This is a genomic window from Micromonospora sp. LHW51205, from assembly GCF_003315815.1.
GTDB classification, from domain to species: domain Bacteria; phylum Actinomycetota; class Actinomycetes; order Mycobacteriales; family Micromonosporaceae; genus Micromonospora; species Micromonospora chalcea.
In genome coordinates this window covers 455,577-512,094 of sequence record NZ_QMEZ01000002.1, presented here as the reverse complement: position 1 = coordinate 512,094, position 56,518 = coordinate 455,577, and the positions used below count along the sequence as shown (strand labels likewise).

Annotated in this window: 55 protein-coding genes and 1 pseudogene (2 of these 56 only partly in view); 38 read left to right on the top strand and 18 right to left on the bottom strand. The window is 73.7% G+C overall.

Annotated features, from left to right (window positions below):
- Positions 1-3,545, bottom strand: the 5' portion of a protein-coding gene (locus DQE82_RS10280) for an adenylate/guanylate cyclase domain-containing protein (protein ID WP_205797305.1). Its footprint begins 4 nt before the window's first position; only the first 3,545 of its 3,549 coding nucleotides appear in the window; the start codon lies at positions 3,543-3,545; its stop codon lies beyond the left edge, outside the window.
- A 59-nt stretch (positions 3,546-3,604) separates the two neighbouring features.
- Between DQE82_RS10280 and DQE82_RS10275 the strand changes: the two genes are divergently transcribed.
- Positions 3,605-3,847 (top strand): hypothetical protein, encoded by a 243-nt coding sequence (locus tag DQE82_RS10275; protein WP_043329413.1) that lies wholly within the window; start codon positions 3,605-3,607, stop codon positions 3,845-3,847.
- Between the two features lie 62 nt (positions 3,848-3,909).
- On the opposite strand, the gene DQE82_RS10270 is transcribed toward DQE82_RS10275, so the two are convergent.
- A complete protein-coding gene (locus DQE82_RS10270) occupies positions 3,910-4,602 on the bottom strand; it encodes a Crp/Fnr family transcriptional regulator (RefSeq protein ID WP_013287664.1) in 693 nt (230 codons plus the stop codon).
- Between the two features lie 248 nt (positions 4,603-4,850).
- On the opposite strand from DQE82_RS10270, the gene DQE82_RS10265 reads away from it, so the two are divergent.
- From DQE82_RS10265 to proC, 4 genes are all read left to right on the top strand, one after another.
- Positions 4,851-5,354: a polyadenylate-specific 3'-exoribonuclease AS gene (locus DQE82_RS10265; protein ID WP_043329415.1), complete on the top strand. Its 504-nt coding sequence runs from the start codon at positions 4,851-4,853 to the stop codon at positions 5,352-5,354.
- Between the two features lie 58 nt (positions 5,355-5,412).
- Positions 5,413-5,916 carry a pyridoxamine 5'-phosphate oxidase family protein gene (locus DQE82_RS10260; RefSeq protein ID WP_043329417.1) on the top strand — a complete coding sequence of 168 codons (504 nt, stop codon included), beginning with the start codon at positions 5,413-5,415 and terminating at the stop codon, positions 5,914-5,916.
- A gap of 179 nt (positions 5,917-6,095) precedes the next feature.
- A complete protein-coding gene (locus DQE82_RS10255; protein ID WP_043331080.1) occupies positions 6,096-7,124 on the top strand; it encodes a 6-phosphofructokinase in 1,029 nt (342 codons plus the stop codon).
- A gap of 78 nt (positions 7,125-7,202) precedes the next feature.
- Positions 7,203-8,021, top strand: coding sequence for a pyrroline-5-carboxylate reductase (gene proC, locus DQE82_RS10250; protein ID WP_043331082.1), 819 nt, complete (start codon positions 7,203-7,205; stop codon positions 8,019-8,021).
- 3 nt (positions 8,022-8,024) lie between these two features.
- Here proC and DQE82_RS10245 read toward each other — a convergent pair whose 3' ends face one another.
- Positions 8,025-8,747 (bottom strand): YoaK family protein, encoded by a 723-nt coding sequence (locus DQE82_RS10245; RefSeq protein ID WP_233514631.1) that lies wholly within the window; start codon positions 8,745-8,747, stop codon positions 8,025-8,027.
- A 350-nt stretch (positions 8,748-9,097) separates the two neighbouring features.
- Here DQE82_RS10245 and DQE82_RS10240 point away from each other — a divergent pair, with 350 nt between their 5' ends.
- From DQE82_RS10240 to DQE82_RS10200, 9 genes and pseudogenes are all read left to right on the top strand, one after another.
- Positions 9,098-9,400, top strand: coding sequence for an urease subunit gamma (locus DQE82_RS10240; protein ID WP_064445193.1), 303 nt, complete (start codon positions 9,098-9,100; stop codon positions 9,398-9,400).
- A gap of 43 nt (positions 9,401-9,443) precedes the next feature.
- Positions 9,444-9,779: pseudogene (locus tag DQE82_RS10235) on the top strand (urease subunit beta); the annotation flags it as partial.
- Between the two features lie 184 nt (positions 9,780-9,963).
- Positions 9,964-11,682 carry an urease subunit alpha gene (locus DQE82_RS10230; protein ID WP_043329421.1) on the top strand — a complete coding sequence of 573 codons (1,719 nt, stop codon included), beginning with the start codon at positions 9,964-9,966 and terminating at the stop codon, positions 11,680-11,682.
- Positions 11,683-11,741: 59 nt separating this feature from the next.
- Complete coding sequence (gene ureE, locus DQE82_RS10225; protein WP_013475749.1) at positions 11,742-12,305, top strand: urease accessory protein UreE; 564 nt, start codon at positions 11,742-11,744, stop codon at positions 12,303-12,305.
- 18 nt (positions 12,306-12,323) lie between these two features.
- Complete coding sequence (locus DQE82_RS10220; RefSeq protein WP_233514630.1) at positions 12,324-13,001, top strand: urease accessory protein UreF; 678 nt, start codon at positions 12,324-12,326, stop codon at positions 12,999-13,001.
- A gap of 31 nt (positions 13,002-13,032) precedes the next feature.
- Positions 13,033-13,662, top strand: a complete 630-nt coding sequence (gene ureG / locus DQE82_RS10215; RefSeq protein WP_013287653.1) for an urease accessory protein UreG — start codon at positions 13,033-13,035, stop codon at positions 13,660-13,662.
- Positions 13,659-14,582, top strand: a complete 924-nt coding sequence (locus tag DQE82_RS10210; protein ID WP_064445194.1) for an urease accessory protein UreD — start codon at positions 13,659-13,661, stop codon at positions 14,580-14,582. The genes ureG and DQE82_RS10210 overlap by 4 nt, the downstream gene beginning before the upstream one ends.
- Positions 14,583-14,600: 18 nt before the next feature.
- On the top strand, positions 14,601-15,671 hold the full coding sequence (gene yut / locus DQE82_RS10205) for an urea transporter (RefSeq protein ID WP_113972542.1): 1,071 nt from the start codon (positions 14,601-14,603) through the stop codon (positions 15,669-15,671).
- Complete coding sequence (locus tag DQE82_RS10200) at positions 15,649-17,289, top strand: ammonium transporter (protein WP_113972541.1); 1,641 nt, start codon at positions 15,649-15,651, stop codon at positions 17,287-17,289. The genes yut and DQE82_RS10200 overlap by 23 nt, the downstream gene beginning before the upstream one ends.
- 431 nt (positions 17,290-17,720) lie before the next feature.
- Here DQE82_RS10200 and DQE82_RS10190 read toward each other — a convergent pair whose 3' ends face one another.
- Positions 17,721-18,512, bottom strand: coding sequence for an inositol monophosphatase family protein (locus tag DQE82_RS10190; protein ID WP_113972540.1), 792 nt, complete (start codon positions 18,510-18,512; stop codon positions 17,721-17,723).
- Positions 18,509-19,342: a DUF5919 domain-containing protein gene (locus DQE82_RS10185; protein WP_113972539.1), complete on the bottom strand. Its 834-nt coding sequence runs from the start codon at positions 19,340-19,342 to the stop codon at positions 18,509-18,511. Before DQE82_RS10185 ends, DQE82_RS10190 begins: the two co-directional genes overlap by 4 nt.
- Before the next feature lie 228 nt (positions 19,343-19,570).
- On the opposite strand from DQE82_RS10185, the gene DQE82_RS10180 reads away from it, so the two are divergent.
- The 7 genes from DQE82_RS10180 (at position 19,571) to DQE82_RS10150 (ending at position 23,231) form a co-directional block, all read left to right on the top strand.
- A complete protein-coding gene (locus DQE82_RS10180; RefSeq protein ID WP_113972538.1) occupies positions 19,571-19,825 on the top strand; it encodes a hypothetical protein in 255 nt (84 codons plus the stop codon).
- Positions 19,822-20,178, top strand: a complete 357-nt coding sequence (locus DQE82_RS10175) for a hypothetical protein (RefSeq protein WP_113972722.1) — start codon at positions 19,822-19,824, stop codon at positions 20,176-20,178. Before DQE82_RS10180 ends, DQE82_RS10175 begins: the two co-directional genes overlap by 4 nt.
- On the top strand, positions 20,175-21,248 hold the full coding sequence (locus DQE82_RS10170) for an FAD-binding oxidoreductase (RefSeq protein ID WP_233514629.1): 1,074 nt from the start codon (positions 20,175-20,177) through the stop codon (positions 21,246-21,248). Before DQE82_RS10175 ends, DQE82_RS10170 begins: the two co-directional genes overlap by 4 nt.
- Positions 21,248-21,574, top strand: coding sequence for a DivIVA domain-containing protein (locus tag DQE82_RS10165; protein WP_104114577.1), 327 nt, complete (start codon positions 21,248-21,250; stop codon positions 21,572-21,574). The genes DQE82_RS10170 and DQE82_RS10165 overlap by 1 nt, the downstream gene beginning before the upstream one ends.
- Before the next feature lie 35 nt (positions 21,575-21,609).
- Positions 21,610-21,960 (top strand): DUF2203 domain-containing protein, encoded by a 351-nt coding sequence (locus tag DQE82_RS10160; RefSeq protein ID WP_018785307.1) that lies wholly within the window; start codon positions 21,610-21,612, stop codon positions 21,958-21,960.
- Positions 21,961-22,126: 166 nt separating this feature from the next.
- A complete protein-coding gene (locus tag DQE82_RS30795) occupies positions 22,127-22,321 on the top strand; it encodes a hypothetical protein (RefSeq protein ID WP_064445200.1) in 195 nt (64 codons plus the stop codon).
- A 106-nt stretch (positions 22,322-22,427) separates the two neighbouring features.
- The gene (locus DQE82_RS10150) at positions 22,428-23,231 is read left to right on the top strand and encodes an SGNH/GDSL hydrolase family protein (protein WP_043329427.1); all 804 of its coding nucleotides are present in this window, start codon (positions 22,428-22,430) and stop codon (positions 23,229-23,231) included.
- A 64-nt stretch (positions 23,232-23,295) separates the two neighbouring features.
- On the opposite strand, the gene DQE82_RS10145 is transcribed toward DQE82_RS10150, so the two are convergent.
- The gene (locus DQE82_RS10145) at positions 23,296-23,655 is read right to left on the bottom strand and encodes a hypothetical protein (RefSeq protein ID WP_064445201.1); all 360 of its coding nucleotides are present in this window, start codon (positions 23,653-23,655) and stop codon (positions 23,296-23,298) included.
- Positions 23,639-25,252: a hypothetical protein gene (locus DQE82_RS10140; protein WP_064445202.1), complete on the bottom strand. Its 1,614-nt coding sequence runs from the start codon at positions 25,250-25,252 to the stop codon at positions 23,639-23,641. Before DQE82_RS10140 ends, DQE82_RS10145 begins: the two co-directional genes overlap by 17 nt.
- A 395-nt stretch (positions 25,253-25,647) precedes the next feature.
- Here DQE82_RS10140 and DQE82_RS10135 point away from each other — a divergent pair, with 395 nt between their 5' ends.
- Positions 25,648-26,667 (top strand): zinc ribbon domain-containing protein, encoded by a 1,020-nt coding sequence (locus tag DQE82_RS10135; protein ID WP_147265130.1) that lies wholly within the window; start codon positions 25,648-25,650, stop codon positions 26,665-26,667.
- A 40-nt stretch (positions 26,668-26,707) separates the two neighbouring features.
- Here the strand turns inward: DQE82_RS10135 and DQE82_RS10130 are convergent, their stop codons facing one another.
- A complete protein-coding gene (locus tag DQE82_RS10130) occupies positions 26,708-27,196 on the bottom strand; it encodes a glutathione peroxidase (RefSeq protein ID WP_064445204.1) in 489 nt (162 codons plus the stop codon).
- A 143-nt stretch (positions 27,197-27,339) separates the two neighbouring features.
- On the opposite strand from DQE82_RS10130, the gene DQE82_RS10125 reads away from it, so the two are divergent.
- From DQE82_RS10125 to DQE82_RS10110, 4 genes are all read left to right on the top strand, one after another.
- Positions 27,340-28,974 (top strand): glycosyl hydrolase family 18 protein, encoded by a 1,635-nt coding sequence (locus tag DQE82_RS10125; RefSeq protein WP_113972536.1) that lies wholly within the window; start codon positions 27,340-27,342, stop codon positions 28,972-28,974.
- A 173-nt stretch (positions 28,975-29,147) separates the two neighbouring features.
- Positions 29,148-29,663: a hypothetical protein gene (locus DQE82_RS10120; RefSeq protein WP_069089012.1), complete on the top strand. Its 516-nt coding sequence runs from the start codon at positions 29,148-29,150 to the stop codon at positions 29,661-29,663.
- A 57-nt stretch (positions 29,664-29,720) separates the two neighbouring features.
- Positions 29,721-31,127: a class II 3-deoxy-7-phosphoheptulonate synthase gene (locus tag DQE82_RS10115; protein ID WP_104114579.1), complete on the top strand. Its 1,407-nt coding sequence runs from the start codon at positions 29,721-29,723 to the stop codon at positions 31,125-31,127.
- A gap of 59 nt (positions 31,128-31,186) precedes the next feature.
- The gene (locus tag DQE82_RS10110) at positions 31,187-32,206 is read left to right on the top strand and encodes a low specificity L-threonine aldolase (RefSeq protein ID WP_104114584.1); all 1,020 of its coding nucleotides are present in this window, start codon (positions 31,187-31,189) and stop codon (positions 32,204-32,206) included.
- 43 nt (positions 32,207-32,249) lie between these two features.
- Here the strand turns inward: DQE82_RS10110 and DQE82_RS10105 are convergent, their stop codons facing one another.
- On the bottom strand, positions 32,250-33,119 hold the full coding sequence (locus DQE82_RS10105) for a deoxyribonuclease IV (protein WP_199495988.1): 870 nt from the start codon (positions 33,117-33,119) through the stop codon (positions 32,250-32,252).
- Entirely contained in the window at positions 33,116-35,101 is a 1,986-nt protein-coding gene (gene pknB, locus DQE82_RS10100) for a Stk1 family PASTA domain-containing Ser/Thr kinase (RefSeq protein WP_064445208.1), read from the bottom strand. The genes DQE82_RS10105 and pknB overlap by 4 nt, the downstream gene beginning before the upstream one ends.
- A gap of 142 nt (positions 35,102-35,243) precedes the next feature.
- Between pknB and DQE82_RS10095 the strand changes: the two genes are divergently transcribed.
- Positions 35,244-35,624 carry an Rv2175c family DNA-binding protein gene (locus DQE82_RS10095; protein ID WP_043329433.1) on the top strand — a complete coding sequence of 127 codons (381 nt, stop codon included), beginning with the start codon at positions 35,244-35,246 and terminating at the stop codon, positions 35,622-35,624.
- 125 nt (positions 35,625-35,749) lie between these two features.
- Here the strand turns inward: DQE82_RS10095 and DQE82_RS10090 are convergent, their stop codons facing one another.
- Together DQE82_RS10090 and DQE82_RS10085 are read right to left on the bottom strand one after the other, a co-directional pair.
- The gene (locus DQE82_RS10090; RefSeq protein ID WP_113972535.1) at positions 35,750-36,832 is read right to left on the bottom strand and encodes a polyprenyl synthetase family protein; all 1,083 of its coding nucleotides are present in this window, start codon (positions 36,830-36,832) and stop codon (positions 35,750-35,752) included.
- Positions 36,833-36,841: 9 nt separating this feature from the next.
- Entirely contained in the window at positions 36,842-38,269 is a 1,428-nt protein-coding gene (locus DQE82_RS10085) for a helix-turn-helix transcriptional regulator (protein ID WP_233514628.1), read from the bottom strand.
- A 219-nt stretch (positions 38,270-38,488) separates the two neighbouring features.
- Between DQE82_RS10085 and metF the strand changes: the two genes are divergently transcribed.
- Together metF and DQE82_RS10075 are read left to right on the top strand one after the other, a co-directional pair.
- Positions 38,489-39,406, top strand: a complete 918-nt coding sequence (gene metF, locus DQE82_RS10080) for a methylenetetrahydrofolate reductase [NAD(P)H] (protein ID WP_043329436.1) — start codon at positions 38,489-38,491, stop codon at positions 39,404-39,406.
- A 44-nt stretch (positions 39,407-39,450) separates the two neighbouring features.
- Positions 39,451-40,140 carry a CDP-alcohol phosphatidyltransferase family protein gene (locus tag DQE82_RS10075; protein WP_064445211.1) on the top strand — a complete coding sequence of 230 codons (690 nt, stop codon included), beginning with the start codon at positions 39,451-39,453 and terminating at the stop codon, positions 40,138-40,140.
- A 136-nt stretch (positions 40,141-40,276) separates the two neighbouring features.
- On the opposite strand, the gene DQE82_RS10070 is transcribed toward DQE82_RS10075, so the two are convergent.
- From DQE82_RS10070 to DQE82_RS10045, 6 genes are all read right to left on the bottom strand, one after another.
- Positions 40,277-41,764, bottom strand: a complete 1,488-nt coding sequence (locus tag DQE82_RS10070) for an NAD(P)/FAD-dependent oxidoreductase (protein WP_064445212.1) — start codon at positions 41,762-41,764, stop codon at positions 40,277-40,279.
- Between the two features lie 12 nt (positions 41,765-41,776).
- Positions 41,777-42,904: a glycosyltransferase family 2 protein gene (locus DQE82_RS10065; RefSeq protein WP_113972719.1), complete on the bottom strand. Its 1,128-nt coding sequence runs from the start codon at positions 42,902-42,904 to the stop codon at positions 41,777-41,779.
- The gene (locus DQE82_RS10060; RefSeq protein WP_113972534.1) at positions 42,901-43,704 is read right to left on the bottom strand and encodes a carotenoid biosynthesis protein; all 804 of its coding nucleotides are present in this window, start codon (positions 43,702-43,704) and stop codon (positions 42,901-42,903) included. Before DQE82_RS10060 ends, DQE82_RS10065 begins: the two co-directional genes overlap by 4 nt.
- Before the next feature lie 119 nt (positions 43,705-43,823).
- The gene (locus DQE82_RS10055; RefSeq protein WP_043329442.1) at positions 43,824-44,378 is read right to left on the bottom strand and encodes a GNAT family N-acetyltransferase; all 555 of its coding nucleotides are present in this window, start codon (positions 44,376-44,378) and stop codon (positions 43,824-43,826) included.
- Positions 44,375-45,103, bottom strand: a complete 729-nt coding sequence (locus DQE82_RS10050; RefSeq protein ID WP_113972533.1) for a monooxygenase — start codon at positions 45,101-45,103, stop codon at positions 44,375-44,377. Before DQE82_RS10050 ends, DQE82_RS10055 begins: the two co-directional genes overlap by 4 nt.
- Positions 45,100-45,588 (bottom strand): YbaK/EbsC family protein, encoded by a 489-nt coding sequence (locus DQE82_RS10045; protein WP_064445214.1) that lies wholly within the window; start codon positions 45,586-45,588, stop codon positions 45,100-45,102. Before DQE82_RS10045 ends, DQE82_RS10050 begins: the two co-directional genes overlap by 4 nt.
- A 513-nt stretch (positions 45,589-46,101) precedes the next feature.
- On the opposite strand from DQE82_RS10045, the gene DQE82_RS10040 reads away from it, so the two are divergent.
- The 9 genes from DQE82_RS10040 to DQE82_RS10000 form a co-directional block, all read left to right on the top strand.
- The gene (locus DQE82_RS10040) at positions 46,102-46,608 is read left to right on the top strand and encodes an SAV_6107 family HEPN domain-containing protein (RefSeq protein WP_064445215.1); all 507 of its coding nucleotides are present in this window, start codon (positions 46,102-46,104) and stop codon (positions 46,606-46,608) included.
- Positions 46,609-46,768: 160 nt separating this feature from the next.
- Positions 46,769-47,530 (top strand): hypothetical protein, encoded by a 762-nt coding sequence (locus DQE82_RS10035; RefSeq protein ID WP_113972532.1) that lies wholly within the window; start codon positions 46,769-46,771, stop codon positions 47,528-47,530.
- The gene (locus tag DQE82_RS10030) at positions 47,527-49,269 is read left to right on the top strand and encodes a DNA polymerase Y family protein (RefSeq protein ID WP_113972531.1); all 1,743 of its coding nucleotides are present in this window, start codon (positions 47,527-47,529) and stop codon (positions 49,267-49,269) included. The genes DQE82_RS10035 and DQE82_RS10030 overlap by 4 nt, the downstream gene beginning before the upstream one ends.
- 93 nt (positions 49,270-49,362) lie before the next feature.
- Positions 49,363-52,713, top strand: a complete 3,351-nt coding sequence (locus DQE82_RS10025) for an error-prone DNA polymerase (RefSeq protein ID WP_113972530.1) — start codon at positions 49,363-49,365, stop codon at positions 52,711-52,713.
- A 96-nt stretch (positions 52,714-52,809) separates the two neighbouring features.
- The gene (locus DQE82_RS10020) at positions 52,810-52,989 is read left to right on the top strand and encodes a hypothetical protein (protein WP_030500224.1); all 180 of its coding nucleotides are present in this window, start codon (positions 52,810-52,812) and stop codon (positions 52,987-52,989) included.
- A gap of 31 nt (positions 52,990-53,020) precedes the next feature.
- Complete coding sequence (locus tag DQE82_RS10015; RefSeq protein WP_069089020.1) at positions 53,021-53,752, top strand: methyltransferase domain-containing protein; 732 nt, start codon at positions 53,021-53,023, stop codon at positions 53,750-53,752.
- Positions 53,749-54,912: an alkaline phosphatase family protein gene (locus DQE82_RS10010; protein ID WP_069089021.1), complete on the top strand. Its 1,164-nt coding sequence runs from the start codon at positions 53,749-53,751 to the stop codon at positions 54,910-54,912. The genes DQE82_RS10015 and DQE82_RS10010 overlap by 4 nt, the downstream gene beginning before the upstream one ends.
- Positions 54,913-54,996: 84 nt before the next feature.
- The gene (locus tag DQE82_RS10005; RefSeq protein WP_043329451.1) at positions 54,997-56,256 is read left to right on the top strand and encodes a DNA polymerase IV; all 1,260 of its coding nucleotides are present in this window, start codon (positions 54,997-54,999) and stop codon (positions 56,254-56,256) included.
- Between the two features lie 115 nt (positions 56,257-56,371).
- Positions 56,372-56,518, top strand: the 5' end (the start) of a protein-coding gene (locus DQE82_RS10000; RefSeq protein WP_030500228.1) for a DUF3040 domain-containing protein. 252 nt of this gene lie beyond the right edge of the window; the window shows 147 of its 399 coding nt (coding positions 1-147); its start codon is at positions 56,372-56,374; the stop codon falls past the right edge of the window.

Here is a 56,518-nt window from a genome sequence, read left to right as displayed (position 1 = left end):
CCCGCCCCGGCGATCCGCAGCAGCCCACCGGCGGCGTGCCGGCCGGCGAACGCGCGTACCCGGGCCAGCGTCGCCGCCGCGGCCGGCGGGTCCGCCTCGGTCAACGGCCCGACCGCCAGCGCGGACGCGATCATCTGGTCGGTCACGTCGGTCATCTCCGCGTACCCCTCGGCGGCGGTGGTGAGCAGCCGGCCCGCCCGCGCGGCGTCCCCGGCCCGCCGGGCCAGCGCCGCCTCGGCCGACCCCCCGGCCGCCCGCGCCCAGCGGGTCACCCGTGGCGCGTGGGCCAGCAGGTCGCGCACCAGCTCCGCGGCGTCGCCGCCGAGCAGCGCGGCGACGTGACCGACCGCCGGCACCCACTCGGCGAACGGGATCATCTTGGTCTGCCGCCAGTCCTCGTCCAGCTCGGTGAGCAGCGCCATCGCCTCGTCCCGGCGGCCCTGCACGGCGCGGCAGAGCGCGGCGTGCGCCAGCGTGGAGCGCAGCACGCGCTGGAAGCCGCTGCGCCGGGCCGCGACGAGCGCCTGGTCCACCAGGTCCTCGCCGGCGCCCGGGCCGGCCGGGTCGTCGCCGAGCGCCCGGATCCAGCCGGACACGGCCACGATGTGCAGGTCCCACTCGTCGGTCGGGCGTCGCGTCGACCCCTCGGCCATCCGCAGCGCCGCCGTCCAGTCCCCGCTGTAGTACGACTGGGCCCACTGGTCGCTGAAGCTCACCGTCAGCGCGTGCTCGCCGGCCAGGTCCAGGGACCGCTGCTCGTCGACCAGCCGGGCCGAGCCGGTCAGGTCGCCCTCCTCCTGCAACACCCAGGCCAGGTTGTGCACCGCGCGGCGGCGGCTGGTCAGCCGCTCCACCCGGCACTCCTCGGTCACCTCGGCCAGCTCCGCGTACGCCTCCTCGGCGCCGGCCTGGTAGCGGACCACGGCGAGCGTGATGCGCGCGTTCGCCCGCGCCTCGGGCAGCCCCAGCCGCTCGGCCAGCTCGGCGGCGCTGCGCGCGGCCACGCACGCCGGCTCGGTCTCCGCGTCCAGCATGTGCGCCCGGGCCAGCTCCAGCAGCACGCCCACCTTGTCCTCGCTGTCCGGCAGCGTGGCGTGCAGCCCGATCGCCTGATCCAGGCAGCGCATCAGCTCCGAGCGGTCGGCCCGGGCGAAGGCCGCCGTGGCCAGCAGCCGCCACGCCTTCGCCGCGCCGGGCCGGTCACCGGCGTCGGCCAGCCGGCCGGCCAGCGTGGTGAGCAGCGCGGTCCCGCCGCCGTCGAGGAACCCGTCGCGGTCCCGGTAGAACGCCAGCTCGGCCTGGAACAGCTCCAGCGCCGGGTCCGGCCCGCACTCCACGCTCAGCGCGCGCTCCACGAGCGTGGCAGCGGTCTCCAGCGCGTGCAGCTCGTACGCCCGGCGGGCGGCCCGGTGCAGCGCGGACCGGGTCGCGGCGGCGTGCGGGGCCTGGTCCAGCCCGACGGTACGGGCGATCTCGTGCGCCGCCCACCTGTGGTTGGCCAGCACCTCGGCCCGGTCGTGCTGCCGGCCGTCGGCGAGCTGCTCCAGCCAGTCGGCGGTGCGCTGGTGCCGGGCGACCCGCTCGGCGCGGGGCAGCCGCTGGTAGCAGACGTCCCGGACCAGCACGTGCCGGAACCGGTACTCGGCCTGGCCGGGCATGGTCGAGACGGGCAGCTCGTAGACCAGGTCCCGGCGCTGGAGGTGGTGCAGCGCGCGCTCGACCCACTCCGTCGGGCGGCCGAGCGCCAGCGCCACCGGCGCCGCCCAGAACTGCACGCCCACCACCGAGGCGGCCTGGAGCACCGCGCGGTCGGCCGGGTCGAGCAGGTCCAGCCGGTTGGCGATGACCGCCTGCACGGTACGCGGCATCCCGGCGACCCCGGCCGGGTCGACGAGCGCGAGCCCGGCGGTCCGCTCGGCGAGCCCGCCGTCGAGCAGCATCCGCGCGTACTCCTGGGCGTAGAGCGGGTTGCCGTCGGCGAACTCGATCAGCGGCGCCCGCGCGTCCTGCGGCAGCGTGGCCTGGCCGAGCAGCAGCGAGTAGAGCGTGTCGATGTCCCCGTCGTGCATCGGCGGCACCGAGATGGACATCGCCCCGCTGATCGTGCCGGTCCAGGCCGGGTGCCGCTCGCGCAGCTCCGGCCGGGCGGTCGCGACGACGAGCAGCGGCACGTTGCGCGCCGCCGCGCCGAGCTGCTCGACGAAGGACAGCATCGCCTCGTCGGCCCAGTGCATGTCCTCGAAGACGAGCACCGTGGGGCCGGTCGCGGCCAGGGCGAGCAGGAAGCGCCGCCACGCCGCCTCGGTCTCGGCCGAGGTGAGCCGTTCGCCGGAGACGCCGACGAGCGGGCCCAGCGCCTCGGCCAGCCGTACCGCGTGCGGCTCGGCGAGGCGCCCCAGCCGCTCGCGCAGCCGGTCCCGGACGGTGGCCGGGTCGTCGGCGCCGGTCAGCCCGGCCCAGCTGCGGACGATGTCGGCGAGCGCGGCGTAGGTGACGTTCTCGCCGAACGGCGGGCACTGGCCGGTCAGCCAGGTGACCCGGGCGCCGGGCAGGCTGGCGGCGTGCCGGGCCAGCTCGCGCAGCAGCCGGCTCTTGCCCACCCCGGCCGGGCCGAAGACGGTGAGCAACTGCGAGGTGCGCTCGGTCAGCGTGCGGTGCAACGCGCTGACCAGCAGGCCCCGCTCGTGGTCCCGGTCGACCATCGGGGTCAGCTCGGCGGTCTGCCCGTCGCGCCGGGGCCGTGCCCGCACGGCCAGCCAGATCCGGCTCACCGTGGACCGGCCGCGCAACGTCACCGGCGGCTGGTCCGCGTACTCCATCTCGCGCCGGGTGGCCGCCCACGTGCTCTCGTCGACCACCACGCCGCCGACCGGGGCGAGCGCCTGCAACCGGCTGGCGGTGTTCACCACGTCGCCGGTGACGAACGCCTGGCCGCCGTCGCGCGCCGCGGCCAGGTCGACGAGGGCCTCGCCGGTGGCGATGCCGACCCGGAAACCCAGCGGCGGGTGCGGCCCGGCCGGCTGGCGGGCCAGGCTGCGCTGCAGCTCCAGCCCGGCGCGTACGCAGCGCAGCGCGTCGTTGTCGGTGGCCACCGGCGCGCCGAACAGCGCCATGACGGCGTCGCCGATGTACTTCTCCACCACGCCGCCGTACTGGTGCACCAGCCGGCGCACCGTGGCGAAGTAGACCTGTTGCAGGCTGCGTGCCTGCTCCGGATCGGCCCGCTCGGCGTACGTGGTGAAGTCGACGATGTCGATGAAGAGCACGCTGACCTGCCGGCGGTCCTCCTGTACCGCCACCGCGTGGTCGCGCAGCGGCTGACCGCAGTTGGTGCAGAAGTTCGCGCCGGTGTCGTTGGCGTGCCCGCAGCCCGGGCAGGACGCCGCCAGCGGACGGCCGCACCCGCCGCAGAAACGGTCGTCCGGCCCGGCGGTCCGGGCGCAGTGTCCACAGGTGAGGTCGATGTCCGGCTCCGTACGCGTGAGGTCCCCAGTGTCCCGCGCGGCCGCCGCAGTCGGGTACCCGACGGGTCGGCGGGACGTCACGGCTGTTCGGCCGGGTCTAGTCTCCCCTAGCAGGAAGTCCCGTCGACAGGGAGATTGCCGTGCACGTCCGGCTGTCCGCCTCATGGACCGATCCACGGGGGACGGTGTGGGCCGTCGGCGACACGGTCGACGTGGACGCCGTAACCCTCGCCGAACTGGAGGAAAAAGGAATGGTGGAGCAGCCCGCGGGTAGCGGATCGACCGAGACCACGACCACCACGACGACCCCGCCGAAGAAGACCGACCCCTCGAAGATCGGCCCGGGCCCGAGCGCGCCCCCGGCCGACAGCGACAAGGACTGACGGTCCGACCACGACGACGCGGGGGCCGGCGGGACGACCGCCGGCCCCCGCGTCGTCGTCGCTCAGCGGTCGTTCATGCCGGCCCGGCGGCGCAGCGCGGCCACGTCGGTGACCACGATGCGGCGCCCTTCGGTACGCAGCCAGCCCCGGCTGGCGAACGAGCCGATGGCCTGGTTGACGCTCTGCCGCGAGCCGCCGGCCATCTCGGCGAGCTGGCTCTGGTTCAGCTCGATGGTGATCATCGGGGCCTGGCTCTCGCCGGCCAGCCGGACCAGCGTCTTGGCCACCCGGCCGGGCAGGTCGAGGAAGACGTGGTCGGCGTTCTGCTCGGTGAGCCGGCGGATCAGCTGGCCGAGCGAGCGCATCACCGCGTCCAGGATGCGCGGGTTGGAGTGCACCAGCTCCATGAAGGCGGGCCGGGACAGCGCCAGCGCGGCGCAGTCCTCGATCGCCTCGGCCGAGGCGGACCGGGTGGAGGCGTCCAACAGGGACACCTCGCCGAGCACGTCCGGGGGTCGGATCACCGACAGCACCGCGCGCTCGCCGGTCGGCGCGGTACGGAACACCGCGACCGCGCCGCGGCGCAGGACGATCAGCGACTCGCCGGGGTCGTTCTCGACGAAGAGCAGCTGCCCCTTGCGGTAGGTGCGCGGTACGGCCGCGGCGATGACCCGCTGCCGCACCTCCGGCTCGAGCCCGGCGAACATCTCCACGCCCGTGAGCGCGTCACCCGGCTCCGGCAGGCGAGACTCCACGGCTCAACCCCTCCCCGGTCAGAAGTCACGACTCGCACACCGGGTGAAGCTGTCAGTCCCGGTACGAAGGCAGCTCAACCGGTTCGGCGCCCGACGGCGGTACACATCAGATCATGACGGTCCCGTCGCGTGCTGTACACCCCCGGAGACACTTCCGTGACCATGGCCCGGCCGTGTCCGGCACGCCGCCGACCTCGGCGGACGCCCCGGCGGGCGGTCCCCGGCGGTGATGGGCGAGGATGAGGGCGATGGTCTACCGCTATTTCTACGACTGCGAATTCATCGAGGACGGCCGGATCGTCGACCTGGTGTCGATCGGCGTCGTCGACGAGTACGGCCGCGAGTTCTACGCGGTCTCCACCGAGTTCGACGACTCCCGGGCGGTGCCCTGGGTGCGGCGCAACGTGCTGGACAAGCTCCCCTCGCCGGCCGACCGGGCCTGGCGCTCGCGCGCGCGCATCCGTGACGACCTGCACGACTTCCTGCTGGAGCCGGTGCGGGACCGGCCGGGCGAGCAGCTGGAGCTGTGGGCCTGGTACGCCGCGTACGACCACGTCGTGCTGGCCCAGCTCTGGGGCGCGATGCCGGCGCTGCCCCGGGAGATCCCCCGGTTCACCAAGGAGCTGCGTCAGCTCTGGGACGACCGGGGGCGTCCCCGGCTGCCGGACGCCGAGGCGGACCGGCACGACGCGCTCGTCGACGCCCGGCACAACCTGGCACGGTGGCGGGCGATGACGGCGCGGGAGGTTTGACCGGTTCCGCCCAGGGCACGGGAGCGGCATCTACGCCGATCCGAGACAGGAGTGCCCCATGAGCCATGAGCCGACAAGCGCCGCGGACGCCCGCCGCCGGGTCACCGAGCTGATCCGGGACGCCCGGATCTGCCTGCTCACCACCACCGGCGTGGACGGTCGTCTGGTCAGCCGCCCGATGGGGCTGCAGGAGGCGGAGTTCGACGGGGACCTGTGGTTCTTCGCATACGCCGACTCGGCGAAGGTGCGGCAGATCCGGGTCAACCCCCAGGTGAACGTCGGTTTCTCCGACCAGCGCCACCACGCCTGGGTGTCGGTGGCCGGCACCGCCACCGAGGAGTGGGACCCCGAGCGGGCGAAGGAGCTGTGGAACCCGCTGCTCAAGGTGTGGTTCCCGGACGGTCTGGACACGCCGGGGATCACGTTGATCAAGGTGCACGCCGGCTCGGCGGAGTACTGGGACTCGCCCGGCAGCACAGTGGTGAACCTGCTCGGGTTCGCCAGGGCGGCGGTGACCGGCAAGCCGCCGAAGGCGGGGGAGAACCACGAGGTCAGCTACTGACGGGTAGGGCCGTCCGTCGTCCGGAACGGCCCGGGGTGCGGTGTCGGCGTACACCTGTGGCGACTACAGTGCGCACTGACGGCCCGCCCCGGGCCGGCAACGGCGCCGATGGTCTGATCTGACACATATCCTGGGGCTTATCCGGGCTTCACCTGATGCTCCAGGAGGATGAGCAGATCATGCGTATCGGCGTGCTCACCGGCGGCGGCGACTGCCCAGGTCTCAACGCGGTGATTCGGGCGGTGGTCCGCAAGGGCGTCGCCACCTACGGTCACGAGTTCGTGGGCTTCCGGGACGGCTGGAAGGGCCCGCTCGAGGGCCTGACCAAGCCGCTGGGCATCCCCGAGGTGCGCGGCATCCTGCCCCGCGGCGGCACCATCCTCGGCTCGTCCCGCACCAACCCGTTCAAGATCGAGAACGGCGTGGAGCGGATCAAGGAGAACCTGGCCGCCCAGGGCGTGGACGCGCTGATCGCGATCGGCGGCGAGGACACGCTCGGCGTCGCCACCAAGCTGCACGAGCTGGGCGTCCACGTCATCGGCGTGCCGAAGACGATCGACAACGACCTGGGCGCCACCGACTACACGTTCGGCTTCGACACCGCGGTGAACATCGCGATGGAGGCGATCGACCGGCTGCACACCACCGCGGAGAGCCACCACCGCACGCTCGTGGTCGAGGTCATGGGCCGGCACGCCGGCTGGATCGCGCTGCACGCCGGCCTCGCCGGTGGCGCCAACGTGATCCTGCTGCCGGAGCGGCAGTTCGACGTCGAGCAGGTCGCCGGCTACGTCGAGAAGCGCTTCCAGCACCAGTACGCCCCGATCGTCGTGGTCGCCGAGGGCGCCCAGCCGCTGGACGGCCAGATGGTGCTGCACAACCAGGAGCTGGACGCGTTCGGCCACGTCCGCCTGGGCGGCATCGGCCAGTGGCTCGCCGAGCAGCTGGAGGCCAAGACCGGCAAGGAGGCCCGCACCGTGGTGCTCGGCCACATCCAGCGCGGTGGCACGCCGACCGCGTTCGACCGGGTGCTCGCCACCCGGCTCGGCCTCCACGCGATCGACGCCGCGAACGAGGGCGACTGGGGCAAGATGGTCGCGATGCAGAGCACTGACATCGTCCGGGTCCCGCTGGCCGACGCCACCCGCGAGCTGAAGACCGTGCCGCTGGAGCGGTACGCCGAGGCCGAGGTCTTCTTCGGCAGCTGATCGACGGCGCACGGCGTGGCGGGCCGGTGATCCGGCCCGCCACGCCACGCCCACGTGACCCGGGAAGGGGTACGGCTGATGGCACGCGAGGTGCACACGGTCGCGGTGATCGGCGCCGGCAAGATCGGTGAGCTGATGCTGTCCGGGCTGCTGCGCTCCGGCTGGCCGGTGGAGCGGCTGCTCGCCACCGCGCGCCGCCCGGCCCGGGCGAAGGAGCTGGCCGACCGCTACGGCGTACGGGTGGTGGACAACCTCACCGCGGTGACCGAGGCCGAGGTGCTCGCGGTGTCGGTCAAGCCGCAGGACGCCGCCGCGCTGCTGGACGAGATCGGCCCGAAGGTGCCGGCGGACAAGCTGGTCATCTCGCTCTGCGCCGGCCTGCCGACGGCGTTCTTCAACCGACGGCTGCCAGAGGGCACCCCTGTGGTCCGGGTGATGACCAACACCCCGGCGCTCGTCGACCAGGCGATGAGCGCCATCTCGGCGGGCGCGTACGCCACCGGCGAGCACCTGGCCCTGGCGGAGGAGATGTTCTCCCCGCTCGGCTCGACCGTGCGGGTGCCCGAGTCGCAGCAGGACGCGGTCACCGCGCTCTCCGGCTCCGGCCCGGCCTACTTCTACCTGCTGGTCGAGGCGATGATCGACGCGGGGATCCTGCTCGGCCTGCCGCGCCAGGTGGCGCACGAGCTGATCGTGCAGACCGCGATCGGTTCGGCGGTGATGCTGCGCGACTCCGGCGAGCACCCGGTGAAGCTGCGCGAGGCGGTCACCTCGCCGGCCGGCACCACCATCTCCGCGGTCCGCGAGCTGGAGAACCACGGCGTACGCGCGGCCATGCTGGCGGCGCTGGAGGCGGCCCGGGACCGGGCCCGGGAACTCGCCGCCCAGGCGGACTGACGCTCAGCCGCGACGCGACGCCGGCCGCGGATGCCGCCGGAGCAGCAGGATCAGCACGGCCAGGGCGAGCGTCCCCCACAGTGGCACCCAGCGGGGCCGGTGCTGGGCGAGCGTGCCGACCGCGCCACCGACGCTGTAACTGACCAGGGCGAGCAGCCCGAGCAGGGTGCCCCGCCGGGCCCGGGCCCGGCCGGCGGCGGGGCCGAGCAGCCAGCGGGCGGCCCGCTCACCGGTCTTGGTCGTGGTGCCCGACTGGTAGGTGATCGGCGTGGCGATCCCCGTGGTACGGCTCGCCAGCGTGGTCAGGCTGCCCATGGCGGCCGCGCCGGCGGCGGCGAGCAGAACCCGGGACGCCGTGCCGTCCCGGCCGTACGCGAGCGCCAGGTTGAGCGCCGCCCAGACGATCATGGCGGCCTCGGTGACCGCGATGTCCACGAGCGGCGCCGCCGTCGGCCCGGTGCGGCCGCGGAGCAGGCTGACCAGCCCGGCGGCGGTGGCGAACGCGACGATCGACGCCGCGGAGACGGGCCACGTGGAGTGCCCGCCGGCGGGCCCCATGCCGAGGAAGATGGCGTTTCCGGACTGGTTGGCGACGAACGCGCCGTATCGCAGGAACGCGAAGGAGTCCAGCGCGCCGGCGGTGACGACGGCGAGCACCAGCGCCGCGAGCGGGCGCCGGAACTCGCGGTAGGAGTCCGCGGGGTCGTACGGCGCCGACCGGTTCACCCGTCCCCCGTTCGTGTGCAGGAGCAGCCCGGCAGTTTCGCTGTCGGGCCGCCGCGGCGAACCTACTATATGTCGCATATGTAGGGTTTAGGGCGCTTCGCAACGCGGCGACCGGACGCGCGGCCGGCCGCTGGGGCGCCGGGTACCTGATCACGCAGTTCTTCCTGAGCCTGCTCGACGCGCTCGGTCGCTCGGGCGTGTTCGCGCTGTTCGCCGCCGACTACGACCGGCGGCGGCGGGCGCACGCCGGTTCCTGAAATCTCCCTGAATGGCTGCGGCTGCACCAAACCGCTCTTACCGTTACGGAATAGCTGAAACCGTACAAAGCGTGCGGACGAAGGGATCGCGAAGTGCATCTCACGCCGAAGGAATTCGACAAGCTGACGATCCACTCGTTGGCGATGGTCGCAAACGCCCGCAGGGCGCGCGGGGTCAAGCTCAACCACCCCGAGGCCGTGGCGGTGATCTGCGCCGCGGCGCTCGAGGGCGCGCGCGAGGGGAAGACCGTCGAGGAGGTCATGAACGACGCCAGCCACGTGCTCACGGCCGACGACGTGATCCCCGGCGTGGCGGACATGATCCCGATGCTCCAGGTCGAGGCGGTCTTCACCGACGGGTCACGGCTGATCACCGTCCACTCACCCATCCAGTAGAGCAGCGACCGGAGGCCACGGTCTCCGGCAGAGCGGGGGCGACATGGCGAAGCAACACCCGGGACCGAACTCCAAGCACCTTCGGCCCATCGGCGGCTACAAGCTCAGCGACCAACCTCTGGAACTCAACGCCGGGCGGCCGGTGACCGAGGTGGTCGTGCACAACACCGGTGACCGGCCCATCCAGGTCGGCTCCCACTTCCACTTCTTCGAGGCCAACCGTTTCCTGGAGTTCGACCGCCCGGCGGCGTTCGGCAAGCGGCTGAACATCCCGGCCACGACCTCGATCCGGTTCGAGCCCGGCGACCGCAAGACAGTGCAACTGATCCCGTACGGCGGCTCCCAGCGGGTGTACGGCTTCAACGGACTGGTCCAGGGCTGGACCGGCGACGGGCCGATCCCCGGATACCGGCCGGACCGGGCCGAGGCGCTCCACCAGGCCCAGACGCGCGGCTTCAAGACCACGTCGCAGGACCAGGACCAGGGCAAGGGTCAGGACCAAGGCAAGGGCAAGGGCAAGTAGCCCGCCACTCTCAGACGCGCCAGAGCTGGAGCGATAACGCATGAGTCAGATCTCACGGCAGGAATACGCCGGAATGTACGGCCCGACCACGGGCGACCAGATCCGGCTGGGTGACACCGACCTCTACATCGAGATCGAGAAGGACCTGCGGGTCCTCGGTGACGAGGTCATGTACGGCGGTGGCAAGACCCTGCGCGACGGCATGGGCAGTGCCAGCCAGGCCACCAGCGCCGAGGGCGTGGTGGATCTGGTGATCACCAACGTGACAATCGTCGACGCGCTGCTCGGCGTGGTCAAGGCGGACGTGGGGATCAAGGACGGCAGGATCGCCGGGATCGGCAAGGCCGGCAACCCCAACATCATGGACGGGGTGACCCCGGGCCTGGTGACCGGACCGGGCACCGACGCGATCTCCGGTGAGCACCTGATCCTGACCGCCGGCGGCATCGACGCGCACGTCCACCTGGTCACTCCGCAACAGGTGTACGCCGCGCTCAGCAACGGCGTCACCACCCTCTGGGGCGGCGGCACCGGGCCCAGCGACAGCACCAACGGCGTCACCATCACGCCCGGCCCGTGGAACATCCACAACATGATGCGGGCCTTCGAGAACCTGCCGATCAACATCGGCCTGCTGGGCAAGGGCAACAGCAGCGGCCGGGCGCCCCTGGTCGAGCAGATCATGGCCGGGGTGCCCAGCTTCAAGATCCACGAGGACTGGGGCGCGCCGCCCGCGGTGATCCGGTCCTGCCTGGCCGTCGCCGACGAGTACGACGTCCAGATCAGCATCCACACCGACACGCTCAACGAGAGCGGCTACATCGAGGACAGCATCGCCGCCTTCGAGGGCCGGACCATCCACACGTTCCACACCGAGGGCGCGGGCGGCGGGCACGCGCCGGACATCATCAAGGTCGCCGGCCAGATGAACGTCCTGCCCGCGTCGACCACGCCCACAGTGCCGTACGGCATCAACAGCCAGTCCGAGCTGTACGACATGATCATGGTCTGCCACAACTTCAACCCGAAGGTGCCCTCGGACGTCGCCTTCGTGGAGAGCCGGATCCGCACCGAGACCATCGCCGCCGAGGACGTGCTCCTCGACGAGGGCGTCATCTCGATGATGCAGAGCGACTCGCAGGCCATGGGCCGGGTGGGGGAGACCTGGCTGCGCACCGTCCAGCTCGCCGGGCAGATGAAGAACGCCCGCGGCAAGCTGGCCGAGGACTCCGACGCCAACGACAACTTCCGCGTCCTGCGCTACGTCGCCAAGATGACCATCAACCCGGCGATCACCCAGGGCGTCTCGCACGTCATCGGCTCGGTCAGCCCGGGCAAGCTCGCCGACCTGGTGCTCTGGGAGCCCGCGTTCTTCGGCACGAAGCCGAAGATGGTGCTCAAGGGCGGCATGATCGCCTGGTCGATCATGGGCGACCCGAACGCCTCGCTGCCCACCCCGCAGCCGGTCTACTACCGGCCCATGTTCGGCGCCACCGGCTCCCAGCTCGCCAAGAACTGCGTGACGTTCGTGTCCCGGGCCGCCCACGAGTCCGGTGTGGCCGAACAGCTCGGCCTGCAACGGCAGGTCATGCCGGTCTACGGCTGCCGCAATCTGACCAAGCGCGACATGGTGCGCAACGACCGTACGCCGAAGCTCGAGGTCGACCCGGAGACCTTCGCCGTGAAGATGGACGGCGTGCACGCCACGGTGCCGGCGGCCAAGAACCTCCCCCTCAGCCAGCTCTACTTCTTCAGCTGACCCGGCGCGACGCCCGCCCCCGGCCGGGCCGGCGGCGGGGTCGCGTGAAAGGAGAACACATGCTCGTCGAAACGGTACTCGGCAACGTGAACGAGCCGGCCTGGACCGAGCGGCTCCGGGAGGCCAAGGTCGACGACCTGGTCCTCGACCAGTGGGACGCCCAGAAGAGCCGGCTGCGCCGGACCACGAGCCTCGGCACCGAGCTGGCGCTGTCCCTGGCCCGCGGCGTACGGCTGCGCGACGGCGACGTGCTCGCCTGGGACGACGCCACGGCGACCGCTGTGGTGGCCCGGATCGCGCTCGGCGAGGTGATGGTCGTGCACCTCGACACGCTGCACGGCGAGTCGCTGGACATGGTGATCCGTTCCGCCGTCGAACTCGGCCACGCGATCGGCAACCAGCACTGGCCGGCGGTGGTGAAGGGCACCAAGATGTACGTCCCGCTGACGGTGGACCGCAAGGTCATGGACTCGGTGATGCGGACACACGCGTTCACCGGCCTCACCCACGAGTTCATCCCCGGCACCGAGATCATCGCGTACCTGGCCCCGCACGAGTCGCGGCGGCTGTTCGGCGGGGCCGACTCGACCCCGCACACGCACCTGCCCGCCGACCTGAACTGAGGGGCCGGGGTGTCCACGGTGACCGAGGCCCTGAAGCTGCTCCAGTTCGGCGACTCGGTCTTCCCGGTCGGCGCGTTCTCCTTCTCCAACGGGCTGGAGACGGCGGTCGAGCAGGGCGCGGTGCACGACCGGACCACGTTGCAGGAGTTCGTGCGGACGGTCACCCGTGCCGCCGCCACCGCTGACGGGGTGGCGCTGCTCGTGGCGCACCGCGCCGCGCGTGCCGGTGACCTCGACCGGATCCGGGCGGCCGACGAGGCCGTACACCTGCGCAAGATCAACGAGGAGACGCGGACGATGACCGTCCGCATGGGGCGCAAGCTGGCCGAGGCCGCCGAACGGGTGGTGGGGGAGTCCCTGCTGCGCAAGCGCGTCGCGGAGAGCGGCGGCGGCGTCCCGGTCACCTACCCGGTCGCGCTCGGCGTGCTCTTCGCCGAACTCGGCGTGGGCGAGGCGGACGCGTTCGCCGCCCACCAGTACGGCGCGGCCTCCATGGTGCTCGGCGCGGCGGTCCGGCTGATGCGGGTGGACCACCTCGACACCCAGTCGATCCTCTTCGCGGTGAACGAGCGGGTCGGCGAGGACTACGAGGAGGTGCGCACCGCCGGGCTGGACGACATGCAGAGCTTCGCGCCGCACCTCGACGTGCTGGCCGGCGCGCACCAGCACGCACACGTACGCATGTTCATGAGCTGAGCGCTCACCCACCTGAAGGGCTTCTTCGAAAATGAAATCAGCGAGTCGGATCGGCGTCGGCGGCCCGGTGGGCAGCGGCAAGACGGCCATCATCGAGGCCGTCGTGCCCCGCCTGGTCGAGCAGGGCCTGCGCATCCTGGTCATCACCAACGACGTGGTCACCACCGAGGACGCCAAGCACGTCCGCCGCGCCCTGACCGGCGTACTGGTGGAGGAGCGCATCGTCGGCGTGGAGACCGGCGCCTGCCCGCACACCGCCGTCCGCGAGGACCCCAGCATGAACCTCGCGGCGGTGGAGGACATGGAGGCGCGGTTCCCGGACAGCGACGTCGTGCTCATCGAGAGCGGCGGGGACAACCTCACGCTCACGTTCAGCCCCGCGCTCGTCGACTACTTCATCTACGTGATCGACGTGGCGGCCGGCGACAAGATCCCGCGCAAGAACGGTCCGGGCATCTCCAAGTCCGACATCCTCGTGATCAACAAGACCGACCTGGCCCCGTACGTCGACGCCGACCTGGACGTGATGGCCCGCGACGCCGAGCTGATGCGCGGCGGCAAGCCGTTCGTGTTCACCAACTGCAAGACCGGCGAGGGCATCGACGACCTGGTGGACCTGGTCCGCCGCAACGCGCTGTTCGACGCCGAAGTGCTGGCATGACCACTCTGGACTCCGTCCGGGAACTCGCGCCGTACCAGGACCAGCCGGCGCAGCTGCCGGCCGCCGCGAACGGCAAGGTGGGCATCCTCCGGCTGGGGTTCGAGTGGCGCGAGGACCAGGACCGGACCATCCTGCGCGACGTCTTCCGGCAGTCGCCGCTGCTGGTGCAGCGCGCGTTGTACTGGGACGAGGAGATGCCGGGCCTGCCCTGCGTCATGATCCTCACCACCTCGGGCGGCGTGCTTCAGGGCGACCGGTTGCGCATCGACGTCGACCTGGGGCCGGGCGCGCAGGCGCACCTGGTCACCCAGGCCGCCACCAAGATCCAGGAGATGGACGCCAACTACGGCACCCAGACCCAGAGCTTCACCCTGGCGCAGGATGCCTACCTGGAGTTCCTGCCCGAGCCGGTGATCCCGTTCCGGCGCAGCCGGTTCGTCTCCGACACCGTGGTCCGGCTCCCGGAGACCGCGACAATGCTGTACGCCGAGGTGCTCCAACCCGGCCGCAAGTACTACCGCGACGGCGAGATCTTCGCGTACGACCTGTTCTCCACCACGCTGCGGGCGCACCGGCCCGACGGACGCCCGCTGTTCGTGGAGAAGTTCGTCATCACTCCCGGCCGGTTCCCGGTGACGCGGATCGGCATGATGGACCGCTTCCACGTCTTCGGCAACGTCGTGCTGCTCACCGACCCGGACCGGGCGGCCCGGGTCTTCGAGCGGACCGCGACGCCGGTGTGGGACGAGCAGACGCCGCTGGCCACCGCCGTCAGCCGACTGCCCAACGACGCCGGCCTGGTGTTCAAGGTGCTCGGGCAGGAGACCGAACCGGTCCGCGCCGCGGTACGCGCGTTCTGCACTGCCGCCCGCGAAGAGGTGACCGGCTGCACCTTCCCGCCGGTCTTCAGCTGGCGTTGAGGCGAGGAGAACAGCGGCATGGCCGACATCGGACGTGGCTGGCACCGGCTGGCCGACCGGAACCCGGCGGTCGGATTCGTCGACGCGAGCCTGCGCGGCGCCGCGCAGGTGGTGCTCCAGAACAATCCGCTCAGCGGCCTGCTCATCCTGATCGCGCTGGCCTGGGGCGCGTTCGAGAACGGAACGCCCCGGGTGTTCGGCGGCGGCGTGCTCGGCCTGGTCGTGGGCACCGCGACCGCGCTGGCGCTGCGGGTCGACATGTCCAGCTGGCGCAAGGGCCTGTTCGGCTTCAGCCCGCTGCTGACCGGCCTCGCGGTGCCCACGTTCCTCGACCAGCGCCCGCTGATGTGGCTCTACCTCGTGCTCGGCGCGATCGGCACGGTGGTGGTCACGCTCGCCCTCAACGCCGTGTTCAAACGCTGGAACCTGACCGCCTACACGTTCCCGTTCGTACTCACGACCTGGTTCCTGCTGATGGCGGCGTACCAGTTCGACAGGTTCACGGTGCTCACCAAGCTGACCCCGAAGTTCCCCGGTGAGGGATCCCTGACCCGCGGCACGTTCGACTGGGGCCTCATCCCGGTCTTCTTCAAGGGCGTGTCCCAGGTCTACCTGATCGAGAGCTGGGTCACCGGCCTGCTCATCCTCGTCGCCCTGCTGATCAACTCCCGGTGGTCGGCGCTGTTCGCGGTGATCGGCGCGGTCGGCGCGACACTGCTGGCGCTCTGGTTCGGCGCCGACGGCGCGTCCCTGGACAAGGGGCTGTTCGCCTTCAACGCGGTGCTGACCGCGATCGTGGTGGGCGCTGTGGCGCACCGCCCCGGCGCACTGGTCACCGTCTACACGCTGTTCGGTATCGCGCTGACGCTGTTCGTGCAGATGGCGCTGACCACCATGCTCACCCCGCTCGGCATCCCGGTGCTCACCGGGCCGTTCAACATCGCCACCTGGCTGTTGCTGCTGCCGGACCGGCACTTCGCGCCGGTGCCCAACCACGAACGGGTCAAGGACACCTTCCTGCACACCGTCCGCGACTCCGTCCACCTGCGAGAGAAGGAGGGAAACCGTGTCCGCTCCGAACGCGGGTGACACCGCCTGGGTGCTCGTCTGCGCCGGCCTGGTCCTGTTCATGACACCGGGGCTCGCCGCGTTCTACGGCGGCATGGTCCGCACCCGCAACGTCCTGGCGATGTTGCAGCAGAACATGATCGCGCTGGGCGTGGTCAGTCTGACCTGGGTGCTCGTCGGCTACACCATCGCCTTCGGCGACGACGCCGGCAGCGGACTGTTCGGCAACCTGGAACTGTTCGGGCTCGCCGACCTCAAGGTGCCGCCCGCGCCCAACCTGCACGTGGTCGACGGCCGGATCACCATCCCGACGCTGGCGTTCGTACTGTTCCAGATGATGTTCGCGGTGATCACGCCGGCGCTCGTCACCGGCGCCACCGCGGGCCGGCTGCGTTTCGGCGGCTGGGTGCTGTTCCTCGCGGTCTGGTCGGTGGTGGTCTACGCGCCGATCGCGCACTGGCTCTGGCATCCCGGCGGATGGCTGGCGAAGTTCGGCACCCAGGACTGGGCCGGCGGGCTCGTCGTGCACGCCAGCGCCGGCGCCGCCGTCCTCGCCGTCCTGCTCGTCGTCGGCCGGCGCCGGGACTGGCCGCACACCGCCGCGCCACCCAACTCGATCCCGCTGACCATCGTCGGCGCCGGCATCCTCTGGTTCGGCTGGTTCGGCTTCAACGGCGGCGACGGCCTCCAGGCCAACGGCCTGGCCGCGCAGGCCGTCCTCAACACGCACCTGGCCGCCGCCGCGGCGATGCTCGTCTGGCTGGCGCTGGAGCGCGTCACCGACGGACACAGCACCGTCGTGGGCGCGGTCTCCGGCGCGGTCGCGGGCCTGGCCACTGTCACCCCGACCGCCGGGTACGTCAACGCGGCCTCGGCCGTCGCGATCGGCGCGCTGGCCGGCCTGGTCTGCCACTTCGCGCTGAAACTGAAGTACCTGCTGCGCCTCGACGACGCGCTCGACGTGCTCGCCGTGCACTTCGTCGGCGGCATGCTCGGCACGCTCCTGCTCGGCCTGTTCGGCAACCGCGGCGTCAACCCGCTCGGCGCGGACGGGCTGTTCCTCGGCGGCGGGGGCGGCCTGCTGTGGCGCCAGCTCGTCGGCGTGGTGAGCGTGGTCGCGTTCTCGTTCGTCCTGACCTGGCTGATCGCCGCCGGGGTGCAGGCACTCATCGGCCTGCGTGTGCCGCCGGCCGATCAGGAACGCCTGGACCAGGCGCAGCAGGGCGCCGACGCCTACCACCTGGGCGGGGTCACCAGCCTGACCGCGCCGGGCGCGCCCCGCCGCCGTGCCGCGGCGGCGCCGGCCGGCGAACCAGCAGTGCCACCCGGCCAGCGGGTACGGGTGGTCACCGCGCTGCTGGAGCCGGACCCGGCGGCGAACAGCGCCGACCTGCGCGACGCGCTGCTGCGCGCGGGCGCGATCTCGGTGATCGTCAGCGACGCCGCCGTGGCGACGACGACACCGCAGGCGAGCCTGCTGCCGCGTGGTTACTGGCAGGACCAGCCCCTCGCCGCCCGGCTGCGGGTCACGGTGCTGGTGGGTGCGGACGGGGTGGCGGCGGTGCTGGATGAACTGGACCGGATGGGGGCCAGGCGGAGCGACACGTTCGTGCAGGAGGCGGAACGCGTCCAGTCCTGACGGTCCGTCGACCGATGCCGGCGGACAGCTCACCGGAGAAAGTCACGACAGGCCCTCGTGACCTGTGTGGGATCGTTCTGGTGCCACTCAATCAACAGCGGCTGATGCCCTGAGGACCGGAATGGAGCCGATCTTCTGGGAGCTGAGGCTTTCCCAGCCTCACCGGAAGTTGAGCCTTGTCCGGGTTGGATTTGATGACGCGAGCGCTGCGCCAGGCATCATGCGCCGTAAGCCGTTCTGCGGCTTGCTCAGCTCCAACAAAGTCAGGGATACGCCCGTGCGCTCCAGGGGGTAGCGCCTGGGCAGCCTGTTCCAACCGTGACCAAATGGTCTCACGCACCTCGCATTTCGCCTCATCGATGTCCATGTGGCCCTCTCATGACGAGTCAGAGCGAGCGCCCCGGGCGACCTCTGCCACAGTCGTCATCGGCTCACGCCGTCTCGTTCTCCCGCAGGTGCGGCAACATCTGACCGACCAGCCCAGGGGTGATCGCGAGGGTAGTCGTCGACTCGGCGCTGTACTCGGCCCCACTGATGTCGACGACGACGGCTCCCGCCTCACGGGCGATGGCCACCCCGGCTGTCATGTCCCAGGTGTGGTTGGAGAGGGTGATGGCGGCGTCGATCTTCCCCTCCGCCAACCAGACGAGATCCACTGCGGCTGATCCACTCATCCGCACGCGCTGCACGGTCTCGGCGAGCCGCGCCATCAGTGCCAGCCGGATCCGATTCTTGTTCGCGGCATCCGCTCCGACGGCGAAATCGCCGATCCCTACGACGGCTTCGCTCAGGCTCATGGTGTCGCTCACCTTGACCGGATCGCCGTTCGCGAATGCCCCACAACCTTCGGCGGCCCAGTATCGAGCACCGAGGAAGGGTAGGTCCACGACGCCGAGGGCTGGACGTGTTCCGTGGAGTAAGCCGAGGGAGATGCCGCACAAGGGGATACCGCGCACGAAATTGATCGTTCCGTCGACCGGATCAAGCGTCCACTGCAAATCCCCGGTGCCGCTGACTCCCTCCTCCTCCCCGAGGAAGGCGATGCCGGGTGTCGCATCGCGCAGGAACGATCGAAGGTCTCGCTCAATCGCGTAGTCGACATCCGAGACGAGATCGCGGTCGCCTTTACTGGTAGAGGTGACCGGTGCCTGGCAGCGCATGAAGGTGGCTGCCCGACCAACAGCATCGAGGGCGACCGGCAGCAGCTCACGGTACGAGGTCACAGTTGCCGGCTCCGCTCCCACTGAGAGTCGAAAATCTGCTCATACACCGGGTACAACCCCGTCGTGGGTTCTCGGCGTCGCATCACGAAGGTCGGAGAGTCGACCCCTCGGCTCGTGGGCAGGTATGCCTGGGCAAGGCAGAGGTCGTCGATGAGGAGCACGTTGAACCGAAGCGTCTCGTCGTAGAGGGCGAGCTGCACGTTGCCGTACATGTCGCCCGACAGGCGGTCACGCACCCGCAACATCGTCTCGATGTTGAGCTTCGTCAGTGCCGCGAGCTGGCCGGCCGGGAAGCTCTCCTCACGTTCCCTGGCTTGGATCGCCGAGCCGTCAGGATCCAGGAACAGGCATCGGACCTGTGCGCCGCCTTCGATGAGCTGACGCCAGCGGTGATCGGGGTAGTGCTGGCACAGCAGGTTCAGGGAGAGTCCCATCGCTCGAACCTTTCGGGCGCCGTCCAGGATGCGATCCGCAGGCAGGTGCGCAGAGAGCTCCGCCCGATTGCGGAAAACCGCCGTGACGTCCGCTACTGAGGTGCCACCGTTCCCTTCCGCCTGGATATCGGCAGCACCTTGCCGCAGCTCGGCGGCATCGGCCAATCCCAAGCCTGACCGGAATCGCCGATGAACCTCGTTCCCCGCCCGCGCGAGCGCGGTGTCGAGAGCGGCCTGGATCTCCGGTCGGGGTTGCACCGCATCCCGGCCGGCCTCCCATTTCGAGACGGTGCGCTCGCTGACGCCGAGGTGCTCGGCGAAGTCGCGGATGCTCATTCGCAGCGCGTGCCGCAGCATCCGGGTCTCCCGGCCGGTCCACTTCTGCACGGTCGTCATCGGCTCGCCTCCGAGTGCGTCGAGACCGGCTGCCAGCAGCTTAGCGACTCGACTTCAGAGCTGGTACAGCGCAAGTGCAGAGCGTAGTCGTACCCGATGAGCCGCAAGCTGGCGAGGGTGGACGCATGGCCCGGGGCGGGTGCTGGGCTCCGGCGGGGCGTCACCCGAGCGCGTCCGCCGTCCCCGCCCGCCCCGGTGCCGCTCCGACTCTCGACGGAAGGGCTCTTCATGGCGGCGGTGCTGGACGACTTCCCGGTGTTCACCCCGGTCAGCGACGAGGACGTGGTGTTGGCCGTACGCGCGGTGGCGGTGCATGTGCCGGAGCGGTGGCCGGCGGGTCCACTGTGTCGCAGTGAGCGGGTCCCGCATCCGTGCCGGCTGGCCCGCTGGGGCCGCAGCACGCTACGGGCGGTCGGGCTCACCGAGGAGCGCGTGGACGAGTTGGTCGCCGCCGGCGACCCGGGGGCCTGGCCGTGGGCGTGACCGGGCTCGGGGCGTACCCGACGGAGAGCTGGCCCGGGTCGGCGGCGGTGCGTGAGGCGGTGGCCCGGTGGCTGCGGCTGGTGGCGGCGGACGCGGAGCTGGCGCCGTACCTCGTCGGGGTTGATCGGGCCCGGCTCGCCGGACACCTGGCGCTCACCCTCACGGTGGCGCTCGGCGGACCGGCGGGCGACATCGCCCGGCCAACGGCCGAGGCATGGCGCGGCCTGGGCCTGACCGAGGCGCAGCACCACCGCGTGGTCGACTACCTGGCCGGGGTGCTCTGGGCGCTCGACGTGCCGGCAGGCTCGGTGACAGCGGCCCGGCGGGCCTTCTCGGACGAGGCCGGCTCGTGACCGCCGCCCTCGCTGCGTCGTGGTCCGTCACCATGCGGTACGCCCGCGAGGCGGCCGACCACTTCTGGTGCGCGGTCGAGGAGCGCTGCCCCGGGACGCTGCCGGAGCGGGAGGCGGCGGTGTTCCTCGCCGCATTCGGACGGCTGGTCAGCGGTGGCGACGACCCGGCCGGGCGGGCGGCGTTGTTGACCGTGCTCGGCCGGGCCTGTCGCCGCTACCGGCTGCTGCCGCACCAGCTCACCGTCGAGGCCGCGCTCGTCGCGACGGTGTCCCGGCAGGCGAGGTTGACACCGGAACTGGTGGCGGCCTGGGCTGGGGCAGCCCGGCGGGCCACGGCGGCGGTGAGCCGTGCGGTCGAGCAGGTCGGCGACGGCCCGCCCTGGTGGCCGGCGCAGGTCGTCGACCACGACCGGGCCGCCGACGGCATCGCCGTGGTGACCGTGCGCCCCTGGCGCCGCCTGGCGTTCCGGCCCGGCCAGGCGCTGCCCGTCTGCGCCGAGCGCCGGCCCGGCCGGTGGCGCTGGTACTCGCCGGCCAACGCCCCGCGCGCCGCCGGCACCATCGAACTCCACGTCCGTGCCGTCGCCGCCGTCTCCCGCACGCTCGTGCACCGGGTACGCCCCGGTGACCGGATCTGGCTCGGCCCGCCCCGGTCGACCGGCCTGACCCTCGACCCGGCGTCGAAGGCGGACCTGCTGCTCGTCGCCGGGGGGACCGGGCTGGCGCCGCTGCGCGCCCTGGTCGAGCAGGTCGCCGCCGCGCCGGCCGGTCGCCGGGTCACAGTGGTGGTCGGCGCCCGTACCCTCGCCGACCTCTACGACCCGATCAGCCTCGACAAGCTTCAGAGCAGCAACGACTGGCTGACCGTCGTGCCCGCGTTCTCGCACGATCCGGTGGCGGAGGCGGGAGAGCAGGGTGATGCGCTCACCGTCGCGCTCGACCACTGGCGACCCGGTCAGGAGGTCTACCTGTGCGGGCCACCGTTGATGGTGGCCGGGTCGCGGCTGCGCTTGCTCGCCGGTGGGGTGCCGGCCGAGCGGATCCACCTGCCGGACGGGTTCGGCGTCTGATGGGCGTCTATCACAGCCGCAACGCGCTGGCCGGCCCGCTCACCGCGGACCGGCTCAGCGCGGTCGAGCTGCCCCGCACGTCACTGGGGCGGCGCGGTTACCGGACCGACGACGTCGACGCGCTGTTGCACCGGCTCGTCTACGAACTGGGGGAGCGGACCCGGCTGCTCGACGACGCCCGGGACGAGAACGACCGCATCAAGCGGGCCCTGCGCGCCTGGCAGGCCGAGGTGCGGGAGGCTGCCGGTGTCGTCTGGTCTCCCGCGGCCATTCCAGGCGCACCGTCCCGTCCCGGCCCCGACGGTCGACGTGCGGGTGAGCGGTGACCCGGACGACACCGGTCGTGCCGCATACTGGCCCGGTGTTCACTCTCGCCCAGGCGCGACACCTGGTGGCCACGCTGCGGCCGCGCGTCGACGAGCTGATCCGGCTGCGGGCCGACCTGGCCGAGCTGCGTGTCGATCTGGCCGACCACGGCGTCAGCGCGCTCGGCGGGCTCGCCGAGGTGAAGGCCCTGGAGGCGCGGCTGCACGTGGTGGTGGACGAGTTCCACCAGCACGACATCGCGGTCAAGGGGATCGCCCCGGTGCTGCTCGACTTCCCCGGTGAGCGCGACGGCCGGGCGGTGCTGTGGTGCTGGCTGGAGGGGGACACCGACATCAGGTGGTACCACCGGGTCGAGTGCGGATTCGCCGGCCGCCGTCCGGTCTGAGCCGGCCTGTGGGTGACGCGCGCCGGGCGGTGCCGTCCGACGCCGACGAGCTGGTGCGGCTGCGCGGGCTGATGCTCGCCGGAATGAGCGGCGCGCCGACGCCGCCGGGCCGCTGGCAGGACGTGGCCCGGGACAATCTGCGCGCCTGGCTGGCCGAGCCGGACCCGTGGCTGGCCGCAGCGCACTGCTGGCCTGGTTCCGGGACCGGGGCGTGCGCCGGGTCGACCTGCGGGCCTCGGCGGCCGGTCGGCCGCTCTACCGTGCCCTGGGTTTCCGGGAGACCGCCGACCCGGCGATGCGCCTGACGTTCCCGGCGGAACAATCCTTCATCCCGCTCCGCGAGACCGGCAACGATTTGTAGGCGTAAGTCGCTATGCGCGCTGAACCGCAAATCGGTGATCTTCCATGCGCTGTGATCTTATTGATATCTATCTCTCACCACCACTTCACGCCCCCAGGAGTGCGACGTGCGGAGATCCCGTCTTGCCACCCTCGCCCTGACCCTGGCCGCCTCGGTCGGGGTCACTCTGTCTCTGGCCGCCCCCGCCCAGGCGGCCCCGTCCGACCGCTACGTCGCGCTCGGCGACTCGTACGCCTCCGGCGTCGGCGCCGACAGCTACACGTCCGAGAGCGGTAACTGCCTACGCAGCACGAACGCCTACCCGGCGCTCTACAACGCCAACATCAAGCCGGCGTCGTACCGATCGGTGGCCTGCTCCGGCGCCACCACGGCCGACGTCATCAACAGCCAGCTCTCCGCGCTCTCCTCGACCACCACGCTGGTCAGCGTCACCGTGGGCGGCAACGACGTGGGCTTCGCCAACATCATGAGCACCTGTGTGCTCCAGGGGGAGACCCAGTGCGTGGCGGCCGTGCAGTCCGCCATGAACGTCGCCCGCACCTCGATGCCCGGCCGGCTCGCCAACGTCTACAACGGCATCAAGAGCCGCTCGCCCTCGGCCCGCGTCGTGGTGGTCGGCTACCCGGTCTTCTACCAGCTCGGCACGACCTGTGTCGGGCTCAGCGCCACGTCCCGGGCGAAGATCAACGAGGGCATCAACCTGCTCGACGACATCACCCGTACGGCCGCCGTCTCGGCCGGCTTCAAATTCGCCGACGTCCGCTCCATCTTCGTCGGCCACCAGCTGTGCAGCGGCGGGACCAAGTGGCTGCACGCGCTCAACGTGCTGAGCCTGAGCAAGTCGTACCACCCGACGGCGGCCGGGCAGTCCGGCGGCTACTACCCGGTCTTCCGCTCCGCCGCCGGCTGACCCCGGCCCGACCGCCCGCGCCCCGGCCCCACGTGGAGCCGGGGCGCGGCCGTCGCCGGAGCGGTTAGCGCACGAACTGGTTGATCAACTGGCTCAGGCCCCAGGCGCCCCCGGCGATGCCGCCCACCGCGCTGAGCCGGTTGACCAGCCGGTCCACCTTGGCCATCACCCGCTTACGGTCCGGCCGCTCCTGCTGGATCAGGTCCGCTATGTCGTCGACCTCCTCCAGCGCCAGCTCCGGTTCGACCAGCTGTGACCGGTTCTCCTCGATCCATTGCCGGGTCGTCCGCAACTGCTCCAGGATCTCCCGCAGTGACGCCTCGCCCATGTGGTTGATCTGAGCGGCCATGGCGTTCGGCCCGGCCGCCACCGGTCCGCTGGACGAGCCCTGGATCACCACACCGTGGTTACCGTCGTGCGTCACCGCTCTTCTCCTTTCGCTTGCCGCCACCGTCGTTCAGCAGCGCCGTGGCTCCGGGGCCGGCGGCTGCGGGCCCGTGGTTGTCGCCGCGGATGAAGACGCCGTGGTTGTTGAAGACGTTCATCCGGGTCTCGTACTCGGAGGTGTCGATGCCCTGGTCGGCGAGGTAGCCGAGGACCGCCTCACTGACCCGCCGCTCCATCAACTTGCTGTACTTCTCCGCGTCCAGCCGTTGCAGGTATGTCACCGGACGGCCGGCGGAGGCGAGCTGCCGGACCTCGGCGCGGGCGCCGAAGTCGTACCGGGGGAGGCGTTCGGTCTCCCGATCCGCCCGGGTCATCCGGCGGTTGGCGCCGACGGCGCGAACGACGGTGCGCACCAGCCGCGCCGGGGCGATCAGCACTGTGGCACCGAACAGTCGCAGAGCCTCGCGAACCGGCTCCTGCCAGTTGTCGTCACCCGCGACGTGCTGGTCCAGGTCGAGGAACTTGTCCCGGATCGGACCGAGGACCGTGGAGACGCTCTCCATGTAGAGCATTCCGCCCTCGACGGCGACGTGTGTGAAGGTCGAGACCACGATGTTCTGGTACTCGGCCGGCATGATGACGTCCCCGGCGGCGCCGGTCGCCGCACGGGTGTCGGCGCCGACGCTGGCCCGCAGGAAGTGGCGGACGCTCGGCTGAGGCGCGCGGATGATCGCCTCGACGGCTCGGGGCGAGGCGTGGGAGAAGGGCTGCCGGAGCCCGGCATCGATGAGCGGATAGTTCCGCCACTGGGCGCCCGAGGCCACGATCTGGTCCCGCAGCACCAGGCCGGTCATGCGCTCGTCCGCCGGCAACTCCGCCGAGGCGAGCGCGGCTAGGCGTCGTTTGACGTGCCGGTTCAGCGCCACCGGGTCCACCGCGACCGGGCCGGTGGCGGTCGGCCGGTGCTCGTCGGGCCCCCGGTCCCGCTTCAGCTCCATCGCCACGGACCAGGCGCGGACCACGTGGCCGCCGCCGAGGAAGGGGTCGTAACCCGAATGCAGTACGACATTGCCGTGCTGCGCGGCCGCGACGCTCTTGATCCGGCTCAGGATCGCCGGGTTGGTCACCTCGGGCGGCTCGTGCCGTCCGCCGGGTGCCAGGTCACGAGTGAAGATCCGCACGACGGTCGCGCGGGTGAGGGCGATGACGGCGAGGGTGAGCAGACCGAGCCCGATCAGCCACCAGAGCACGGGCCAGTACGACATCGTGAGCTCCGGCGGCGCCGACGGGCCGGGCGGCTCCTCGCTCGACAGGCCGAGCAGGGCCAGCAGCGGTGCGCCGAGCAGCCACACCAGCGCGACCAGTGCGACGCCGCCGAGCACGAGACGCGCCGTCGGCCAGTCCGCCTGTTCGGCCGGCGGGCTGAGAAGGTTCGCCAGGAACGCGACGCCGATCAGCAGGACTGTGGACCAGGTCGCCACGAAGATGCCGAGCAGCAGGATCGCCGAGATGAGCGCGTTCTGGAGAAGCCAGAGGTGCCGGGCGTGGTAGCAGTGACGCAGGATCGGCTCCAGGTCGTACCCGACGGTCGGCACCACGGCCCGATGGCCGTCGTCGACCAATTCGGTGATCACGCCGTCGGCGAATCGTTCACTGCGGTACGCCGCTCCGCACAAATAGCGGGTGGTCGGCGACATTGTCGCCCGCTGTCGCTCCCGTGGCGGATTATGCGTGAAGAACGACGTCATTTCTGTCGGGTTCCTGTCACCGTCGACCGTGCTCGTCATGTGACCACCAATCGATGACGATGTGCCGGGGTCAGCCACGTTATGAGTTCACGCCCGCCGCCGGAAACCGGCCATAGGTACCGCTCGCGGGGATCGACGGTCTGGTCCACTCGTACGGCCGGACGGAGTTGCGACCGAACAGGACACAGTCGAGCCGCCGGCACGATTCGGTGTTGCGCGACGACAACCGTTTCCGATTCACTCGGACGAATTCTTTCTCCCGAGTGCGTGGGGAGTCGCCGATGTCTGTTCGAAAATGCGCGGAATGCGGCTCGGTCGTCCCGCCCGGCGCGTCGCTCTGTCCGGTGTGCGCGGCGCCCTTCGCCCCCGTGGAAAGCGGCGAGTTCGCGCTGGCGGGCCAGGACGAGCCCACGGCGGCCGATGGTGACGTCGCGGTGCCGGCCTGGCCCGGCGACGACGAGCCGGTGGTGAGCGTCGACCCGGAACCGGTCCAGAGTTTCGCCCCGGCCGACGCCGATCCGGACGCGGACGTCGACACCGAGCCCTACGGGGGCCCCGTCCTGGACAGTGGGCCAGGTCGGGACGAGCCCGGGATGCGGTCGCCGGAACCGTCGCGCCAGGCGTTCGTGCGGGCCATGCTGGTAGCCGCCGCCGTCACCGCGGTGGTCGCCATCGGCGCCGGTGGCGTCCTGTGGGCGACCCGGGACGACGGGGCCGACGCGCCGGTGGTCGCCGGGCCGACCGGCCGGACGCCTCCCGGCGAGACCGGCGACCCGGGGGCGCCTGCAACCCCCTCGTCCGACCCGGCGAGCACCGACCCGGCGAGCGCCGACCCCACCGAACTGACGCCGTCCCCTTCGGAGTCACCGGCCGTGGTCGGCCTCGTCACCATCGAGACGGACGTGCCGGACGAGCGGGCGACGGCGGTCGCCAGTACCTTTGACACCTACTTCAGTGCCGTCAACGACCGCGACTTCCCGTCCGCCGCTGCCGTGTTCGACCCCGCCGGCGACGTCCTCGACCCGGCCGACGAGCAGGCCGTGCAGCGATTCGGGCGTCAGCTCGTCACCACGCGCGACTCCGAGGTGGTGCTGCGGTCGCTGACCGACGCCGGCCCGGGAGTGGTCGCCGCCGTGGTGACCTTCCGGAGCACGCAGGACCCCGGCTACGGGCCGAAGGGCCGCCCGCAGGAGACCTGCACGCTGTGGCAGGTCCGCTACGAACTGTCGACCACCGCGTCCGGGGCGTATCGGATCCTGCGGAGCAAGTCCGCGGTGCCGTCGCGGCCCTGCCCGGCGTAGCCGGGGCGGCGCCGGGACCGGAGCGGCCCCGGCGTGACCGTCAGGCCGGCAGGACCTTCTCGATCGCCGCGCGCAGCTCGGGCGAGTCCGGCGTGACCTGCGGGGCGAACCGCGCGGCCACCGTTCCGTCCGGGGCGACGAGGAACTTCTCGAAGTTCCAGCGCACGTCGCCGGTGTGCCCCTCGGCGTCCGGCGTGGACACCAGTTCGGCGTAGAGCGGGTGCCGGTCCGGGCCGTTGACGTCGACCTTCTCCGTCAGCGGGAACGTCACGCCGTAGTTGACCTGGCAGAACTCCTCGATCTCGGCGGCGCTGCCCGGCTCCTGGCCGGCGAACTGGTTGCACGGCACGCCGAGCACCGTCAGTCCGCGCCCGGCGTACGTGTCGGCGAGTTCCTGAAGGCCCGCGTACTGCGGGGTGAGGCCGCAGCGGGAGGCCACGTTGACCACGAGCAGGGCGCGGCCGCGGTAGCGGCCGAGGTCGGCCGGTCCGCCGGTGAGGGCGTCGATCTGGACGTCGAAAACGGTCATGTGACGAGGCTACGGGCCGTCACGCGGACCGTACCGCGCCACCCGTGAAATCGACGCATCTACATCTTGACGAAGTGGTGACGGCGTGAGTAGCGTCTCAGCAATCAATTTGGAAACTTTCCTAACTATTGGAGGGACGCCGTATGAAGAGATCGCTCCGCCGGGCCCTGTGGGCCACCGGCGCCGTGGTCGCGCTCGCGGTCGCCGCGGTGCCCATGACCACCGCGTCGGCCGCCGGCAGCGTCACCGCCACCTTCGCCAAGGTGCAGGACTGGGGGACCGGCCACGAAGGGCGGGTGACCGTCACCAACGGCACCAGCTCCACCGTCAACGGCTGGCGCATCGAGTTCACGCTGCCCTCCGGCACCTCGATCAGCAGCTCCTGGGACGCCGACATCACCCGCAGCGGTGACCGCTACGTGGCGCTCAACAAGAGCTGGGCCTCGACGCTCGCCCCCGGCGCCAGCTTCAGCTGGGGCTACAACGGCACCGGCGCGTACAAGGCGCCGGTGAGCTGCACGATCAACGGCGGCACCTGCACCGGCGGCGGCACGCCGACGACCACCGCGCCGACCACGGCGCCGCCGACCACCGCGCCGCCCACCACGGCGCCGCCGACGACCGCCCCGCCGACCACGCAGCCGCCCACCACGCCGCCGCCCGGCGGCAAGAAGGTCGTCGGCTACTTCGCCGAGTGGGGCGTCTACGCCCGCAACTACCACGTCAAGAACATCCACACCAGCGGCTCGGCCGCGAAGCTCACCCACATCCTGTACGCCTTCGGCAACACCACCGGCGGCCGGTGCAGCATCGGGGACAGCTACGCCGACTACGAGAAGGCGTACACCGCCGCGGACAGCGTCGACGGCGTGGCCGACACCTGGGACCAGCCGCTGCGCGGCAGCTTCAACCAGCTGCGCAAGCTGAAGAAGATGTACCCGAACCTGAAGGTCCTCTGGTCCTTCGGTGGCTGGACCTGGTCCGGCGGCTTCACCCAGGCCGCGCAGAACCCGGCCGCGTTCGCCGACTCCTGCTACTCCCTGGTCAAGGACCCGCGCTGGGCGGACGTCTTCGACGGCATCGACGTCGACTGGGAGTACCCGAACGCCTGCGGCCTCCAGTGCGACAGCAGCGGCCCGAACGCCTTCAAGAACGTGGTCTCGGCGCTGCGGAGCAAGTTCGGCTCCAGCTTCCTGGTCACCGCGGCGATCACCGCCGACGGCAGCAACGGCGGCAAGATCGACGCGACCGACTACGCGGGCGCCGCGACGAACCTCAACTGGCTGATGCCGATGACGTACGACTACTTCGGCGCCTTCAACGCCCAGGGGCCGACCGCGCCGCACTCGCCGCTCTACTCGTACTCGGGCATCCCGCAGCAGGGCTTCTGGTCCGACGCGGCGATCCAGAAGCTGAAGTCCAAGGGCGTACCGTCCAGCAAGCTGCTGCTCGGCGTCGGCTTCTACGGACGCGGCTGGACCGGCGTGACCCAGGCCGCGCCCGGCGGCAGCGCCACCGGCGCGGCCCCCGGCACCTACGAGGCCGGCATCGAGGACTACAAGGTGCTCAAGAACAGCTGCCCGGCCACCGGCACGGTCGGCGGCACCGCGTACGCCAAGTGCGGCAGCAACTGGTGGAGCTACGACACCCCGGCGACCATCGGCGGGAAGATGAGCTACGCCAACAGCCAGGGCCTCGGTGGCGCGTTCTTCTGGGAGCTCTCCGGTGACACCAGCAACGGTGAGCTGATCGGCGCCATCAAGGGCGGTCTCGGCTGAGCCGAGGGCCGACGCACCACCCACCCGGCGGGGAGGGGCCGTACCGGCCCCTCCCCGCCCGCGTGCCGCCCTGGCCGCGCGCGCCGATCCGGGTCAGGATGGGGAGTCACCCGGCCGCGCGGGCCGGGTGTGGCACACTCGCCGCTCGACGAGTCCACGCGACGGGAGGACCGATGGATCGCAGCCACCGCGGCCGGTTCGCCGCGCTCGCCCTCGCCTTCGCGCTCACGCCGGCGCTGGCCGCCTGCGGCTCCGGCCCGGACGGCGCCGCCACCGCGCCCAGCGGCCGGGCGCCCGCCGAGGAGGCGGCGGCCAAGAGCCGGGAGCGCGTGCAGGCGTACCTCGACGCGCTCACCGCCCGCGACGCCGACGCCGGCCGCAGCCAGCTCTGCGCGCCCATGCACGCCGCCTTCGACGCCGCCGCCACCGGCCCGAACGGCGACTTCGCCGACCACTTCACGGTGCCCGACGCGACGATCACCGACGTCCGCTCCGGCCCGAACGGGCAGGAGGTCAGCGCCTCCGTCACGGTGGCCGCCGGATCTCGCAAGGCCACCCGGTCCCTGCTGTTCACGGTGACCCGTAACGGGGCGGACTGGTGCATCTCCGGCGAGGTTCCCGGCGACCGCACGGCCGACCCGTCCGAGCCGCCGCCAGCGGCGCGGCCCTCGCCGGTCTCCTCCCAGTGACCGGAACCATGCCCCTCGGCGACGAGTGATCGCGACGGTCGCCGTACGCTTTCCTCCATGCGCCATGAGTGGCATCAGCTGAGTCACCCCGCCGTGGGCAGCCCTGGCCTGCAGACCAGCCGCCCGACCGCCGACTCCGCCGAGGACGCGGCCCTCGGCCTCGACCGATGGCGGGAGCTGCCGCGCGCGCAGACCCCGCCGTGGGACGACCAGGCCCAGGTCGCCGAGGTCTGCCGGGTGCTGGACACGGTTCCCTCGGTGGTCGCGCCCTACGAGGTCGACCAGCTGCGGCAGCGGCTGGCCCTGGTCTGCGAGGGCAAGGCGTTCCTGCTCCAGGGCGGTGACTGCGCCGAGACGTTCGCCGACAACACCGAGAGCCACCTGCTCGCCAACGCCCGCACGCTGCTCCAGATGGCCATCGTGCTCACGTACGGCGCGTCGCTGCCGGTGGTCAAGGTGGCCCGGGTGGCCGGCCAGTACACCAAGCCCCGGTCCCTGCCGACCGACGCCCGGGGGCTGCCCGCCTACCGCGGCGACATGATCAACTCGCTGGAGGCCACGCCGGAGGCGCGGGTCGCCGACCCGCAGCGCATGATCCGGGCGTACGCCAACTCGGCCGCCGCGATGAACATGCTCCGGGCGTACCTGGCAGGCGGCCTGGCCGACCTGCACGCCGTGCACGACTGGAACAAGGACTTCGTCCGGCAGTCCCCGGCCGGGGAGCGCTACGACGCGATCGCCCGCGAGATCGACCGGGCACTGGCCCTCATCCGGGCCTGCGGGATGACCGACGACGAGGCGCTGCGCACCGTCACGCTCTACTGCTCGCACGAGGCGCTGGCGCTGGAGTACGACCGGGCGCTGACCCGGATTTCCGACCACAAGGCGTACGGCCTGTCCGGGCACTTCCTCTGGATCGGCGAGCGGACCCGGCAGATCGACGGCGCGCACATCGACTTCATCTCCCGCATCGCCAACCCGATCGGCGTCAAGCTCGGCCCCACCACCACGCCGGACGAGGCGATCGAGCTCTGCGAGAAGCTCAACCCGGACAACATCCCCGGCCGGCTCACGCTGATCAGCCGGATGGGCAACCACCGGGTACGCGACGCGCTGCCGCCGATCGTGGCGAAGGTCACCGCCGCCGGCGCGAAGGTCGTCTGGCAGTGCGACCCGATGCACGGCAACACGCACGAGTCCTCGAACGGCTACAAGACCCGGCACTTCGACCGGATCGTGGACGAGGTGCTCGGCTACTTCGAGGTGCACCGCGGCCTCGACACCCACCCGGGCGGCCTGCACGTCGAGCTGACCGGCGAGGACGTCACCGAGTGCCTCGGCGGCGCCCAGGGCATCGAGGACCTCGACCTGCCCGACCGGTACGAGACCGCCTGCGACCCCCGGCTCAACACCCAGCAGTCGCTGGAGTTGGCGTTCCTGGTGGCGGAGATGCTCCGTGGCTGACGCGAGGAGTGAGCTTGCGAGCCCCGCAGTCGGCAGCCGAAGGGATGACAGTGGCTGAACTGATCGATCTGCGGACGGACACCGTGACCCGGCCGACGCCGGGGATGCGGGAGGCGATGGCCGCCGCCGAGGTGGGCGACGACGTCTACGGCGAGGACCCGACAGTCGCCGCCCTGGAGGCGGAGGTGGCCGCGCTGTTCGGCCACGAGGCGGCGCTGTTCGCCCCGAGCGGATCGATGGCCAACCAGATCGCGCTCCAGTTGCACGTGCCGCCCGGCGACGAGTTGCTCTGCGACGCCGACGCGCACGTGGTCACGTACGAGGTGGGGGCCGCCGCCGCGTACGGTGGGATCTCCTCGCGGACGTGGCCGGCGGTGGGCGCGGACCTGGACCCCGACGTGGTCGCCGGGATGATCCGGCCGGACGGCTACTTCGCGGTGCCGACCCGCGCGATCGCGGTGGAGCAGACCCACAACCGGGGCGGCGGCGGGGTGATCCCGCTGCCGACGCTGCGACGCATGCGCGAGGTCGCCGACGAGCACGGGGTGGCGCTGCACTGCGACGGCGCCCGGATCTGGCACGCGCACGTCGCGGACAGGGTGCCGCTGGCCGGGTACGGGGAGCTGTTCGACACGCTGTCGGTGTGCCTCTCCAAGGGCCTCGGCGCGCCGGTCGGCTCGCTGGTGGTGGGCAGCGCGGAGAAGATCGCCCGCGCGCGGGTGCTGCGCAAGCGGATGGGCGGTGGCATGAGGCAGGTCGGCATTCTTGCCGCCGCCGGCCGGTACGCGCTGGCGCACCACGTCGAGCGGCTCGCCGAGGACCACGCGAAGGCGGCCCGGCTGGCCGAGGCGGTCGCCCCGCACGGGGTGCTCGCGTCGGTGGTGCGCACGAACATCGTGCCGCTGGACCTGACCAAGCACCCTCTCGACGCGCACGCGCTGGCGGCGGCCGCGCGGGAAGCCGGCCTGCTGATCTCGGTGCTCGGCCCGCGTACCGCCCGGTTGGTGACCCACCTGGACGTCACCGACGAGCAGATCGACAGCGCCGCCACCATCCTCGACACCGCCCTGCGCGCCTGACCCTCCGGCAACGCCGTGGCGAGGGCGGGAGGAAACGGCTGTGTCAGGGGCGCAGGCGTTTGAGGGCGGCGATGTCGGCGGCGTGGCCGACGTGCTTCTCCGTGGGGGTCTCCACCAGCACCGGTACGCCGGCGGTCGCCGGATGGCGCATCAGCTCGGCGAACGCCGGTTCGCCGATGGTGCCCTTGCCGATGTTCTCGTGCCGGTCCCGGGTGGAGCCGCACAGGTCCTTCGAGTCGTTCGCGTGCACCAGCCGCAGCCGGTCGGCGCCCACCGTGGCGACCAGCGTGTCGAGCGTGGCGGTCATGCCGCCCTCGGCGGCCAGGTCGTGCCCGGCCGCCCAGGCGTGACAGGTGTCGAAGCAGACGCCCAGCATCGGGTGCCGGTCGACCGCGTCGAGGTAGGGGCCGAGGTGCTCGACCCGGGACGCCAGTGACCGGCCGCCCCCGGCGCTCGGCTCGACCAGCAGCATCGGCCCGCCGGCGGCCGCGGTCTCGTCGAGCAGCGGGAGCAGCGACTCCCGGACCTGCCGCAGGGCCGCCTCGGCGTGCCCGGCGTCCACCGAGCTGCCGGCGTGGAACACCACGCCCTCGGCGTCGATCGCCCGGCCCCGCCGCAGCGCGTGGGCGAGCGTCTCCGCCGACCTGGTGACCGTCGCGGGGGTGGGGGAGCCGAGGTTGACCAGCAGCGACGCGTGGATGAACACGGGCAGGCCACGCTCGGCGCAGCCGTCGCGGAACAGCGCATCCTGCGCCGGGTCACCGGCCGGCAGCGCCCAGCCACGCGAGTTCGAGACGTAGACCTGCACCACCTCGGACTCGGCCGCATCCGCGTACGGCAGGGCCGCCCGCGCCAGGCCACCGGAGGTGGGGGTGTGCGACCCCACCGGCCGGCACCCGTTCGCCGCGCTCACAGGCACGTCACAGTGATCGTGGTGCCCGGCGGCACCGGCGTGTTCTCGGCCGGGTTCTGGATCCGGACGATGCCGTTCGGGTTGAGCTGGATGTTGACCGGGAAGCCCTGGCTCTCCAGCGTCTGCTTGGCCTGCTGGCAGGGCATGTCGACCACCCGGGGCACGGCCACCTGCGGCGGGCCCTTGCTGATCTCCAGCTTGACCTGGGCGCCCTTTTCCACACCGGTGCCGTCGGCCGGGCTCTGGCCGAGGATCTCGTCCTTCGGCTTGTCGGACTCCTTGACGTTCTCCACCGGCTTGAGCCCGAGCCGCGCGAGGATGGCGCGCGCCTCGGTGAGGCTCTTGCCGACCAGGTCGGGCACGCTCACCGGGGCGCGGCCCTTGCTGAGGATCAGCGTCACCTTGGCCCCGGGCTTGACCTCAGTGCCCACCTTCGGGTCGGTGGCCAGCACGACACCCGCCGGCAGCGCGTCGTCGTAGCGGGAGCTGCCCTTGGCCGCGACCAGGTTGAGACCCTCCAGCTCCACCTGGGCGAGCGCGAAGTCCTTGCCCACCACGTCCGGCACCGGCAGGCGCTCCGGACCGAGCGACAGGGTCAGCGTGATCGTGCCGCCCTTGACGATCCGGGCGGCCGAGCCCGGCGCCTGCCCGAGCACGGTGTCCTTCGGGACGTTCTCGTCGTACCGGGGGTCGGCGTAGCGCAGCGTGAAACCACCGCGCTGGGCCTGCGCCTCCGCCTCGGCCTTGGTGAGGCTCACCATCTGCGGCGCGACCGTGTAGCGGCCCACGCCGAACCACCAGCCGCCGACGGCGGCGACCAGGCCGAGCACCACGACCGCCGCGGCGACGGCCAGCCGGCCGCGCGGCGAACCCATGATCCGGGTACGCAGGGCGGCGAACCGGGCGCCCACCCCCTCCGGTTCGGCGGCGCGTCGGCGGTGCGGGCGCTGCGTGGCGGCGCCCTCGGGCAGCCGGGCCCACGACGGGCGCTCGATCGGCTGCAGCGCGGCCACCACCTGCGTCGGCTGGCTCAGCACCGCCGTGTCGTCGCTGAGCTGACGCAGGACAGTGGTGTGCGTGTGCGGGTTGCCCAGTTCCTCGCGGGCCGCCTGCACCTCGGTCAGCAGCGCCGCGGCGTCGGCCGGACGGGCGGCCGGGTCGCGCCGGGTGGCCCGGGCGACGAGCGCGTCGACAGCCGGCGGCAGCGCCGGAACCAGCGTGGACGGGGCCGGCACGTCCCGGTCGACGTGCTGCCAGGCGACCTCCACCGGGCGGTCGCCGTCGTAGGGCACCCGGCCGGTGAGCATCTCGAACAGCACGATGCCGGCCGAGTAGACGTCGGTGCGCGGGTCGGCGTGGCCCTGGGTGACCAGCTCCGGCGCCACGTACGCCACCGTCGCCATGAGCTGGTTGCCGTTCTCGTCCTCCGCGCTCGCCTCGACGGCCCGGGCCAGCCCGAAGTCGGCCACCTTGACCACGCTGTCGACCAGGTCGCGGCTGCCGCCGGCGGGCACCTCGGCGACCAGGACGTTCTCCGGCTTGACGTCGCGGTGCACCAGGCCGGCCCGGTGCGCGGCGGCGAGCGCGGCGAGCACCTGCTCGGTGATCGCGAGCGCCTCGTCCGGGTTCAGCCGGCGGCGCTCGGCGAGCACGTCACGCAGCGTGCGGCCGCGCACGTACTCCATCACCAGGTACGGCAGGCCGGCGTGGATGCCCTGGTCGTAGACCGCCACCACGTTCGGGTGGGTGAGCCGGGCGATCGTCTTCGCCTCGTCGGTGAACCGCTCGACGAACCCGGCCATCCGGGCCCGGGCCTGCGGCGCCTGGGTCGGGTGAATGATCTTGACCGCCACGGTGCGCTCCAGGCGCTCGTCGGTGGCGGTGTACACGGTCGCCATGCCGCCACGGGCGACGCGACCGCGAATGCGGTAGCGCCCCTCGATCAGCGAGCCCAGCAACGTGTCGGCGACCTGTGTGTCCATCGGCAGGCAGTCTATGTGTCGGAAGGGTGAACGTAGAACAGGATGCTACCGCCGGGTTGGGACACCGGTGGCCCGGCGCGCTCCGGCGCAGGTCGGGGGGTGCCGTGCACCGGATCCGGCGGGCACGTGGCAGGGTGGTCGGGTGACCGATTCCGTACCCGCCGAGACCGGCGCCGACCTGGCCGGACCGGCCGACCCGGCCGGCTGGCTGACGCTGCCCGACGTGGCCGAGCGCCTGGACCTGTCGATCAGCAAGGTGCACCAGATGATCCGCGACCGCGAGCTGCTCGCGGTGCGCCGCGACGGCGTCCGCCGCGTCCCGGCCGACCTGGTGGCCAACCGCACCGTGCTCAAGCACCTGCCCGGCGTGCTCAACCTGCTCGCCGACGCCGGGTACGACGACGAGGAGGCGCTGCGCTGGCTCTACCGGGAGGACCCGTCGCTTCCCGGCACCCCCGCAGTGGCCCTCGGCGGCGACCTGGCCCGCGAGGTCAAACGCCGAGCCCAGGCCGTGGCCTTCTAACCCACCCCCACCCACCCACCCACCCCGTCGATCATGAAGTTGACGGCGAAGTCGATCTCCAAAAGTGCCGCCAACTTCATGATCGACCGCTTCGGAGGCGGGGGGCAGCGCGGGGGGAGTGGCTGTCAGGCGGGGCGGCGGGTGGCGGCTATGGCCAGGTCCACCAGCGCCTGGCGGGCCTCGGTGTCCAGGTCGACGGCGGTGAGCGCGGCCAGCGCGCTCTCGGTGAGCGCGGTGATGTGCCGTTCGGCACGCTCCAGCGCGCCGCTGGTGGTGATCAGCTCGCGCAGCCGGTCCACCCCGGCCGCGTCCAGGTCCGGTACGCCCAGCCCGGCCAGCAGCGCCTCCCGGCCGGCCTCGTCGAGCGTCTCCAGGGCGGCCGCCACCAGGTACGTCCGCTTGCCCTCGCGCAGGTCGTCACCGGCCGGCTTGCCGGTCAGCTCCGGGTCGCCGAACACGCCCAGCACGTCGTCGCGGAGCTGGAACGCCTCACCCAGCGGCAGCCCGTACGCGGAGTAGGCGGCGTGCACCTCGGGCGGGGCGCCGGCCAGCGCGGCGCCCAGCAGCAGCGGCCGTTCGACCGTGTACTTCGCCGACTTGTACCGGGCCACCTTGGCCGCCCGGTCGAGCGAGGTGTCAGCGGTCGCCTGGGTCAGCACGTCCAGGTACTGCCCGACGGTCACCTCGGTGCGCATCTCGTCGAAGACCGGCCGGGCCCGGGCCACCGTCGCCGGCGGCAGGCCGGAGGAGTGCAGCAGCTCGTCGGACCAGACCAGGCACAGGTCACCCAGCAGGATCGCGGCCGAGTCGCCGAACGCGTCCGCGTCGCCGCCCCAGCCGGCCGCCCGGTGCCGGGCGGCGAACCTGCGGTGCACCGCCGGCTCGCCCCGCCGGGTGTCCGACCGGTCCATCAGGTCGTCGTGAATCAGCGCGCTGGCCTGCACGAACTCCAGCGCGGCCAGGGCGGCGACGACCTGGTCGGAGTCGACTCCGCCAGCGCCCCGGTAGCCCCAGTAGCCGAACGCCGGGCGCAGCCGCTTGCCGCCGCCCAGCACGAACGCCTCGATCGCCTCGGCGACGGGCAGCAGGCCGTCGTCGACGGCGGTCAGCCAGCCGCGCTGGCCGGCCAGGAACTCGGTGAGCGCCTTGTCGATCCGCTGACGCAGGCCGGCACGGTCGACGGGGGAAACGGGAGCAGCGTGGGTCACGCCACGACGCTAGCGGTTCGGGCCCGCTCCCGTCGTGCCGCCGTCCCGGCGTGCCTCGCAGCTCACCGGCGGCGACGGCCGCCACGGGTGCCGTGACGGCAGGTACGGACGGGTCGCCGCGAGCAGCCGTGCGTACCCCCGGGTCGCCGGTCCGGGCGGACGGCGGGCCAGCCCGCGGCGGAACTCGGTGAGCTGGCCGACGGCCCGGGGCGAACCGGAGCGGACCGCGTCGAGCAGCGCCTCGCCGGCCACCGCGCACGCCTCGGGCTCCGCGCCGAGCCCCAGGTGCGCCCGGGCCAGCCAGCCGCCGTACACGGCGGAGCGGCGCGGGCGGCCCGGCGCTGCCACCACGGGCGTCAGCAGCGGCACGGCCGCGGCGGCCCGGCCCAGCGCGACGAGCGTGCGCCCGGTCATCGCGGCCAGCTCGGCGGCGTCCAGCCAGTAGAGCCACTGCGGCTCCCGGCCGGGCTCCGGCGGCCCGGCCCGGTCGGCGCCGGCCAGCGCCTCACCGGCGGCTCGCCGCCGCCCGCCGAGCGCGGCGGCGAGCGCGACCCGGTGCAGCAGCAGCGCCCGCAGCCCCGGGGAGGCGGTGGCGCGGCTGGCCGCGTACCCGATCCGGGCCAGGACCAGCGCGCCGGCCGCGTCACCGGCGTCGGACAGCAGGTGGCTGGCCGACCCGAGCACGTGCCCGGCCAGCGGCGGCTCCCCGGCGGCCACCGCGGCCCGCAGCGCCAGCCGGTAGGCGACCAGGCCGCCGGTGAGGTCGCCGGCGTCGGCGGCCAGCCACCCGGCGAGCTGCGCCGACTCGGCCAGCGACGGCAGCATCCGCCGCCGGCCGGCGGGCCCGGCGCGCCGGTAACCGCGGACCGAGCGGCGCAGCCGGCGGGCGCCGAGGCCGGCGAGGTCGCCGCCACCGAGCAGGTCGTCCCAGCGGCGCAGCGTAGCCAGTGACGCCCCGTCCGCCGGGTGCCCCCGGACGGGGCCGGCGCGGTCGGCGACGCGGGCCGGTCCGTACCCGTCGCCGGTGGCCGGGCCGGGGACCGGCGGTGTCGCCGGGCCGGTGAACGGACCGGCCAGCGTGCCGCCGCCCGGGTCGGCGGCCCAGCGGTGCGCCAGGGTGAGCAGCGCCAGCCGGGCCCGGGACCCGGCCGGGTCGACGGCCACCGGCGTCACGCCGAGCCGGCGGCTGCTGGCGGCGGCCCCGGCGAGCAGCTCGCCGGGCACGCCCAGGACCGTCGCCAGCCACGCGGACCAGAAGTCGCCGGGGAGCCGGAGCTGGCGCTCCCAGCGGGACACCTCGTGCCGGGTCAGGGTGGGCACGCCGGAGGCGGCGCAGAGCTCGGCGGCGAGGCGCTGCTGGCTCCAGCCGCGGGCGGCCCGCAGCTCGGCCAGGAGCGGCCCGAGCAGCCGCGGACCGGGCGGCCAGGACGGGATCATGGTGACCTCCGGGGGCGACGGCGTGAAATGGCGACGCGGGCGTCCGGCTGGCGCCGGCGCGTCACAGTCGTGCGACCCCCGCGCGGGCCCCCGGGACGGCCGTCGGCCGCCCCACCGCGCTGTGGTCTTTCTACCCCCGGGGTACGACGTCGCGCCGCGAAGTGTTCGCGGGCTGGGAAGACCCTCGGTAAGCCGTGCGCTCCCGGCTACAGTCGGTCCGTGGCGCTCGGTCTTCCCTCGGTCCTCCCCAATCCCCAGCCGGCCATCGGGGAGCTGATCCGTGACGGCCGCCCCACCTTCTCCTTCGAGTTCTTCCCGCCGAAGACGCAGGCCGGGGAGAAGCTGCTCTGGCAGGCCATCCGCGAGCTGGAGTCGCTGCGCCCCTCGTTCGTCTCGATCACCTACGGCGCGGGCGGCTCGACCCGCGACACCACGGTGGCGGTGACCGAGCGGATCGCCACCGAGACCACGCTGCTGCCGATGGCGCACCTGACCGCGGTGAACCACTCGGTCGCCGAGCTGCGGCACGTGATCGGCCGGCTGGCCTCGGTCGGGGTGCGCAACGTGCTGGCCGTGCGGGGTGACCCGCCGGGCGACCCGGGCGGCGAGTGGATCGCCCACCCCGAGGGCGTCCGGTACGCAGAGGACCTGGTCCGGCTGGTCCGCGACAGCGGTGACTTCAGCGTCGGCGTGGCCGCCTTCCCGTACAAGCACCCGCGTTCGCCGGACGTGGACAGCGACACCGCGTACTTCGTGCGCAAGTGCCGGGCCGGCGCGGAGTTCGCGATCACCCAGATGTTCTTCGACGCCGACGACTACCTGCGGCTGCGTGACCGGGTGGCCGCCACCGGCTGCGACACGCCGATCCTGGCCGGGGTGATGCCGGTGACCCAGATCGGCACCATCGAACGCTCCGTGCAGCTGTCCGGCGCGCCGTTCCCGCCGGCGCTCGCCGAGCGGTTCGAGCGGGTGGCCGACGACCCGGAGGCGGTACGCCGACTCGGCGTCGAACAGGCGAGCGAGATGTGCGAGAAGCTGCTCGACGAGGGCGTGCCGGGGATCCACTTCATCACGCTCAACCGGTCCCCCGCGACCCGGGAGGTGTGGCAGCGGCTGCGCGCCGCCGCACGGGTGTGACCACCCGCCACACGACACCCGCGCCGTGCTTCTACGGTTGATCCGTGGTGGGCACACAGCTGAACTGGGACCAGTACGCGACCGCGTGGGCGCGGCTGCACGGCGGCTTCGATCCGCGTACCGCCGCGCCGGTGGTGCGCGCCTGGCTGCGCTTCGCCTACCACGTGGGCTACGTGCTGGGCCGGCTGCGCGTCGGCCCCACCCCGGTGACCGTGTTCGGGGTGCTGCTCTGCTTCTGCGTACCCCTGTTCGCGGAGCGGCCCGGCGACGGACCGTTCCTGGGCGCGCTGTTCGTGCTGCTGGCGGCGGTGGCCGACAGCGTCGACGGCGCGGTGGCGGTCGCGACCGGCCGCACCACCCGGCTGGGCTACGTCTACGACTCGGTCGCCGACCGGCTCGGCGAGGTGGCCTGGCTGATCGCGTTCTGGCTGCTCGGCGCGCCGGGCGCGCTGGTCGCGGCGGCCGGGGGCCTGTCCTGGCTGCACGAGTACGTGCGGGCGCGCGCGGTGTCGGCGGGGATGCGGGAGATCGGCGCGGTGACGGTGGGGGAGCGGCCCACCCGGGTCAGCGTGGCGCTGGTCGGGCTGCTCGTCGCCGGGCTCACCGGGCTGATCGACGCCGACCTGACGGCCGGCACCATCACCATGGCCACCACGGTGTGGGTGCTGCTCGCCGGGTTCGGCCTGGGGCAGTTGCTCTCCGCCGTCCGCCGCGCCCTGGTCGACGCGGGCTGACCGCCGCGCCCGCGCCGGCGCAGCCCCGCCGCGCCCACGCGAGGCGCGCGGCGGGCGGCGGGCGGCGGGCGGCGCGCGTTAATAAGGGGCCCTTCCTCTACCGGAGGCGTTAATAGGGGGCCCTTCCTTACACCCCTCACCAGGCGGGGCCGACCGCCTCGGCGACGATCTCGGCGGACATCGTGACCATGGGCAGCCCGCCGCCCGGGTGGCTGGAGCCGCCGACCAGCCAGAGCCCGGCCGCCGGCCCCCGGTTGGCCGGGCGCAGCAGCCCGCCCGCGGTGCCGTAGATCGCCCCGCCCGGCGCCCCGGTGGCCGCGTCCAGGTCGGCCGGGGTACGGATCTCCCGGAACACCAGCCGGTCCCGCACGTCGGCGCCGCGCTCGGCCAGCACGTCGAGAATCCGGTCCGCGTACGCCTCGGCCAGGCCCGGCCGCCGCCAGTCCACGGCGCTCGCGGCGGTGCCGTGCCGGGGCGCGTTCACGAGCACGAACCACGCCTCGTGGCCGTCCGGGCGTACCGCCGGATCGTCGGCGGCGGTGACGAACACGGTCGGGTCGGGCGCCGGGCGGGCCCGCACCCCGCGACCCGGGTCGCCGAACACGGCGTCGAACTCGGCGTCGTAGTCGCGGGGGAAGAACACGGTGTGGTGGGCCAGCCCGGAGTCGCCGCGTACGCCCAGCAGCAGCACGAACCCGGCCAGGCTGCGGTCGGTGAGCGCGGCCAGCCGGCGCGGGTCGGGCAGCAGGTCCCGGTAGACGGTGAGCGCGTCCACGTTCGCGACCACCACGTCGGCCGGCACCGGCGCGGCCGACCCGGCCACGCGTACCCCGTGCACCCGCCCGCCCGCGGCGTCGATCCGGGTGACCGCGGCGTCGGTGCGTACCACCACGCCCAGGTCCAGGCAGCGCGACAGCAGCGCGTCGGCGAGCGTGCCCAGCCCGCCGCGCAGGTACCAGCCGCCGTACGCCAGCTCGGCGTAGGGGACGGCGACGAGCGCGGCCGGGGCGCGGCGCGGGTCGGCGCCGGTGTACGTGGCGTACCGGTCCAGCAGCATCCGCATCCGTGGGTCGGACAGGTGGCGGCGGCCCAGCCCGCGCAGGCTGCGGCCGGGGCCGATGGCGGCCAGGTCGCCCAGCCGCCAGGCCAGCGCGGCCAGGTCGCGGGGCGAGTCGACGGTACGGCGCAGGATGTCCCGGTGTGAGGCCGCCCACACCCGGCCGGCGCGCCGCCACAGCCCGCGCCAGTCGGCGGCGGACCGGTCGCCGAACGCGGCGCCGATCCGGGCGGCGAACTCGTCCGGGTCGGCGCAGGAGTCGAGCGCCTGTCCGCCGCCGGGGAAGACGTGCCGCACGATCGGGTCCAGCGGGACCAGGTCGAGGTATTCGTCGAGCTTCGCGCCGGTCGCCTCGAACAGGTCGTGGAAGACCTGCGGCAGCGTGAACAGGCTCGGCCCGGTGTCGAAGTGCCACACCCCCTCCGGGGTGTGGTGGGCGTACCGGCCGAGCTTGCCGCCGACCGTGCCGGCCCGTTCGAGGACGGTGACCTCGTGCCCGGTGACCGCGAGCCGGGCGGCGGCGGCGAGCCCGCCCACCCCGGCGCCGATGACCACGATGCGCGCCATGGCGTGACCCTCCTAGGTGACCGGGCGACCCCGCCAGGTGAGCCGGTGTCGCTTCCGCAGATGGTACGACCGGACGGTCAGCCAACCGAGGACCACGACCGACACGGGGTGTGCGAGCGCGTCGGGCCACGCCCGTCCGCCGGTGGCGCGGGCGCTGACCACCCGCCCGGCGACCCCGGCCAGGTAGGCCAGGAACGCCACGGCGGCCACCGCCGGCGCGCCGGCGAGCAGCGCCCCGAGCGCCAGCAGCGGCGGCGCGACGTAGAGCGCGAACAGCAGCGCCAGCACGGCCGCCGCGGCGGCCGGGTGCCCGAACGTCGCCCACAGCGACTTGGTGTAGCCGTCGCGCAGCTGCGGCCAGTCCTCGTACATCCGGCAGGACGCCAGCCGGGACCCGTCGGCCAGCGCGATCCGCCCGCCGGCCCGTTTCACCGCCCGGGCCAGCTCGATGTCCTCCAGCACCTTGTCGGCCACCGCCGCGTGCCCGCCGGCCCGCAGGTAGCCGGCCCGGTCCACGACCAGGAACTGCCCGCCCGCCGCCGCGAGGGACGGCCGCCGCGAGCGTTCCATCGCGCGCAGCGGCAGGAACGTCAGCCACAACCACTGCAGCAGCGGCTGCGCCAGCCGGTCGGCCACCGTCCGCACCACGATCCGGGGGTACGGCGACAGCAGCGCCGCGTCCGCCGCGCGCAACTCGGTCACCGCCGCCGCCACCGCGTACGGGGTGAGCACCACGTCCGCGTCGACGAAGGCCAGCACCGCTGGCTCCGGAGCGGTCCGGGTGGCGAGCTGCCAGCAGGCGTGCGGCTTGCCCAGCCAGCCCGGCGGCGGGGCGACGCCGGTGAGCAGCGTGAGCCGGGGATCGTCACCGGCCACCGCGCGGACCACGTCGGCGGTGCCGTCGGTCGAGCCGTCGTCGAGCACCACGATCCGCAGGTCCGGCACGCCGCGCTGGGCCAGCAGCGCGCGCAGGCACGGGGTGACCCGGTCGGCCTCGTCGCGCAGCGGCAGCAGCACCGCCACCGGCTCGGTCACCTCGGCCGGGCCGGCGGCCGGGCGGCGCAGCCAGGCGTACGCGTTGACGATCGTGTGCCCGGTGAGCGCGGCGACCGCCACGGCCAGCGCGAGGGTGGCGATCATGCCGGGGCGTCGACGCGCGGCGCCGGCTCCGGCGCGGCGGCCCGGTCCCGGCGGGCCCGCCACAGCGTCACCGCCAGCGGCACCGCCGCCACCGCCATCCCGGCCGCGCCCCACAGCGCCGACGCCGGCAGCCGCAGGAACACCGCGTGCGCCAGCACGCTGGAGGCGTACGTCCAGAGGTAGAGCGCGAACATCGGCGCGTCCCGGCCGTCGGTCCGGTCCACCGACGGACCGGCGAGCGGGCGCAGCGCGACCGCGAGCAGCACCGCGAAGCCCAGCCAGCCCAGGTAGTTGCTGACCGGGATGCCGGGCAGCCCGGGTAGCGCCGGGGTGGCGTCACGCCAGGTCCAGTAGCCCTCGGCCACCATCTGCGGGTCGAGGAACAGGTCCCACGCGGCCAGTCCGACCGCCGACAGCGCGATCCGGGCGAGGCGGGAGCGGACCAGCCGGACCGCGGTGAGCCACGCCGGCCAGGCCATCCAGGTCCAGGCGAGTGGGATGATCAGCGGCACCCCGGCCAGCTTCGGGCCCAGCTCGCCGGAGTAGTCGTAGGTGCCGAACGGGAACCCGGTGGCCACGCCGATCGCCTCCACCGCGAACCCGCCGCCGGTGACGACCGCGACCAGCGCGGCGGCGGTACGGACGCCGCGGGTGAGCAGCGCGTGGCCGACCGAGAGCAGCCAGCCGAGCACCACTGTGGCCACCGTGAGCCCGGCCCGGGTCGCGCCGCCGGTGAGCGGGTAGCAGATCTGGGCGAGGATCAGCGCGGCCAGCAGCGCCCAGGGCAGCCGGGCTCTCATGCTGTGCCGCCTTTCGTTCGCGACTGCGGGGCTCGCAAACCCGGCTCACTCCTCGCGCTCACGGTGCCGACCTTTCGTTCGCGACTGCGGGGCTCGCAAACCCGGCTCACTCCTCGCGCTCACGGGGCGTCCGGCGGGGGCAGCGGCAGGTCCCGGCCGAGCACGCCGAACGGCCGTTCGTCGCCGGGGAAGTGGAAGTGCCGCAGGACGTCGACGAAGCCGAACCGGCGGTACAGCCGCCAGGCCCGGGACTTCTCCTCGTCGGCCTCCGGCGTGGACAGCAGCGTGGTGTCGCCCTCGGCCACGGCGAGCAGCGCGCGCAACTGGCGGGCGCCCAGGCCGTGCCCCTGCGCGGGCGGGCGGACGTGCAGTTCGACCACCTCGAACGGGTGCGCCAGCCAGCGCTGCCGGTCCCGCGCGTTCAGCGCCCGGTGCACCTGGTCGTGCCACCACTGCCCGGTGGCGCCCCGGTAGCCGTACCCGAAGCCGGCCAGGTGGCCCTCGGTGGTGAGGCTGGCGACGGCGCGGAAGCCGGGCCGGCGTACGTGGGTGGCGATGTAGCCGCGGCGGGCCTCCAGCAGGTCGGGCCGGTAGCCCATCGCCTCGCCGTAGACGGCCACCACGTCGTCCAGCCGCCGGACCAGGTCGTCCGGTGTCCACCGCACCAGCCTCATGCGTACCCTCTCGCTGTTTCCGGGCCGCCCTCGGCGGCCCAGCCGAGCACCGTGCGGTCGCCGACCACGTCGCCCACCGCGAACCGCGCGAACAGTTCCTCCGCGTACCAGCCCTCGGTGGGGGTGCGGGTGATCGCGGCGCGGTGCTCGGGGGAACGGTACGCGAACGCGACCAGGTCCGCCGGGTCGCGCCACACGCTCACCGTGCCCTGCCAGCCCAGCGGCGCCTCGCCGACGCCGAAGCGGGCGAGCAGGCCGGGCGCGGCGTGCAGCTCGGTGGCGACCGGCGGGATCGCCCGCCAGAACGTGGCCGCCCGGCGGGCCCGCAGCCGGGCCCGGGTCAGCGCCAGCACCGGACCGGTGACCCGCCCGCCCGACGGCGCGCCGAACGGCTCCCGGCCGGACCACCGGCCGCGGCTGGTCAGCGGGCGCAGGTCGACCCGTACCGCGGCGCGGGCGATCCGGGCCCAGGAGCGGGCGACCGGGGAGGCGTCGAAGCCGGCCGCGTCGGCGGGGGAGTCCCAGACCACGAGCGCGGCCCACCGGGTCAGGTCGGCGTCGCCGGGGCCGAATCCGGTGCCGGTCCCGGTGCCGAGCAGCTTGGCGAAGCGGACGCCGGGCAGGCGGCGCAGCCGCGCCGGGTGGGTGGCCATCCGGGCCAGCACACCGGGTACGGCCCGCCGGGGCACACGCCACACGTGCAGCGTGACGAGTTCGGGGTTCACGCCACCTCGGCCGGCGCGCCGGCGGTGATCCGCAGCAGTTCCGCGTACGTGGTGGGGAACACCGCCCGGGGTACGCCGCCGGCGGCCCACACCTCGTCGTATCCGGTCAGGGCGGTGTCGACGACGGTGCGCAGCGGCGTGGGGTGGCCGACCGGGGCGACGCCGCCGATCACCTGCCCGGTGTGCTGCTTGACGAACTCCGGGGTGGCCCGGCGCAGCCGGGTCACGCCCAGCGTGGCGGCCAGCCCGGCGGTGTCCACCCGGTGCGCGCCGGAGGTGAGCACCAGCAGCGGCGCGCCGTCCGCGTCGAAGATCAGCGAGTTGGCGATGGCGCCGACGGCGACGCCGAGCGCCTCGGCCGCGGCGGCGGCGGTGTGCACCGCGTCGGGCAGCAGTCGGACGAGGCTGGCCTCGCCCGATCCGTCCCGCGCGCCCGCCTCGTCGAGCGCGCGCTGCACCGCCTGCACGTTCGGGTGTGGCTGCATGCCCCCATTCTTCCCTCACCCCCGGTCCGGCCCCGCCGGGGGCCGTGGCCCTCCCGTGTGTCCCCGGCGCGTCACACGTTGCGTTTTCGTCGGTAGGGAGGTGTACTGTCAGGGTAGTTAGAACGAGTGTTCGATTCGGTTAGAGCGGATAGCGGCTCAGCTCCCCGGCTGGCCCGGCTCCGGTCCGACCGGTCGGGCACCCGTCGAACGCTCCGGAAGCGGTGTTTCGCGGCACCGGCTTCCGGGAGGTGCGGCACCGCGGGCCGCACCGGGTTCGGACAGTCGCGAGTCCGGGCCCGTCAGGCAGGTCGTCGCCCGCCGCCCACGACCCCCGGGCGGCGGGCGACGGACCCGCCGGCACGCCGGCCGGGGGTGGGTGTGGGGAAGCGTCCACACCCGGCCGGCCAGCCACCTGAAGGTGCGTCTTCCTCCGCACCGACCGCCCCGGGCGACCGGGCGACGGTTTCCCCGTCGCGCGACTGCCCGCCCCGGCCACACGCGGAGGAGAGACCCATGCCGACCAGTCCGGCCCAGGCGCCCACGGTGCCCGCGCACGTGCTGCCGCACCGCACCCCCGCCCAGTTGCTCGCGGTGGCCCGCGACGGGCTGGCCGAGGCCGCCCGCACCCGTCCCGACGGTCTCCGGTACGCCGCCGCCCACCTCGCGGCGCTGCGCGCCGCCGCCGCAGTGCTCGCCGCCCGGGCCCGTCCCGCGCCCACCCGGCGGAACCGGATCACCAGCGTCTGGGTGCTGCTCGCCACCGTCGCCCCCGAGCTGGACGAGTGGGCCGCCTACTTCGCCGCCGGCGCGAGCAAGCGGGCCGCCGCCGAAGCAGGCATCCCCCGGGTGGTCACCGCCCGGGAGGCCGACGACCTGCTGCGCGCCGCCGAGGAGTTCGTGACAGTGGTGGAGACCGCGCTCGGCCTGGCCCACCAGCCGGCGCTCGACGGCCTGCCCCGGCCCCTGCGGCGCGGCGTCTCCGACTCCCCGCCGTCGCGGCCCGGAGCGGCAGCCGCCTGATTCGTGGCGCCCGGCCACCACCGGCGGGACCCCGGGTGGCCGGGCGCCGCTCCCACACCCGGCACGCGCGTGCCGCAGCATCGACACGATCCACAGCACACGATCCACAGCACCATCCACGGGCGGGCCCGTGGCGGAAACACGACGGGGGGTTGGTCCGATGGCGGGCCGCATGGTGGTCGGTTCCGCCGCCCTGGCCGAGCTGGTCCGTCCGGCGAGCGCGCCCGACCCGGCCGGCGGCCACCGGGTGCTGCCCGTCCGGGCCGAGCTGACCGGGCTGCTGCCCAACCGTGGCCTGCGCCGGGGCAGCACCGTCGCGGTCGGCGCCGGCCAGCCCCGGCGCAGCGGCGCCACCTCGCTGATCCTCGCGCTGCTCGCCGAGGCGTCCCGGGCCGGCTCGTGGTGCGCCGTGGTCGGCGTACCCACCTTCGGGGCCGGCGCCGCCGCCGAGGCGGGCATCGCCCTGGACCGGCTGGCCCTGGTGCCCGACCCCGGGCCGGAGTGGCCCACAGTGGTCGCCGCGCTCATCGACGGGGTCGACGTGGTGGTCACCGCCGTGCCGGCGACCGTCTCCGCCTTGATCGCCACCCGGCTGGCCGCCCGCGCCCGACAGCGCGGAAGCGTGCTCGTCCCGTACGGCCGGTGGGACGGCGCGGACGTCACGCTCCAGGTGGTCCGGGGCGTCTGGCAGGGGCTCGGTGCCGGTCGCGGGCGGCTGCGCCGCCGTGAGGTGACCGTCTCGGCCCGGGGGCGGGGCGCCGCCGCCCGCCCCAAGGAGATCAAGGTGTGGCTGCCCGGCGACGAGCTGACCCGGGTGATCCCCCGCTCGGCCGGGTTCGGCGCACCGTCCGCCGTGCCGTCGCGCCGGCTGCGCGTGGTGGCTCCGCCCGCCCGTACGCCCGCCGTGGCCGGGCCGGCGTGAGCGGCGTACCGCAGCGGACGCTGCTGCTCTGGTGCCCGGACTGGCCGGTCCTCGCCGCCGAGATCGTCGACGGGGTGCCCGCCACCGACCCGGTCGTGGTGCTGCACGCCAACCGGGTGGTCGCCTGCTCCGAGCGGGCCCGTGCCGAGGGGATCCGGCGCGGGCTGCGCCGCCGGGAGGCGCAGGGGCGCTGCCCGCACCTGACGGTGGTCGACCACGACCCGGGGCGGGACGCGCGGGCGTTCGAACCGGTGGTGGCCGCCGTGGAGGAGGTGGTCGCCGGCGTCGAGGTGATCCGGCCCGGCGCCTGCGCCACGGCGGCCCGGGGGCCGAGCCGCTACCTCGGCGGCGAGGAGGCGGCGGCCGAGCGGATCGTCGAGCACGTCGCGCAGAGCTGCGCGGTGGAGAGCCAGGTCGGCATCGCCGACGGGGTGTTCGCGGCCGGGCTGGCCGCCCGGGAGGGGCGGATCGTGGCGCCCGGCGGCACCCGCGAGTTCCTGGCCACCCGGCCGGTCGAGGCGCTCGGCCGGCCCGCCCTGGCCGACCTGCTGCGCCGGCTCGGCGTCCGCACCCTCGGCGACTTCGCGGCGCTGCCCGCCGGGGACGTGCTGGCCCGGTTCGGTTTCGACGGAGCGCTGGCGCACCGGCTCGCCGGCGGCCGGGACGACCGCCCGCTCGCGGTCCGGCAGCCGCCCGCCGACCTGATCGTCACCGCCGACTACGACGAGCCGGTCGACCGGGTCGACGCCGCCGCGTTCGCCGCCCGCACGCTCGCCGAACTGCTGCACGAGCGGCTGGCCGGGTACGGGCTGGCCTGCACCCGCCTCGGCATCGAGGCGGTCACCGCGCACGGCCAGGAGCTGCACCGGGTCTGGCGGCACGACGGCCTGCTCACCGCCGCGGCCATCGCCGACCGGGTCCGCTGGCAGCTCGACGGCTGGCTCACCGGCAGCAACGGCCGGGGCGGGACGCGCCCGGCCCGCCCGACCGCCGGGATCGTCCGGTTGCGGCTGGTGCCCGACGGGGTGCTCGCCCAGGCGGGCCTGCAACCCGGGCTGTGGGGGGAGACCGGCGCGGAACGGGAGCGGGCGCACCGCGCGCTGAGCCGGGTGCAAGGCATCCTCGGCCCCGAGGCGGTGGTCACCGCCGTGCTCGGCGGCGGGCGTTCCCCGGCCGACCAGGTGCGCCTGGTCCCGTGGGGCGACGAGCGGGTGCCCGCGCGCCCCGGCCCGCCACCCCTGCCGCCCGCCTCTCCCGCCGCCGCGCCACCGGTCCCGGCCGGTTCGGTGCGCGGCGTGACGCCGTCGCGCCCGGCCGCCGGGGCCGCTCCGGGTGCCGCGTCCGCCCCTGTCGTCGTACCCCCTGGGGGCCGTGCGGGGCGGCGGGCCGGGCGGGGCCGGGCGATGGCCGAGCCGCCGTGGCCGGGGCGGATCCCGCCGCCGTCGCCGGCCGTGGTGCTGCCCGCCCCACTGGCCGCCGACGTGCGCGACGCGGCCGGGGAGCCGGTCGTGGTGAGCGCCCGGCTGGCGGTCAGCGCGGCGCCGGCCCGGCTCACCGTCGGCGACGGGCGCCCGGCCGAGATCACCGGGTGGGCCGGGCCGTGGCCGGTGGACGAACGCTGGTGGGCGCCGGCCGAGGCGCGCCGCCGGGCCCGGTTCCAGGTGTGCCTGGCCGACGGCGCCGCGCTGCTGCTCGCGGTCGAGGGCGGGCAGTGGCTGGTGGAGGCGATCTATGACTGAGCGCCGGGAAAGATCTTGGTACGAAAGCGCCCCTCCGGGGGCCGCTTCGTACCAAGATCTCGGGCTTTCGGGTGCAGGGCGAGGCGGGCACCGGTGAGCTTCCGCAACCCGAAGATGCCCTGGTCGAAGCTGGAGCAGGTGCTCTCCGGACGGGCCAAGGGGGAGCGGCACCTGCACGTGGTCGACCCGCTCGCGGTCGACGCCGACGGCGGCGACTCACCGGCGTGGAGCCGCAAGCGCCAGGAATACCGGCCGCCGCAGCTGGACCGGCCGGACGGCGTGGTGCCGTACGCGGAGCTGCACGCGCACTCCAACTTCAGCTTCCTCGACGGGGCCAGCCACCCGGAGGAGCTGGCCGAGGAGGCGGCCCGGCTCGGGCTCACCGCGCTCGCCGTCACCGACCACGACGGCTTCTACGGCGTGGTGCGCTTCGCCGAGGCGGCCCGCGCGCTGCGGCTGCCGACGATCTTCGGCGCGGAGCTGTCCCTCGGGCTGCCGGGCCCGCAGAACGGCGAACCCGACCCGCTCGGCCGGCACCTGCTGGTGCTGGCGCACGGCCACGAGGGGTACGCGCGCCTGGCCGCCACCATCTCCCGCGCCCAGCTGCGCGGCGGGGAGAAGGGCCGCCCGGTCTACGGCGAGCTGGAGGAGATCGCGGCGGAGCTGAAGGACCACGTGCTGGTGCTCACCGGCTGCCGCAAGGGGCACGTGCCCGCGGCGCTGCTCACCGAGGGCGTCGACGCGGCGGCCCGGGAGCTGGACCGGCTCACCGCGCTGTTCGGCGCGGAGACGGTGGCGGTGGAGCTGACCGACCACGGCCACCCGGTCGACGCCGACCGCAACGACGCGCTCGCCGACCTGGCCGCCGCGGCCGGGCTGCCCACAGTCGCCACGAACAACGTGCACTACGCCACCCCGGGCCGGCGTCGGCTGGCCACCACGGTCGCGGCGGTCCGGGCCCGGCGCAGCCTCGACGAGATCGACGGCTGGCTGCCCGCCGCGGCCACCGCCCACCTGCGCAGCGGCGCGGAGATGGCAGCGCGGTTCGCCGCGTACCCGGGGGCGGTGGCGCGGGCCGCCGAGTACGGCGCGGAACTCGCCTTCGACCTGCAGCTCGTGGCGCCGAAGCTGCCGGCGTACCCGGTGCCGCCCGGGCACACCGAGATGAGCTGGCTGCGCCGGCTGACCATGGACGGCGCCCGCGAGCGCTACGGCCCGCCCGAGGCGCACCCGGAGGCGTACGTGCAGCTGGAACACGAGCTGCGGATGATCGAAGACCTCGGTTTCCCCGGCTACTTCCTGGTGGTCTACGACATCGTCGCGTTCTGCCGCGCGCAGGACATCTACTGCCAGGGCCGGGGCTCGGCGGCCAACTCGGCGGTCTGCTACGCGCTGCGCATCACCAACGTGGACGCGGTCCGGCACCGGCTGCTGTTCGAACGGTTCCTCGCCCCGGAACGCGACGGCCCGCCGGACATCGACGTGGACATCGAGTCCGACCGCCGGGAGGAGGTGATCCAGCACGTCTACGCCCGCTACGGCCGGGAGCACACCGCCCAGGTCGCCAACGTCATCTCGTACCGGCCCCGGTCGGCGGTGCGGGACGTGGCGAAGGCGTTCGGCTTCTCACCCGGCCAGCAGGACGCCTGGAGCAAGCAGATCGACAGGTGGGGCTCGGTCGCCGCGGTCGACGTGGCGGACATCCCCGAGCAGGTGGTCGCGTACGCCAACGAGCTGCAGACGTTCCCCCGGCACCTGGGCATCCACTCCGGCGGCATGGTGATCTGCGACCGGCCGGTGATCGAGGTGTGCCCGGTGGAGTGGGGCCGGATGCCCGGCCGCAGCGTGCTCCAGTGGGACAAGGACGACTGCGCGGCCGTCGGCCTGGTCAAGTTCGACCTGCTCGGCCTCGGCATGCTCTCGGCGCTGCACTACGGCTACGACCTGATCGGCTCCCGCCTCGACCTCGGCGACATGACGCTGGACGACCCCGAGGTCTACGACATGCTCTGCCGGGCCGACTCGGTGGGCGTGTTCCAGGTGGAGAGCCGCGCCCAGATGGCCACGCTGCCCCGGCTCAAGCCGCGCGAGTTCTACGACCTGGTGGTGGAGGTGGCGCTGATCCGGCCCGGCCCGATCCAGGGCGGCTCGGTGCACCCGTACATCAGGCGCAAGAACGGCCAGGAGCCGGTCACGTACGCGCACCCGCTGATGCGCAACGCGCTGGAGAAGACGCTCGGCGTGCCGCTGTTCCAGGAGCAGCTCATGCAGCTCGCCATCGACCTGGCCGGGTTCGACGCGGCCGGCGCCGACCAGCTGCGCCGGGCCATGGGGGCGAAACGGTCGGTGGAGCGGATGGCGCAGATCGCCGACCGGCTCTACGCCGGGATGGCCGAGCGGGGCATCACCGGCGAGCTGGCCGACGACGTCTACCGCAAGCTCACCGCGTTCGCCAGCTACGGCTTCCCGGAGAGCCACGCGATGAGCTTCGCCTACCTGGTGTACGCCAGCTCGTGGCTCAAGCGCTACCACCCGGGCCCGTTCCTGGCCGCGCTGCTCAACGCCCAGCCGATGGGCTTCTACTCGCCGCAGACGCTCGCCGACGACGCCCGCCGGCACGGCGTGGAGGTACGCCGGCCGGACATCAACGCCAGCGGCACCAAGGCGGTGCTGGAGTCCACCCCGCAGACGCGGTGGGGCAGCGTGCCGGGCGAGCCGCCGCACGCCTGGGGGCTGGGCGGCCCGGCGGTACGGCTCGGGCTGGGCAGCGTCCGTACCCTCGGCGAGGACGTGGCCGAGCGGATCGAGGCGGAACGGACGGCGCACGGGCCGTACCGGGACATGCCGGACCTGGCCCGCCGCGTCGGTCTCACCGCCGCGCAGCTGGAGGCGCTGGCCACCGCCGACGCCTTCGCCTGTTTCGGGCTGACCCGGCGGCAGGCCCTCTGGGCCGCCGGCGCGGCGGCCCAGGACCGGCCCGGCCGGCTGCCCGGCACGGTGACCGGCGCGGACCCGCCCACGCTGCCCGGCATGGCCGCGGTGGACCGCCTGGTCGCCGACGTCTGGGCCACCGGCCTGTCCCCGGAGAGCCACCCGGCCCGGTTCATCCGGGACCGCCTCGACGAACTGGGCGCGGTGCCGATCGCCCGGCTCGGCCAGGTGCCGCCCGGGCAGCGGATCCGGGTCGGCGGGATCGTCACCCACCGGCAGCGCCCGGCGACCGCCGGCGGCGTCACGTTCCTCAACCTGGAGGACGAGACCGGAATGCTGAATGTCACTTGCTCCCCGGGGCTGTGGCAGCGCTACCGTCGAATCGCCCGCACCAGTGGAGCACTGGTGGTGCGGGGCCGGCTGCAGCGGCACGAGGGCGTCACGAACCTCACCGCGGACCGGCTGGACGCGATCGAGCCCCCCGTCACACCGGCATCCAGGGATTTCCGTTGATGGAGTGATCCACATTACGGTTTCCGTGAGCCGGAGGCGGGAGACTCCCGACGCGGGTGGGCAGAGTGGCCCACCCGGGGTATGGGGGATGAACAGATGACCTTTCACCGCACGTACGCCGGTGGCGTAGCCAACGCCCGACGGACCCGCCTCGGCGCCGACTGGGCGCCCACCCACGAGGCCGAGCCGCGGGAATACCAGGTGACCGACGGCCCGGTGGCCAACGACCAGCGCTCCCGCGCCGAGGACGACCCCGCCGGCGGCGGCGAGTCCTGAACCTGGGCCGGGGGGTGACTAGGCTCGGCGCGTGGAGCAGATCCGAACCCTCACCCCCCGCACCGCCGTCATCTGGTCGGTGCTCCGGGCCGAGCTGGACCGGCGGGCCGGCGAACGACTCTCCGTGCTCGACGTCGGCGGCGGGACCGGCGGCTTCGCCGTCCCGCTCGCCGAGGCCGGTCACCGGGTCACAGTGGTCGACGCCAGCCCCGACGCGCTCGCCGCGCTGACCCGCCGCGCCGCCGAGGCCGGGGTCGCCGACCGGGTACGCGCGACGCAGGGCGACGCCGACGCGCTCGCCGGGCTGGTCGAACCGGCCACCGTGGACCTGGTGCTCTGCCACTCCGTCCTCGAAGTCGTCGACGAGCCGGAACCGGTGATCTCCGCGCTGGTCACCGCGTTGCGCCCGGGCGGCGCGGCGAGCGTGCTCGTCGCCGGCCGGGCCGCCGCCGTGTTCGGCCGGGCGATGAACGGGCAGCTTGACGCCGCCGCGGCGCTGGCCGCCGACCCGTACGGCACCACCGGCCGCCGGGACACGTTGCGCCGCCGCTACGACGCCGCCGACGCGAGCGCGCTGCTCACCGCCGCCGGCCTTGCCGTGGAGGAGATCCACGGGGTACGGGTGCTCGCCGACCTGCTTCCGGCCGCCGTGGCCGACGGTCAGCCGGCCGCCCTGGTGGAGCTGGAACGGGCGCTCGCGGTCCGGCCCCCGTACCGTGATCTCGCCGCTCAGCTGCACCTGTTCGCCCGCCGCCCGGCATGACCGGCCCGGCTCCGGGCCCGCTGGACCGGGTTGCGCCGCGCTACGACGGCGGCAGCCTGGCCGACGTGCTGCCCAGCGCGCTGTCGGTGCTCGGCGTACCCGGTGCGGCCGACCGGCTCGGCCTGGCACCGAGGCTGGCCGGGGTACGCCGGATCGCGGTGCTGCTCGTCGACGGCCTCGGCTGGTACCAGATCCCCACCGCCGCCCGGTACGCCCCGACGCTCGCCGGACTGGCCGCCACCACCGGCCGGCCGCTCACCACCGGCTTCCCGTCCACCACCCCGACCAGCCTGGTCAGCCTCGGCACCGGCACCGCGTCGGGCGCGCACGGCGTGCTCGGCTTCACCGTCCGCGTGCCCGGCACCGACCGGGTGCTCAACCACGTCGACTGGGCCGGCGACCCCGACCCGGTGAGCTGGCAGCCGGTGCCCACCTGGTACCAGCGGGCGCGTGCCGCCGGGGTGGCGGTGACGGTGGTCAGCCGCCCCGAGTTCGCCGGCAGCGGCCTGACGCTCGCCGCCAACCGGGGCGGCGACTACCGGGGCGCGGCCGGCGCCGACGCGCTCGCCGCGCGGATGCTGGCGGCGCTGGCCGCCGGGGACGGACCCGCGCTGGTGTCCGGGTACCACCCCGACCTGGACCGGCACGGGCACCTCAGCGGTGTCGACTCCGAGCCGTGGCGGCTGGCCGCCGCCGATGTGGACGCGCTGCTGGCCCGGCTCGTCGACGGGCTGCCGCCGGACGCCGCGCTGCTGGTCACCGCCGACCACGGCCAGCTCGACGTGCCCGCCGGGCACCGGATCGACCTGGACGCCGATCCCCGGCTGCGCGCCGGGGTACTGGTGGTCGCCGGTGAGCCCCGCGTCCGCTACCTGCACACCGAGCCGGGCGCCGAGGCCGACGTGGTGGCCGCCTGGACCGAGCTGCTGGGCCCGGCCGCGCACGTGCTGACCCGCGCCGAGGCGGTGGCGACCGGCTGGTTCGGGCCGGTGCCCGAGGCGCACCTGAGGCGGATCGGCGACGTGGTGGTGGTCTGCCGGGACACCTACGCGGTGGTCGCCACCCGTTCCGAGCCGCCGATGGCGTCGCGGCTGGTGGCGTACCACGGCGCGGACACCGCCGCCGAGATGACCGTTCCGCTGCTGGTGGTGCGGGGCTGACCCGGCTCATCCGCGGCTGCGGCCGCGTCGGTGGCCGCCGGGCTGGGCGGTGGGGTTGTCGGACCGGCGGGCTAGCCTGCTGGCATGGGCCGCAGCCAGTCGTTGCCCCGAGGCGGTGACCCGCGCTTCGGGCCGGACGCCGACGACACCGGCTGCGCCATCCTGCACGTCGACATGGACGCGTTCTACGCCTCGGTCGAGGTGCGCCGCCGACCCGAGCTGCGCGGGCGGCCGGTGGTGGTGGGCGGCGTCGGCCCGCGCGGCGTGGTCAGCTCCGCCAGCTACGAGGCCCGGCAGTACGGCGTCCGCAGCGCCATGCCCACCGCCCGTGCCCGGGCGCTCTGCCCCGGCGCGGTCTACCTGCCGCCCGACTTCACCGCCTACACCGAGGCGTCGCGGGCGGTCATGCGGATCTTCCGGGACGTCACCCCGCTGGTCGAGCCGCTCTCGCTGGACGAGGCGTTCCTCGACGTGGCGGGCGCCCGCCGGCTGTTCGGCCGGCCCGCCGACATCGCCGCGCTGATCCGCCGCCGGGTCGCCGAGGAACAGCGGCTGACCTGTTCGGTGGGCGTCGGGCCGAGCAAGTTCGTGGCGAAGCTCGGCTCCACCCGGGCCAAGCCCGACGGCCTGCTCGTGGTCCCGGCCGCCCGGGTGCTGGAGTTCCTGCACCCGCTGCCGGTGTCCGCCCTGTGGGGCGTGGGGGAGCGTTCCGCCGACGCGCTGCGCCGCCTCGGCCTGCGCACCGTACGCGACCTCGCCGAGGCACCGGCCGGCCTGCTGCGCCGGGCCGTGGGCGAGGCGTCCGCCGCCCACCTGCACGAGCTGGCCTGGGGGCGTGACCCGCGCGGGGTGACGCCCGAACAGGTGGAGAAGTCGATCGGCGCGGAGGTCACGTTCGACACCGACGTGACCGACCCGGACGAGATCCGGCGGTCCCTGCTCGCCCTCGCCGACAAGGCCGGCGCCCGGCTGCGGGCGGCCGGGCAGGTGGGCCGTACCGTGTCGCTCAAGGTCCGTTTCGCCGACTTCCGGACGATCAGCCGCTCCCGCACGCTCGCCGTGCCCACCGACACCGCCCGGGAGATGTTCGACACGGCCTGGGCGTTGTGGGGCGCGCTCGCTCCCGGCGAGCCGGTTCGGCTGGTCGGGGTCCGGATGGAAGGTCTCGCCCCCGCCGGGGAGACCCCGCAGCAGCTCACCCTCGGCGCGCCCGAGCGCGGCTGGCGTGAGGCGGAGGCGGCGGCCGATGCGGCGGCCGCCCGATTCGGGCGGTCCGTCATAGGTCCGGCCAGTCTTCTCGGCCGTCGTGATACACGACAAGTCGAAAAACCGACCCGGCCGTAGGTCGTCCCGCTTTCCGACGCGCGGGGGCCCTCGTAGACTTGCGGGTAAGCAGCCGGTTGGCTGCCACGGTCTGTCGGCCCGCCCGGGTCGACCAACGTGACCGGGGAGGAGTGCCGTGCCGCTCTCGGAGCACGAGCAGCGGCTGTTCGAGCAGATCGAGCGGTCGCTTGCCGAGGACCCCAAGTTCGCCTCGGCCGTGCGCGCCAGCGACCCGCGTTTCCACGCGCGGCGTCGCGTGCTCGTCGCTGCCGGCGTGGTCGTC

Bases quoted from the DNA above. Each gene is read 5' to 3' on its own strand.
- DQE82_RS10125 (WP_113972536.1), top strand. From the start codon at position 27,340: ATGAAGAGATCGCTCCGCCGGGCCCTGTGGGCCACCGGCGCCGTGGTC.
- DQE82_RS10070 (WP_064445212.1), bottom strand. From the start codon at position 41,764: ATGGCGCGCATCGTGGTCATCGGCGCCGGGGTGGGCGGGCTCGCCGCC.
- DQE82_RS10255 (WP_043331080.1), top strand. From the start codon at position 6,096: ATGCGTATCGGCGTGCTCACCGGCGGCGGCGACTGCCCAGGTCTCAAC.
- pknB (WP_064445208.1), bottom strand. From the start codon at position 35,101: ATGGACACACAGGTCGCCGACACGTTGCTGGGCTCGCTGATCGAGGGG.
- DQE82_RS10005 (WP_043329451.1), top strand. From the start codon at position 54,997: ATGGGCCGCAGCCAGTCGTTGCCCCGAGGCGGTGACCCGCGCTTCGGG.
- DQE82_RS10185 (WP_113972539.1), bottom strand. From the start codon at position 19,342: ATGACGACCGTGCAGAAGTGGACCGGCCGGGAGACCCGGATGCTGCGG.
- DQE82_RS10060 (WP_113972534.1), bottom strand. From the start codon at position 43,704: ATGAGAGCCCGGCTGCCCTGGGCGCTGCTGGCCGCGCTGATCCTCGCC.
- DQE82_RS10065 (WP_113972719.1), bottom strand. From the start codon at position 42,904: ATGATCGCCACCCTCGCGCTGGCCGTGGCGGTCGCCGCGCTCACCGGG.
- DQE82_RS10210 (WP_064445194.1), top strand. From the start codon at position 13,659: ATGACCACTCTGGACTCCGTCCGGGAACTCGCGCCGTACCAGGACCAG.
- DQE82_RS10130 (WP_064445204.1), bottom strand. From the start codon at position 27,196: ATGACCGTTTTCGACGTCCAGATCGACGCCCTCACCGGCGGACCGGCC.
- DQE82_RS10180 (WP_113972538.1), top strand. From the start codon at position 19,571: ATGGCGGCGGTGCTGGACGACTTCCCGGTGTTCACCCCGGTCAGCGAC.
- DQE82_RS10230 (WP_043329421.1), top strand. From the start codon at position 9,964: ATGAGTCAGATCTCACGGCAGGAATACGCCGGAATGTACGGCCCGACC.
- DQE82_RS10010 (WP_069089021.1), top strand. From the start codon at position 53,749: ATGACCGGCCCGGCTCCGGGCCCGCTGGACCGGGTTGCGCCGCGCTAC.
- DQE82_RS10135 (WP_147265130.1), top strand. From the start codon at position 25,648: ATGTCTGTTCGAAAATGCGCGGAATGCGGCTCGGTCGTCCCGCCCGGC.
- DQE82_RS10120 (WP_069089012.1), top strand. From the start codon at position 29,148: ATGGATCGCAGCCACCGCGGCCGGTTCGCCGCGCTCGCCCTCGCCTTC.
- ureE (WP_013475749.1), top strand. From the start codon at position 11,742: ATGCTCGTCGAAACGGTACTCGGCAACGTGAACGAGCCGGCCTGGACC.
- DQE82_RS10165 (WP_104114577.1), top strand. From the start codon at position 21,248: ATGGGCGTCTATCACAGCCGCAACGCGCTGGCCGGCCCGCTCACCGCG.
- DQE82_RS10045 (WP_064445214.1), bottom strand. From the start codon at position 45,588: ATGCAGCCACACCCGAACGTGCAGGCGGTGCAGCGCGCGCTCGACGAG.
- proC (WP_043331082.1), top strand. From the start codon at position 7,203: ATGGCACGCGAGGTGCACACGGTCGCGGTGATCGGCGCCGGCAAGATC.
- DQE82_RS10040 (WP_064445215.1), top strand. From the start codon at position 46,102: ATGCCGACCAGTCCGGCCCAGGCGCCCACGGTGCCCGCGCACGTGCTG.
- DQE82_RS10020 (WP_030500224.1), top strand. From the start codon at position 52,810: ATGACCTTTCACCGCACGTACGCCGGTGGCGTAGCCAACGCCCGACGG.
- DQE82_RS10265 (WP_043329415.1), top strand. From the start codon at position 4,851: ATGGTCTACCGCTATTTCTACGACTGCGAATTCATCGAGGACGGCCGG.
- DQE82_RS10260 (WP_043329417.1), top strand. From the start codon at position 5,413: ATGAGCCATGAGCCGACAAGCGCCGCGGACGCCCGCCGCCGGGTCACC.
- ureG (WP_013287653.1), top strand. From the start codon at position 13,033: ATGAAATCAGCGAGTCGGATCGGCGTCGGCGGCCCGGTGGGCAGCGGC.
- DQE82_RS10115 (WP_104114579.1), top strand. From the start codon at position 29,721: ATGCGCCATGAGTGGCATCAGCTGAGTCACCCCGCCGTGGGCAGCCCT.
- DQE82_RS10055 (WP_043329442.1), bottom strand. From the start codon at position 44,378: ATGAGGCTGGTGCGGTGGACACCGGACGACCTGGTCCGGCGGCTGGAC.
- yut (WP_113972542.1), top strand. From the start codon at position 14,601: ATGGCCGACATCGGACGTGGCTGGCACCGGCTGGCCGACCGGAACCCG.
- DQE82_RS10035 (WP_113972532.1), top strand. From the start codon at position 46,769: ATGGCGGGCCGCATGGTGGTCGGTTCCGCCGCCCTGGCCGAGCTGGTC.
- DQE82_RS10085 (WP_233514628.1), bottom strand. From the start codon at position 38,269: ATGATCCCGTCCTGGCCGCCCGGTCCGCGGCTGCTCGGGCCGCTCCTG.